At 40.6% G+C, this 57671-nt stretch carries 38 protein-coding genes (2 of these 38 cut by a window edge); 13 read left to right on the forward strand and 25 right to left on the reverse strand.

All coding sequences use genetic code 11. The features are described from left to right. The 5 genes from NVS78_RS10950 to NVS78_RS10970 all read right to left on the reverse strand — a co-directional run. Positions 1–2857, reverse strand: partial view of a SusC/RagA family TonB-linked outer membrane protein gene (locus tag NVS78_RS10950; RefSeq protein ID WP_286359208.1) — the 5' portion only. It extends 536 nt beyond the left edge of the window; 2857 of the gene's 3393 nt are visible here — the first part of the coding sequence; it begins with the start codon at positions 2855–2857; the stop codon falls past the left edge of the window. A gap of 87 nt (positions 2858–2944) precedes the next feature. Next, the gene (locus tag NVS78_RS10955; protein WP_286359209.1) at positions 2945–4150 is read right to left on the reverse strand and encodes a FecR family protein; all 1206 of its coding nucleotides are present in this window, start codon (positions 4148–4150) and stop codon (positions 2945–2947) included. A gap of 435 nt (positions 4151–4585) precedes the next feature. Next, positions 4586–5011: a carboxypeptidase-like regulatory domain-containing protein gene (locus NVS78_RS10960; RefSeq protein WP_286359210.1), complete on the reverse strand. Its 426-nt coding sequence runs from the start codon at positions 5009–5011 to the stop codon at positions 4586–4588. Between the two features lie 110 nt (positions 5012–5121). Continuing rightward, positions 5122–8400, reverse strand: coding sequence for a golvesin C-terminal-like domain-containing protein (locus NVS78_RS10965; protein ID WP_286359211.1), 3279 nt, complete (start codon positions 8398–8400; stop codon positions 5122–5124). Positions 8401–8446: 46 nt separating this feature from the next. Next, positions 8447–9079 carry a hypothetical protein gene (locus NVS78_RS10970; RefSeq protein ID WP_286359212.1) on the reverse strand — a complete coding sequence of 211 codons (633 nt, stop codon included), beginning with the start codon at positions 9077–9079 and terminating at the stop codon, positions 8447–8449. A 518-nt stretch (positions 9080–9597) separates the two neighbouring features. Here NVS78_RS10970 and NVS78_RS10975 point away from each other — a divergent pair. Next, the gene (locus NVS78_RS10975; protein ID WP_286359213.1) at positions 9598–10107 is read left to right on the forward strand and encodes a sigma-70 family RNA polymerase sigma factor; all 510 of its coding nucleotides are present in this window, start codon (positions 9598–9600) and stop codon (positions 10105–10107) included. Positions 10108–10150: 43 nt separating this feature from the next. Here the strand turns inward: NVS78_RS10975 and NVS78_RS10980 are convergent, their stop codons facing one another. Both NVS78_RS10980 and NVS78_RS10985 read right to left on the reverse strand, forming a co-directional pair. After that, positions 10151–11011, reverse strand: coding sequence for a sigma-70 family RNA polymerase sigma factor (locus NVS78_RS10980; RefSeq protein WP_041502623.1), 861 nt, complete (start codon positions 11009–11011; stop codon positions 10151–10153). Between the two features lie 99 nt (positions 11012–11110). Then, a complete protein-coding gene (locus NVS78_RS10985; RefSeq protein WP_286359214.1) occupies positions 11111–12580 on the reverse strand; it encodes a Do family serine endopeptidase in 1470 nt (489 codons plus the stop codon). Positions 12581–12940: 360 nt separating this feature from the next. On the opposite strand from NVS78_RS10985, the gene NVS78_RS10990 reads away from it, so the two are divergent. From NVS78_RS10990 to NVS78_RS11005, 4 genes are all read left to right on the forward strand, one after another. Next, positions 12941–15370 (forward strand): FtsK/SpoIIIE family DNA translocase, encoded by a 2430-nt coding sequence (locus tag NVS78_RS10990; RefSeq protein WP_286359215.1) that lies wholly within the window; start codon positions 12941–12943, stop codon positions 15368–15370. Positions 15371–15390: 20 nt separating this feature from the next. Further along, positions 15391–16287 (forward strand): CPBP family intramembrane glutamic endopeptidase, encoded by an 897-nt coding sequence (locus NVS78_RS10995; RefSeq protein WP_286359216.1) that lies wholly within the window; start codon positions 15391–15393, stop codon positions 16285–16287. Between the two features lie 135 nt (positions 16288–16422). Then, positions 16423–17637, forward strand: a complete 1215-nt coding sequence (locus tag NVS78_RS11000) for a C1 family peptidase (protein ID WP_286359217.1) — start codon at positions 16423–16425, stop codon at positions 17635–17637. A 121-nt stretch (positions 17638–17758) separates the two neighbouring features. After that, positions 17759–18955, forward strand: a complete 1197-nt coding sequence (locus tag NVS78_RS11005) for an FprA family A-type flavoprotein (protein ID WP_286359218.1) — start codon at positions 17759–17761, stop codon at positions 18953–18955. A gap of 98 nt (positions 18956–19053) precedes the next feature. Here the strand turns inward: NVS78_RS11005 and NVS78_RS11010 are convergent, their stop codons facing one another. From NVS78_RS11010 to NVS78_RS11055, 10 genes are all read right to left on the reverse strand, one after another. Continuing rightward, positions 19054–20376, reverse strand: a complete 1323-nt coding sequence (locus NVS78_RS11010; RefSeq protein ID WP_286359219.1) for a TolC family protein — start codon at positions 20374–20376, stop codon at positions 19054–19056. A 23-nt stretch (positions 20377–20399) separates the two neighbouring features. Next, a complete protein-coding gene (locus NVS78_RS11015) occupies positions 20400–23450 on the reverse strand; it encodes an efflux RND transporter permease subunit (protein WP_286359220.1) in 3051 nt (1016 codons plus the stop codon). A gap of 76 nt (positions 23451–23526) precedes the next feature. Next, entirely contained in the window at positions 23527–24615 is a 1089-nt protein-coding gene (locus tag NVS78_RS11020; RefSeq protein ID WP_286359221.1) for an efflux RND transporter periplasmic adaptor subunit, read from the reverse strand. A 184-nt stretch (positions 24616–24799) separates the two neighbouring features. Beyond that, positions 24800–25723, reverse strand: coding sequence for a magnesium transporter CorA family protein (locus NVS78_RS11025; protein ID WP_286359222.1), 924 nt, complete (start codon positions 25721–25723; stop codon positions 24800–24802). Between the two features lie 136 nt (positions 25724–25859). After that, positions 25860–26876: an endonuclease/exonuclease/phosphatase family protein gene (locus tag NVS78_RS11030; RefSeq protein WP_286359223.1), complete on the reverse strand. Its 1017-nt coding sequence runs from the start codon at positions 26874–26876 to the stop codon at positions 25860–25862. A gap of 26 nt (positions 26877–26902) precedes the next feature. Continuing rightward, entirely contained in the window at positions 26903–27271 is a 369-nt protein-coding gene (locus NVS78_RS11035; RefSeq protein WP_286359224.1) for a carboxymuconolactone decarboxylase family protein, read from the reverse strand. Between the two features lie 11 nt (positions 27272–27282). Next, a complete protein-coding gene (gene rseP / locus NVS78_RS11040) occupies positions 27283–28617 on the reverse strand; it encodes an RIP metalloprotease RseP (protein WP_286359225.1) in 1335 nt (444 codons plus the stop codon). Positions 28618–28696: 79 nt separating this feature from the next. Beyond that, on the reverse strand, positions 28697–29848 hold the full coding sequence (locus NVS78_RS11045; RefSeq protein WP_289623371.1) for a 1-deoxy-D-xylulose-5-phosphate reductoisomerase: 1152 nt from the start codon (positions 29846–29848) through the stop codon (positions 28697–28699). A 52-nt stretch (positions 29849–29900) separates the two neighbouring features. Beyond that, positions 29901–30761 carry a M23 family metallopeptidase gene (locus tag NVS78_RS11050; RefSeq protein ID WP_041502610.1) on the reverse strand — a complete coding sequence of 287 codons (861 nt, stop codon included), beginning with the start codon at positions 30759–30761 and terminating at the stop codon, positions 29901–29903. Between the two features lie 58 nt (positions 30762–30819). Beyond that, the gene (locus NVS78_RS11055; RefSeq protein ID WP_286359227.1) at positions 30820–32100 is read right to left on the reverse strand and encodes a mechanosensitive ion channel family protein; all 1281 of its coding nucleotides are present in this window, start codon (positions 32098–32100) and stop codon (positions 30820–30822) included. 233 nt (positions 32101–32333) lie between these two features. Between NVS78_RS11055 and NVS78_RS11060 the strand changes: the two genes are divergently transcribed. Then, positions 32334–35150: a M16 family metallopeptidase gene (locus NVS78_RS11060; RefSeq protein ID WP_286359228.1), complete on the forward strand. Its 2817-nt coding sequence runs from the start codon at positions 32334–32336 to the stop codon at positions 35148–35150. 377 nt (positions 35151–35527) lie between these two features. Here NVS78_RS11060 and NVS78_RS11065 read toward each other — a convergent pair whose 3' ends face one another. From NVS78_RS11065 to NVS78_RS11075, 3 genes are all read right to left on the reverse strand, one after another. After that, complete coding sequence (locus NVS78_RS11065) at positions 35528–37543, reverse strand: protein-disulfide reductase DsbD family protein (RefSeq protein ID WP_286359229.1); 2016 nt, start codon at positions 37541–37543, stop codon at positions 35528–35530. A 153-nt stretch (positions 37544–37696) separates the two neighbouring features. Beyond that, positions 37697–39244, reverse strand: coding sequence for an Rne/Rng family ribonuclease (locus tag NVS78_RS11070; RefSeq protein WP_286359230.1), 1548 nt, complete (start codon positions 39242–39244; stop codon positions 37697–37699). 188 nt (positions 39245–39432) lie between these two features. Next, positions 39433–39735, reverse strand: coding sequence for an HU family DNA-binding protein (locus tag NVS78_RS11075; RefSeq protein ID WP_449415972.1), 303 nt, complete (start codon positions 39733–39735; stop codon positions 39433–39435). A 282-nt stretch (positions 39736–40017) separates the two neighbouring features. Here NVS78_RS11075 and NVS78_RS11080 point away from each other — a divergent pair, with 282 nt between their 5' ends. Then, on the forward strand, positions 40018–40437 hold the full coding sequence (locus tag NVS78_RS11080; protein ID WP_286137511.1) for a single-stranded DNA-binding protein: 420 nt from the start codon (positions 40018–40020) through the stop codon (positions 40435–40437). 129 nt (positions 40438–40566) lie between these two features. Continuing rightward, the gene (gene gldE / locus NVS78_RS11085; protein WP_286359231.1) at positions 40567–41883 is read left to right on the forward strand and encodes a gliding motility-associated protein GldE; all 1317 of its coding nucleotides are present in this window, start codon (positions 40567–40569) and stop codon (positions 41881–41883) included. A 31-nt stretch (positions 41884–41914) separates the two neighbouring features. Here the strand turns inward: gldE and NVS78_RS11090 are convergent, their stop codons facing one another. Continuing rightward, positions 41915–43495 (reverse strand): alkaline phosphatase family protein, encoded by a 1581-nt coding sequence (locus NVS78_RS11090; protein ID WP_286359232.1) that lies wholly within the window; start codon positions 43493–43495, stop codon positions 41915–41917. A gap of 129 nt (positions 43496–43624) precedes the next feature. Between NVS78_RS11090 and NVS78_RS11095 the strand changes: the two genes are divergently transcribed. Beyond that, positions 43625–44248, forward strand: a complete 624-nt coding sequence (locus NVS78_RS11095) for a hypothetical protein (protein WP_286359233.1) — start codon at positions 43625–43627, stop codon at positions 44246–44248. A 13-nt stretch (positions 44249–44261) separates the two neighbouring features. Next, positions 44262–44747, forward strand: a complete 486-nt coding sequence (locus NVS78_RS11100) for an Lrp/AsnC family transcriptional regulator (protein WP_286359234.1) — start codon at positions 44262–44264, stop codon at positions 44745–44747. A 45-nt stretch (positions 44748–44792) separates the two neighbouring features. On the opposite strand, the gene NVS78_RS11105 is transcribed toward NVS78_RS11100, so the two are convergent. Next, complete coding sequence (locus NVS78_RS11105; RefSeq protein WP_286359235.1) at positions 44793–45704, reverse strand: diacylglycerol/lipid kinase family protein; 912 nt, start codon at positions 45702–45704, stop codon at positions 44793–44795. A 67-nt stretch (positions 45705–45771) separates the two neighbouring features. After that, positions 45772–47091, reverse strand: a complete 1320-nt coding sequence (locus NVS78_RS11110; protein ID WP_286359236.1) for a UDP-glucose dehydrogenase family protein — start codon at positions 47089–47091, stop codon at positions 45772–45774. Positions 47092–47524: 433 nt separating this feature from the next. On the opposite strand from NVS78_RS11110, the gene NVS78_RS11115 reads away from it, so the two are divergent. The 3 genes from NVS78_RS11115 (at position 47525) to NVS78_RS11120 (ending at position 55762) form a co-directional block, all read left to right on the forward strand. After that, on the forward strand, positions 47525–52840 hold the full coding sequence (locus NVS78_RS11115) for an alpha-2-macroglobulin family protein (protein WP_286359237.1): 5316 nt from the start codon (positions 47525–47527) through the stop codon (positions 52838–52840). A gap of 125 nt (positions 52841–52965) precedes the next feature. Beyond that, positions 52966–53322, forward strand: a complete 357-nt coding sequence (locus NVS78_RS14240) for a DUF8478 family putative metalloprotein (protein ID WP_491896684.1) — start codon at positions 52966–52968, stop codon at positions 53320–53322. Between the two features lie 139 nt (positions 53323–53461). Beyond that, the gene (locus tag NVS78_RS11120) at positions 53462–55762 is read left to right on the forward strand and encodes a TonB-dependent receptor (protein WP_286359238.1); all 2301 of its coding nucleotides are present in this window, start codon (positions 53462–53464) and stop codon (positions 55760–55762) included. A gap of 41 nt (positions 55763–55803) precedes the next feature. Here NVS78_RS11120 and NVS78_RS11125 read toward each other — a convergent pair whose 3' ends face one another. Together NVS78_RS11125 and NVS78_RS11130 are read right to left on the reverse strand one after the other, a co-directional pair. Further along, the gene (locus NVS78_RS11125; protein WP_286359239.1) at positions 55804–57519 is read right to left on the reverse strand and encodes a sensor histidine kinase; all 1716 of its coding nucleotides are present in this window, start codon (positions 57517–57519) and stop codon (positions 55804–55806) included. A 12-nt stretch (positions 57520–57531) separates the two neighbouring features. Further along, positions 57532–57671, reverse strand: the end of a protein-coding gene (locus NVS78_RS11130) for a sensor protein KdpD (RefSeq protein ID WP_286359240.1). Its footprint extends 982 nt past the window's final position; the window shows 140 of its 1122 coding nt (coding positions 983–1122); its start codon lies off the right edge, out of view; the stop codon is at positions 57532–57534.

Consider the following 57671-nt stretch of genomic DNA (forward strand, 5'->3'; position numbering starts at 1 on the left):
CGTTGCGTTTCACATAAACCTCGTTTCCCGTCTGAGGATCGATACCCAAAGAACGAACAGCCCATATCGTGTTCATGGATTCACCGTCCACGTATTTTGTTACCGGTTTATTATTTCCCTTATCGGCCGCCATCTTATCCCGCAACGCGTTATACGTTTTCATACTCTCCGACAAGCGGATAATCTTGTTCGTTGTGGTCGTCAAAGAACCGAACAACTGCAAGAAACCCTTATTAGTCTGAAACACGCTATAAGTCAAATAGGCCTCGATACCCTGATTCCGGACCAAACCCAAATTATTTTTCACGGTAGAGAAACCGGTCGATGTAGAGACAGAGACATCCGTCAACATATTCTTGGTATCCGCCCAATAATAGTCAAAACGAATATTGGCCTTGTAAATAATGGCATCAAATCCCACGTTATAGTCTTTCTTCTGTTCGCCCTTCAACTGAGGATTAGCCATACGTGCAACCTGGGCTCCCGTCATTCCCAAATAATTATCCGTCGTATAATACTCATAGGTTGCGACTGCTTCATTGTTATAGAAATTCTGGTTTCCGGTTACTCCGATAGACGCCCGTAGCTTAAATTGTTGAACAATATCGTTTTTGAAAAATTTCTCGTTATGCAGGTTCCAACCCAAAGCCAAAGACCAACCCAAAGCCCAGCGATTGTCATTACCGTATAAAGAAGAAGCATCCTCTCTGGCACTGAAGTCCAATAAATAACGATTATCGAAGTTATATCCGCCGGCAAGTACGAAACTTAAATTCCTATTCCAGGAAGAACTACCGTAAGGACGGGAATCTTTTGCATATTGACGCGCGAAAGTGATATCGGCAATCTGATTATTAGGGAATCCCTCTGCCTGAAATACATAAGCCTGGCTTTTATCTTCTCCTATCTCCGTTCTAAAGTTCAAAAAGATATTATGACGATCCGCAAATGTCGCCGAATAAGTCGCATTTATATTAGCAGAAACGGTACTACTTTTACCCTCATCGATCCGGTAAGAACCTTTACGCAATTGATCTTCGGTAGAAGAGTACTTATTAATGTCGGCAAATGAAGAGTGAGTCGCAGGTAAAAATTCATCACCGTCATTTCTCTTCAGGCCTAACGTAATTCCACCTCTTAAAATCAAAGCTTGTATAGGTCTCCACTCGATTTCAAAATTATTGACAAACTCAACATACGATTGCTGGTAAAGCGTTCCGATTTCAGCATCGTACATAGGGTTGGCAACTGAAGCTCCTTGCCCGGTATAAGCCCAACGAGCCACTTCTCCCGTGTCCGGATCCTTGGCTCTCCAGTAAGGATTCATTTGTGCATATTTACTGAATGCCCCGTAAGGAGAATCATTACTCTTGTTGCTCGTTATGGAAGCATTATTTCTGAATAACAAATTATCCTTGCGATAAGAAAGATCGATCTCTCCGATAATATTTCTACGATCGGATCCTTTCATAACTCCCTTCACCTGATTGTATGTCAAACTGAACAATGCCTGCAGATTCTGGTCTCCCAATTGGACCGAAAGATTGTGTTTATGTCCGACGCCCGTACGTAAAGGTTTGGAGAGCCAATAAGTATCCAAACCGGCGGCAATGAGTTGCTTTCTCTCCTCATACAGTTGAGAATACCTGATCTCTTCGTCCATATTTTTATAATCGTACATACCGTCTATCCTCTCGGCTTCTAATTTTTCCGCAGCATTACATAAATTATAACTGGTCAAGTCCGGCATCTCAATGTCGACACTTCCCGTATAGGTTACCAATTGCTGAGTTCCCGTTACGCGTTTAGTCGTTATAACCACTACCCCATTAGCAGCTTTAGAACCGTAAATTGCTTTCGCCGCGGCATCCTTCAATAAAGTAACACTCTCAATCCGGTTCATGTCCATATCCATTACACGTTCTACCGTGGTATTAAATCCGTCCAATATAAATAACGGTTGATTGGGATTGTTCTGGTAGTTACCTTTAAGCTGAATTCCAGTCTCTTCTATCGGAAAACTGGATACACCACGCATTTGCATTTGCGGTAAACTATTCGGATTCGATCCCATATCCAGGTTATCCATAATAAACAAAGCCGGGTCCAGGTTCTTCAAACTTTGAAACAGATTCGAACTACCGGTACGCACGATGTCTTTTGACGTTAGCGTAACGGCAGACCCGGCATAAGTATTTGCCTTACGAGTAAACATACCGGTTACAACCACCTCTTCTACCTCTTTAACATCTTCTTCCAGTACAACGTTAATCACGGTACGGTTACCGATCACTACGCTTTGCGACTTATAGCCGATAAATGAATAAATCAAAGATTTTACAGCACTCGGAACGGTTAAAGTATAAGTCCCGTCAATCGTCGTACTTGTTCCCAAATGCAAAGAATCTCCCGCAACAACAACCGTCGCTCCCGGTAACGGTTGTCCTTCTTTATCTTTCACCGTACCAGTAATTATAATGGAAACCGGTGCTTTTTTAGGTCCCACAACAACCTTACCGTTCAACTCTCTGCATTCCAAATTTGTGTTTTTGATACAAGCTTGAACAGCCTGAAGAGTAGTAACATTAGTTAAATCTACTGTTACTTTTACCGTTTCCTTCTCCACTTCCTCCTTCTTAAATACAACTGAATTATCACTCAATCGATTAATTTCCCGTAGTGCATCCAACACACTAACTTGAGTAAGCTTTAAAGAAAATCGTTTGGAGTTTTGTTGTCCGTAGACCGGTGAACTTGTAATCGCTGCAGTAATACCTAACAGCAAAATACTGCAAAACAATACTCTACAAGTCACCAAAAGTCTACAGAACCTTTTTGGTTTGTAGTTTTTTTTCATACTTTTGTTACGTTTTAATTAAACACACACCTTGCTATCGACAAGGTTTCTTAAGCCGGAAATGCTCGCCAAAGCATTTCCGGTATTCTATTTTTCTATGATATGCACTGTATTTCCTTCGATCTTAAATTCCGGCCCTCCCGTTAAGGTAAGCATTTTCAATATTTCGTTCAATTTGTCATCTTTACTCATTCGTCCGCTAAAAGTATGGGGACCTTTCCGCTCACCGTCAAATACAAACTTCACATCGTACCAGCGACTCAGCATCCGAGTAACCACCTCTATATCATCTTCAGCAAACATGAATACGCCATAACGCCAAGCGGTAATCTCTTCCACCCGTACTTTTTCCACGGAAAAATCTCCACTCTCCTTATCTAATTTCAGTTGCATGGCAGGTTTTAACACAACCGGAGAGGTATTTCCCCTCTTGTTCAACATCACCTCCACCTTTCCCGTCAACAAAGTGGTATAAACATTCGGTTCGTTTTCATAAGCATTAATATTAAAAGAAGTACCCAACACTCTTGTCTGCATGGAAGTCGTTTTTACAATAAAAGGTTTTTTCGGATCAGGTGCAACCTCAAAATAAGCCTCCCCTTTCAAAAACACTTCTCTCTTATCCCCCAAAAACTCAATCGGATAATGAATCTCAGACTCTGCATTAAGCCACACTTTCGTACCATCACTCAACACCAATTGATAATCTCCGCCAACAGTCGTGACAATCTTATGTATAACTTCCTCGACAGGCAAAGAATCAACCGTCATTCTATAAGATAGTTTGCCCTTTTCCCCGATCATAGCGACAGAAGAGAGGTGCAAAGTATCCGGTAAAGAATTACTCAAATTAATCTGCTTCCCGTTCTCCAGCACTAACATTACCTTCCCTTTTGCTGGACTGATTTCAACCTTTTCTTGCCCGGCCAAAACCGGAGAAAATTCCTTTTGTTGTTTTTCCAATCCAAAAATCAACAGCATACACGCAACGACAACACAAGCCGCAACAACGCTTCCCCCTATTACAAAATATCTCTTTTGTCTTTTTCCGGCAAGAAGTTTTCCGGAAATTTCTTCGTGAACCTCATCGAAATTCGTCGTCCGGTTGATTTCATCCTCTAACTTCAATCGCTTCGCGATACTCTCTCCCCGAATAATACTTTTATACAATTGACGATTCTCATCGCTTTCGTCCAACCACTTTCCCAACTCTTCCCTCTCCTCCAAAGAAGCTCTCCGCAATTTAACCCGTATAATAATTTCGGCCAACAGCCGGGCTCTATCTACTACCATAACCTATCTTCTAATTTTATCTTAAGACACCACAAAGCACATTACGGGATGAATGAAACACGAAAAAAAATAATAAAAAAAATAATCTTTTCGCCATATATCTAATAATTAACGGACTATTGGATCAATACCATCCAATTCCGTTACTCTCCCCTTCGTCGTCCCGACAACCGATGGAAACCCCGATCATTGATTCATCGAATTCAGCATCAATCACAGTCCCCCGTTATAAATTGCGCAGGAACCACCTGGACGAATAATCCGATCTTCAATCCCATTACAAAAACACCGTATCAGACTCATCCTACCCGAAAAATGAAGGTTGTCCAAAAATTTTCATTTAAAGACAACCTCCCGAAACCAATATATATCAACAGAATACAATACTACAGTATAACCATTCTTCTTTTTGTACCCAACACATTCACCTAAAAATTAACACACCTGAGGCTGTATCCTCGTCCTTAAAAACCGGTCATAATCAAAAAAGACGCAATCTTTATAAAAAGTCAGCAATCTTTTTTGAAGCGTATCAGTCGACAAAACCATAAAATCATCACGCATAACAACATGAATCACACTAAGCCCTCTAACTCCTACTTCGACTTTCTTCATCCCTATATAAGAAAATACCAACGTATCCCCTGGCATAACGCCAACGATTGTAAAGTTGCCATCAAAATCCGTAATCGTACCTATATTAGTCCGCTTTATTTGCACATTAACTCCTATTAACGGTTCACCCGCCATATCCGTAACAACACCCGTTATTCTGGAAGATTGTCCATAAGACACCATATGAAAAGAACAAATAACAAAAAGAAGCATTATCATCTTCTGAAAAAAAAATTTTGTTTTCATAACATTAATTTTAGTAAAACATTTATTATTACTGTAGTTGTGTATTCAATATCAACACAATCAAAAATACCCTTTCCCCTCAAAGATTACTTATAAATCAGGAAACGCTATTATTTAACATATTTCCATTTGATGGCATCGGCCACAAGACGCCTCTGCTGCTGAGCCCGGTCTAACAATACGACACGGTTTTCTCCTTGTGGAAGCCGATACTCTCCGGCATAAACCCAACCTTGTTCCTTCGTTACATTAATATTAAACTCGTCATTCTTTTCTCCATTTTGGACCGTATAATATTGTAAACAGTCCCCGTCCAACGAGCCGTTATAAATAAAAACAGGAAGAGCTGGCACATGTATCCATAACTCATACACACCCTCTTGCTGAATTTCTGCTGTCCATACAGCATGATTGTTCTCTCCTACTCCCAATTTCAAATAAGCACTACGCACAATATCCCCATAACATCCTTCATCTATTCCGGGAGCCCAACTCGTAGAGACAATATTCATCGGCAACTGGTATTCTTTCCTATTCGACATATTTCCCAAAAATCGATTAGAAGCCGCTGTCTTTACGTTAAACCCGGGATCTTCGTTATCCACTACAATTTCATCGGGAACAGGTAAAAAGTATCTTTTATCGATATCAAAGATTCCTTGTGACGTATCCGAAACAACAGCCGTTTTTATCGTGGGATTGAAAACCCAACGAATGGTCTGAGGAATATTTTGCGATAAATTGGTATTTACATAGATCAACCTCGGCATCTTCTCGGCAAAAAATCGAATCTCTTTTGCTTCTCCCCTGTTAATCATAAAATGATTTATATATCCTCCCCGGACCATAACAGAGAAAACGCCGTCTACTTCCGAAGGATTATACACTCGTACTCGCCCACGATATCCCTTCACCTCTCCGTTCTCTACCTTATCGACCCCTATATCCTTTATTACGAAACCAGCTGCTTGCCGACTTTTATACCATTCGGGCAACCATTGTGAAATATCTACCTGAAACCGATCTGAAAAAGCTTGCTTGAATTGTTTTAAATCAGTCTCTCTAAAAAAATAAGAACCTCTAAAATCATTTAAGAATTGATGCAGATCCCTATAAGGCACATAGGTAGAGATTCTATTTTTCAAATCCCTGGCCTTTATATTGATTATTTCCGTCATAACCCCTATAGGTAGGGTCTCATCATTCAAAGCATCTTCCAAACTACGCGAAGTAAGGTAAGCCATTGCCCGTTGATAATCGTCTATCCCTAAAAAAAGAGGCATTTTCATAATACTCGAAGAAGCGTTATCTTCCTGGAATTTTGACATTGTTTGTATGACACGATCCATCACCGGATAATCGGGAGAACTCATAAATCCCAAATAATCAGAAAACAAAGGTAAAATAGAATAGTCATTAGGAATAGTCGTGGATTTTAAAACGCCTATTGTTTCTTGTCCCAAATATAATTTTAAGCGCCGATTCATATCAAGTTCTCTCAGTACAGCCCGTTCCCGTAGAAAAGACGACTCTAAAAACATACTTAATCGCATAAAATCCACATTAAGTTCTTGCATCATCTCATTTCCGCCAACGAAATTCATCGCAACACCATCTTGAAATTGAATATAATCCGACATCGCTAAAATTTTACTCCCCCGTTCGGGATAAAATAGCAATTCCGGTTGGGCATTTTCACTCCCTCCCTTCCAATTTCTCACGTAAGACGCCAACGTAACGGGAGTTTCAACTACTCTTAAATATTGAAACGGATATCCTTTCAAGTGTTTTTGCAAAAACGGCGTTAGAAAATCCGAAAGATTCTCTATCTCCTTTATCAAAAGATCGCTCCCTTCAAAATAGTACCATTCTAACAGCACGTCATCCACCCTTACGGATTTCTTCCCGTAAGGGCCCATCGTCAACGTGATTCCCATCAATTTATTTTCCGGAGTAAATTTAACGGTATCTCCCAACTCCTCTGCTTTTCCCTGAGAAATCACCGTTCGACGATCCGGATTAAACACGCGCAGGTCATAGGTTGTAAAATTCTTCTCCGTGGCATATAGAGACTTCAGGTTTACCGGAGGAACAGCTACCGGATACCACAAACACTCCGGAAGTAACAAGGTATATCCATTCTCAACAAAGGCACTTCGCTTTCCGAACCTCCATTTTCTATCAAGCCAACGCGTATCGTCATATTCTTTATCCGGAATGTCCAAATAACAAATTCGTTCGTCAATTTTTCCGTCATACTCTATCCGCACCGTTATATTCTCTCCAGGCTGAAGTTCTTTTTGCACCACAATAACCTGATTTTCCCTGTGAAAAACCAAATTTTCTCCCTCGTCCCATAATTGACGTACCGTCAATCCCGGATTCAGGTAAAAAATAAGTTCCGGCATTCGGCTTTCACCGATATTTCTGACTTGCAATTGAGTGGAAACAAAGATACGATTCCCTTCCTGACGGTAAACGATAGAGGATTTCTCCACCCGCAAATCAAGTTTATCCGCATACTTTACATAAGTATCCGCATACCTCTTTCTAACGCTCTTATCATGCAGAAAAGAGTAACAACACCCCAACATACAAATAATTCCGACAGTCAACAGCGTGCAAGACAGAATCCTCAGCCTCTTTAACTCCTTCCCGTCCGTTAACCGGTTAAACCATAGAACAGAAAACATCAGCATCCCCAAACCAATTCCGACGAATGAAACGCGTTGCACTAAATAAAGAAAAAGTTCCGGATGTCCAGTGATATCAGAAAAAAGATTGGGAATTCCAATTGCAAAAAAATCAAAAGCTCCTCCACAAATTTCCGGCAAATACCAATAGGTTACCCCCCAAAACAACAACAATAGCAACAAAGAAAAAATATGTTCTCTTATCAAACGAGAAATGAAAAAAGAAAAACCGATCATAAAAATCAGAGAGGGAAACGATAAGGTCAAAAAATAAAAAAAGTATAACCAAAGACCGAAGGGGGACAAACTGAAAAAAACATTCATCGAAGCCGCTAATAATAGCGAAATAAAATTCAATCCGATAAAGACGCGGGAGATACCCCACATCTTTCCCAAAATAAGTTCGCTGTTAGAAACCGGATACAACGTAAACACGATTCCTGAATCGCATTTACGATCTCTTTTTATTACATCCGTCACGACAAATAGAACCATCAATGACTGTAAGATATTATAAACATAGGTATTGAACCAAGGCAAAGAGGCAGGCATTGCAATTTTAAACCAAGATGAAAATTGAATTTGTTCAATATATTGGAATCCCCATGTTCCCAATAAGGCAAGCACAACAAATATCCGGAATCCCCAATTCCGTCTCAATAACTTAGCCTCGTAACAAGCGATTGTTTTTATCATTTGAAATTTCATTAGTCTTATTTTAGTATGTTAGTTTTTTATACATTCAATTCACATCGAAATTCTTAGACGGATTTAACCCATCCCACGGGATATAAACCCATTGTCCGCACCGACCGGCTTCTGGAATAGAAACAACCCAGGAAACAGTACTTCCCTTTCTTTCCCGCAACCTCACATAGGCTCTCGCGATATAATCTCCGTAGCAATTATCATCAATAATGGGTATCCATTTATTCGTCCTGGCATCCACAAATATACCATATTTCTTTTGTTTCGCACTTGCAATGAAAGTAAGACATCGATGTCCAATAGTCTCACTCATTAAAAAAACTGTATCTTCGTCATCCACGACAATTTCACCTGCTGCAGGTAGAAAATAATCCGGATGGATATCAAAGTTTCCTCGAGAAGTATCCGAATGTTTGTCTCTCGCCATAACCTCCCCGATAACCAAAACAAACATAAAAGATTGGGTAATATCGAAGAAACAAGTACTTAACCAAGGTGCCGAAGCGGGAAGTGATACACGATGTCCCCCCATTACGATATCTCCTTGCAAAAGATTTTGCAAAAAAATGATCAGTAACACTGAAATTACGGCAAATACACTAAATCCCCAGCTTTGCCTCAGCATAACACCCCCAAAACGGGTAACAGAACGCACTTTTCGATTCATCGGTCAACAATTTGATATGCATTATGTAATGAAGACACCACTAAAAGTATGAAAGGATTAGTACAACTATAAAAATTATAAACAATTAACATTTATATCGACTATCCTTGCCAAGCAATACTTCAGAAAATTTCTTCTATAAAGCCTATCAGGAAGAAAAAAACGATTCACGGCCCAATTACAAAAGATTCGACATACAAAAACCTGAAACAAAACATCTTTCTGCAATAAAATATATTTTAACATTAAAAACAGATGATAACACAAATAATCTTATTTTCTTGCAAAATACGCCATTAAAATCATTTTTGGACGAATGTAAAATGGCTTTTCTCGAAAATTATTTCTATACTTGCACATTCGATATAAATTAACCTTCGTTTTATGAAAGGGAAAAACGAGGGAAAAAATCGATAATGTGTATTCTAAATAAACTGATAATGAGAGATATGTAACAAAAAGTTAATCATATCAGAGGGGATATTGTATACTATCAGCAAACGAAGGTTTAATGAGATATGGGAGAAGTTTTAAAACTTGAATGTTTTATCCGAAAATATTATACAAAAATCTGTGCATCAGCACTTCACTATGTCAACTCTCCTGATATTGCACAAGATATCGCACAAGAAGTGATCATTAAATTCTGGGAAAATAGAAAAGAACATCAAAACTTAAACTCAATTGAAAATTTTCTTTTTATCATGATCCGGAATGAATCACTAAATTACCTTCGAAGCTGTCAAAGGGAAGCAAAACGATACGATAAAATCATCAATGAAGAAAGCGAGGACCCGCATATTCTAAATATACTGATCGAAGAAGAAACCAACCAGATTTTACTTCATGCTATCGACCAACTTCCCCGACAAATGGCAAGAATTATGCGCCTGGTATTATCCGGCTATGAAAATAAAGAGATTGCAGAACTTCTTGGGGCTTCCGTCAATACGATTAAAACACTTAAATACACAGCTTTACGAAAGTTACGGGAATACTTTGAAAAACATCAATATAACATTAGATAGTGACTTTCCCGTTAGATAATAAAGCGCCTTGAAGGCGCTTTATTTATCCTAAATAAGTTTTTAACAATTTACTTCGTGACGAATGGCGCAAACGTCTTATCGCTTTTTCCTTGATTTGACGAACCCGTTCACGTGTTAAACCAAATTTCTCTCCGATCTCCTCCAAAGTCATCTCCTGACAATTGATCCCGAAAAAAAGACGAATAATATCCCGTTCCCTTTCAGTCAAGGTAGACAAAGCACGCTCGACCTCCGTAGACAAAGATTCGTTGATTAACGTCTTATCCGCTACAGGCGAATCATCGTTGATCAATACATCCAGCAGACTATTATCCTCTCCTTCCACGAAAGGTGCGTCCACCGAGATATGACGTCCGGATACCCTTAACGTATCCGCCACTTTTTCGGCTGGCAAATCTAACGTATCCGCTAACTCTTCCGGAGAAGGACGCCGTTCGTGTTCTTGCTCGAAACGAGAAAAAGCTTTATTGATTTTATTTAATGAACCGACTTGGTTCAAAGGCAATCGCACGATACGCGACTGTTCAGCTAAGGCTTGCAAAATAGATTGACGAATCCACCATACGGCATAAGAAATAAATTTAAATCCCCTGGTTTCATCAAACTTTTCAGCAGCTTTAATCAACCCCAAATTCCCCTCGTTGATTAAGTCCGGTAAACTTAATCCTTGATTTTGGTATTGCTTTGCTACAGAAACAACAAAACGTAAATTTGCCCTCGTCAACTTCTCCAAAGCCCTTTGATCTCCTTTCCTAATTCGCTGGGCTAACTCAACCTCCTCCTCCACGGTAATCAAATCCTCCTTACCAATCTCCTGCAAATACTTATCGAGAGATGCACTCTCCCTGTTTGTTATAGATTTTGTTATCTTTAGCTGTCTCATAATTGTTTTTATATTCTCCCCGAAATATGTGGCAAAGGTAGAACATTTTATCCATATACCAATATGTTAAAATCGCCACCTTTGGTTTATTAACTTTTTTTAATTCTGTAACGACAATGCAAAATATTCGATCCGTCCCCTCGGAGAAATAGCGGTAATCAAAACTCCTTCATTCTCTGCTATCTTCAATGCCTTTACCAGATCGTCTTTATCATATATCCAATGGTTATTAATCTTTACAATAATATACCCTTTTTGCAATCCGATACCTTTTAAATGCCCGTTTTTCAATTCGGTGATTTTCACTCCTTTATTGATTCCATAACGATACCTCTCCTCTTTGGACAATGGCTCAACCACCGCACCTAAAATCCCGTCATCCTTCGTATCCACCAATGCCGTGTCTCCATACATATTTTGCAAAAGTACATCTATATTTCTACTCTTCCCATTCCGTTCAACACTTACATTTACCGTTGTTCCCGGATGATATTTCCCCAGTTGGCCATGGAATGCAGAAACAGTATTAACCTCGATGCCATTGATCTTTTTAATAATATCCCCTTCTTTTATACCAGCCTTTGCTGCTGCTCCATTAGCAAGTACCTCTATGACATATATTCCGCCTACATCTTTTAGATTTAATTCTTCAGCTAATTCTGCCGTTACCTCGTTCATGCGAATACCTAAAACGGCCCGTTGCACGGTTCCAAAATTCTTCAAATCACCGACTACCTTACGAGCAATATTCGCCGGAACCGCAAAAGCATAACCGGAATAAGCTCCCGTAGGCGATTCTATAGCCGTATTGATTCCTACCAGCTCTCCTTTGGCATTTACCAAAGCACCCCCACTATTACCGGGATTCACAGCCGCATCCGTTTGCAGAAAAGAACTTAAATTCATTTTTCTTCTATCCATACCCAAATCACGCGCCTTCGCACTAATAATCCCGGCCGTCACGGTCGAAGTCAAATTATACGGATTTCCGACAGCCAACACCCATTCACCCAATTCGACATCATCTGAATTTCCATATTCCAGATAGGGTAACCCATGTTCTTCTATCTTCAATAAAGCAATATCCGTATTTGCATCTTTCCCGATAACTTTTGCCTTATACTCTTTCTTATTGTTCAAAACGACCGTAATATCATCACTCCCGTCGATCACATGATTATTAGTTACGATATATCCGTCCTCTGAAACAATAACCCCCGAACCGAATCCCACACGTTGCGGAACTTCCCGCACCTGAGGTGCTCTACCGTAAAAAAATTCCAACAAAGGATTCCCCACTATCTCCCTTCCCATCTGTATCGTTTTGACATGGACTACGGCAGGAACTGTCTTTTTGGCAGCATCTCTTAAATCCACGTTTCCGGCAGGTACATTATTAATCGCACTACTGTTTACCATGGTTACCGGACGAACCGCAGCCGGAGAAACGACCTCCAAGGGTTGAGCGGATTTTATCGGTTCCTTTTGTAAAATACCTGTAACGAAGAATGCAATACATCCTCCTGCCATACCTAACCCGAGGTTTAGTAATGATCTTGTAATTGCCATATCTTTATCTTTTGATTTAACTCAACTTTTCATTTTACTTCTCACAATATTAACAATATCCCTGCCAATCGCTTATTAAGAATTTCTTAATTAATATAACTTAACCTATGATTTTGTAGTTTCACAAAACCATGTACAATACCCCCTATACCGGGACGTAATGTCAGTATATTACAAAAAAATCTTCATTTAAAATTTTATCGGAAATTGATCCTTACTTTGTAACTCTCCCATATAAATTGTAACTTTGTCTGCTATAAATTCAAGCACATGATAACAAGAATCAATCAGAAAAAGAGTACAAAATCAAGCAGTTGGCACATACCATATATACTACAGGACCCAAGAACACGTGTAATTATGGGATTAATCCTGATTTTTTTATCTGTATATCTTCTGCTTTCGTTTGTCGGGTTCTTTTTCACAGGAGGAATTGACCAGAGTTTAGTCGACAAGAATTCGATGGAATTAATCGTTAATCCCGAAATAGAAGCAGGCAATCCTGCTGGCAAAGTAGGTGCCATACTCTCTGATATTTTCATCAACCAATGGTTTGGAATATCCTCTTTTATATTCTGTTATCTATTTTTTATCGGAGGTCTGCAGGTAATGGGACGTTCCATTTACAGGTTCTCAAGAAAACTATTGATCGGGTTTATTCTTATCATCTGGTGTTCTCTGTTCTTCGGATATCTTTTTAATTTTATCCCAACAGGTTATGTTTTTCCCGGAGGGACACACGGCTATTTTATCAGCAATTGGTTAAACTCACTGGTCGGAAAAGTGGGAACTTTATTTTTACTGTTAATCTCTTTTTCCGTTATTCTCTTTTTCGGATTCGAAAACGCCTTTAATAAATGTGTCGCCATGGTAAAAAATTATTTTATCCGCAGACGAGAGCGTAAGGAAAAACAAGCGCATCTACAAGCTGAAAGAGAAGAAAAAATTCGAGAAGAAGCCGAAACAGAGGCAATAAGGATAGAGGAGGAAGAAAGGGAGAAAGAATCTGTTCGCGGGGAAACATCTCCTCAGGAAGAAGAGGAAAACAGTATATTCGAACATCAATTCGATACTCATGATACTCCTACTTTACAGGATTTAGACCAACCCGATTTTGAGATAAACATAAAAAAAGAGGATGAACCTTTTGAGAAAAGGATCGAAGCAGAATCCGACGAACAAACTATAACAGGAGATTCCGGTAAAGACATTGAGCTCACTATAATCGCAGATAAGTTGGAAGAACAGTTAAACAGGAACTTACGACCCGACGAAGACTACGACCCCACATTAGATCTCTCTAATTATCGCTATCCCACGTTAGAGCTATTGGCAGAACATTCGTCAGGAAATCCCAAGGTAACGGCAGAAGAGTTAGAAGCAAATAAAAACACCATCGTCGAAACATTACGATATTATAAGATTGAAATTACCAAAATAAAAGCGACAATCGGTCCGACTGTTACTCTATATGAAATAGTCCCAGCCCCGGGAGTTAAGATAGCTCGGATTAAGAACCTGGAAGACGACATCGCATTAAGCTTGGCAGCCTTGGGTATCCGTATCATCGCCCCTATTCCGGGAGCCGGCACCATTGGCATTGAAGTACCGAACCAAAATCCGGAAATCGTCTCCATGCGAGGAATTATCGCCTCCAAAGCATTCCAGGAATCCAAATACGCCCTTCCGATTGCACTGGGCAGAACGATCTCCAATGAACCTTATACCTTTGATCTGGCCAAAATGCCCCATCTATTAGTAGCCGGAGCAACGGGACAAGGAAAATCCGTAGGTCTAAACGCTATCATTACCTCTCTATTATACAAAAAGCATCCGTCCCAGTTGAAATTCGTGATGGTCGACCCTAAGAAAGTAGAATTAAGTATCTATTCCATTATAGAAAAACATTTTTTAGCCAAATTACCGGAAGAAGAAGATGCGATTATTACGGAGACAAGTAAAGTGGTCGCTACCTTGAACTCACTCTGTATCGAAATGGATAGCCGTTATGATTTATTGAAAATGGCGCAGGTGCGAAACATCAAAGAATACAACGAGAAATTCATCAAACGTCAGTTAAACCCGAACAACGGCCATAGGTATCTACCGTATATCGTAGTGGTTGTAGATGAGTTTGCGGATCTCATCATGACTGCCGGCAAAGAGGTTGAACAACCCATTGCCCGAATCGCACAACTTGCCCGTGCCGTTGGAATTCATATGATTATCGCCACTCAACGACCGTCCACCAACATCATCACCGGTGTCATCAAAGCCAATTTCCCGGCTCGGATCGCTTTCAAAGTCGCCTCCATGATCGACTCCCGTACCATATTAGACTCCCCGGGAGCCAATCAACTGATAGGAAGAGGCGATATGCTCATCTCTGCCGACGGAGATATGGTCCGCGTACAATGTGCATTTGTGGATACTCCCGAAGTCGATGCCGTTACCCATTTCATTGCGGACCAACAAGCCTACCCGTCTGCCTATATGTTACCTGAATACCAATCGGATACAGAAAACGGATTTAGTTCAGAAACCGATCTCGGTATCAAAGATCCGCTATTCGAAGAGGCGGCACGAATGGTCGTAAATACTCAACAAGGTTCGACTTCCTCCATTCAAAGACGTTTCTCGATAGGCTATAACCGGGCCGGAAGAATTATAGACCAGTTGGAAGCGGCAGGTATCGTGGGACCATACGAAGGAAGCAAGGCCAGACAAGTACTGATTGCCGACGAGTACAGTCTGGAGCAATTACTCCGTTCTGTAGGAGAACGATTTTAGTAACCATTCAAACATCAGTTATGTTTTTAGAAAAAGCAACTAAAGGAGAAAACCAATGGTACAGATACGTCCTTACCCTGGCCATTACGTTTATAGCCATACAAATAGCCTCCATTCCCGTACTGCTTTACAGCGCTTATATGAATACGGGTTCTATCCTGCAAATCAGCAGTTCCCTTGTCCCTAACACAAATCCGGGCTTAGCCTTAGTATTATTTCCTTTCGCCGTGGGAGTAATCACCTTATTGACCTGCATAAGATTCATCCATCAAAAAAAGTCCGTAGATATTCTCACGGGCCGAAACCGTTTCGATATCCATCGTTTTCTGTTTGGAGCCGGGATATGGGGGATCATAACACTTCTCTCCCTGCTTTCGCAATACCTCCTGAGTGACAAGTCTGAACTGCTTTTTCAGTTCGAACCGCTTCCTTTTATCCTCATGTGCTTAATTGTCATCACCTTAATTCCTTTTCAAGTTGCTTTTGAAGAGTTTATATTCAGAGGATATCTCATGCAAGGTTTTGCCTTACTCTTCAAGTACAGGTGGATCGCTATTCTGATGACCGGCCTTATTTTCGGTTTATTACATTCGAGCAATCCGGAAGTCGAACGCTTCGGCTACTTCAACGCTATGTCGCAATATATCCTCATGGGACTTATTTTAGGCTATATTGCCGTAAAAGACGACGGTATCGAATTGGCACTTGGCCTTCATTTTGCCAACAACGCTCTCGCATCCATACTCGTAACGCATGATTCGGCAGCTCTACAAACGCATGCTCTATTTAAAGATTTAAATCCGACTTCCTCTTATTGGGATCCGATCATTATTTTAATAGGCGGTATGCTCTTCATCTGGATTTGCGACAACAAGTATCGTTTTTTTCCGAAAATCAATATATGGAAAAAAATTTAAATGTTATTTTTTTCTTAAAAAACACCGAATTTAATTTTGATCTTCCGTTTTGAACAAGCAATTTTTTATCTTTGGCGACAGTCTGAACGGAAATAGAATTAATAACATATCATTATTCACACAAATCACATTAAAATGAAGAAGATCAGTTCGTTACTGTTTATTTGTATCTTTGGGCTCTCTCTATTTGCCAACGCCCAAGTAAAAGAAAAAGAAGAAGAGCAAAAACCGGAAGGTTATATTTTCACGGAAATTGTCAGATTACCGACACTCTCGGTAAAAGATCAAAGTCGTGCAGGAACTTGCTGGTCCTGGTCAGCAACTGCATTTTTCGAATCGGAAATGATGCGTATGGGCAAAGATTCGGTTAATCTTTCCGCCATGTATTCGGTAAGACATGCCTATAGCGATAAAGCAGACAAATACGTACGCCTTCATGGTTTTTTGAATTTCGGTGTAGGCGGTTCATTCGGAGATGTTGTGCATACGATTAAAAATTACGGCATTGTTCCTTTAGAAGTATACGAAGGTTTGGAATACGGAGAATCCAATCATGCATTCGGTGAAATCGACGCCGTATTAAAGGCTTACGTGGAAGCGGTTATCACAAACCAAAATAAGAAACTAAGTACGGCTTGGAAAAAAGGATATGAAGGCATTTTAGACGCTTATTTAGGAGCCGAACCTGAAAAATTCCAATACAAAGGAAAAGAATACACCCCCAGGACGTTCGCGGACGAAGTTGTAGGTCTAAATATGGACGACTATGTCAGTTTAACCTCTTTCACGCATCACCCTTTTTACACCTCGTTTGCAATTGAGGTTCCGGATAACTGGTTATGGGGAGAATCATACAACTTACCTCTCGATGAGTTCATGGAAGTAATGGACAAAGCCATCGATAAAGGTTATACTTTTGCCTGGGGCGCCGATGTTAGCGAAAAAGGATTCGCTACTGTAAATCCGGGTGTTGCCGTGGTTCCGACAACTGATACCAAAGAGATGAGCGGGGCTGAAATCGCCAAATGGGAAGCTATGCCGAAAAAACAACAAAATCCGGACGCTTTCAAAAATGGTCCGGCTCCCGAGAAACAGATTACCCAGGAAATGAGACAACGCGAGTTCGATAACTACCAAACAACCGACGATCACGGCATGCAAATTATCGGGAAAGCTAAAGATCAAAACGGAACTCCCTATTTCATCGTGAAAAACTCATGGAATAAGTATAACAAATTCGGAGGCTATTTCTATGTTTCTTATCCTTTCATGCAATTAAAAACGATGAATATCCTCATTCACAAAAATGCAATTCCCAAAGAGATCAAAAAGAAATTAGGTCTTAAATAAATTTTCTCTATTTCCCGATAGAGAAACTAAATTAAAAAAAGGCTGTCCTTCCTCCGAGAAGACAGTCTTTTTTTTATAATTTCGCGAAGAATTGAAACGTTTAATTAAAAACTTAATCGATATGAATCAAGCAGTAGAAATAAAAAAGGACATTTATTGGGTAGGTGTTAACGACAGAAGAACTCATATATTTGAAAATTATTGGCCTCTTCCCAAAGGTGTAGCCTACAACTCTTATCTCATTATCGATGAAAAAGTAGCCCTGATCGATACCATTGAAAGAAGCAAAATGGAGGATTACGTGGAGAACATCGAACAACTGTTGAACGGACGTAAAGTCGATTATCTGATTGTAAACCACATGGAACCCGATCACACGGGAGCGATCAAAGCTTTACTATGTCATTATCCCGACGTAACAGTGATCGGCAACGCGAAAACTTTTCCCATGTTGAAAAATTTTTACGGTGTATACGATAACCTGCTGGAAGTAAAAGAGGGAGATTCGTTGGATCTGGGAAAACATAAACTGAATTTTTATATGGCTCCCATGCTCCACTGGCCGGAAACTATGGTTACCTTCGAATCCACGGAAGGCATTCTGTTCAGCGGTGATATTTTCGGTGCTTTCGGCACATTGGACGGAGGAGTTTTCGACGATGAAGTGGATCTGGATTATTTGGAAGAAGAGATCAGCCGTTACTACTCGAATATCGTGGGAAAATACGGACAACCGGCACAACAGGCACTAAAGAAATTAGGAGGACTTCCCATACGGATGATTTGTGCCACACATGGCCCCATTCGACGTTCCCATATCGCCGATATCGTCGCGAAATACGATAAATGGAGTAAATACGAAACAGACAAAGGAGTAGTCATCGCTTTTAGCTCTATGTATGGAAATACGGAAAAGATGGCCGATATGATCGCCCGCTTTTTGACTGAAAAAGGTATTAAAAAAATACGAATTCACGATACGTCCAAAACCCATCCTTCTTATATGATTAATGATATTTTCCGTTACAAAGGTGTGATCTTGGGTAGCTGTGCCTACAACGGAGGCATCTTTCCCACCATGGAGACCTTTTTAAACGAATTGGAACATATGGGTGTTAAAAATCATGTCGTGGCCTTTTTCGGAGGTAAAGCTTGGGCGGGAGGAGCCATGCCTCGTTTCAATCAATTTGCCGAAAAAATCAAATGGGAAGTGGTAGCACCTTCCGTTGAAGCTTGTGGTGCACCCAAAGAAGAAGATTTCGAACAATGTCGTCAAATCGCCTATGCGATGGCAGATAAATTGAATGAGATTTGCTAAAGATTGATTAAATACATTCAAAAGACGGTTTGCGAATAAGTTTCGCAAACCGTCTTTTGTTTTACAGTAACTCTCCTATCTTCTCACAATCCACAATTTCAAATACCTCCACTAATCAATAATAGGGACAGTTCCGAAACTTTAGCTTGATAAAGAGCTAACAACATTCTATCCACCGCATCCAAATAACTTCGCTGAAATTCACGAAATTCAATACCGGAGAGGGATCCTAATTTATACTTCTCCAACGCGGCATCCAAATTTTTCTCGGCAACATCCGCACTCTCCCGTTCAAAACCAACCATCAACAAATTATTTTCATAGGTGTTATACAGTAACGCTAAATCACCCAATGTCTCTTTTTCTACCTCTTTATAGGATAACTCACTATTCTCTTGTTCCAAACGGGCATTTCTGATTTTTGTCCGATTTTGCATGCGACTGAATATCGGAATATTCACGGAAAATCCCCAATAAAACCCGTTTGTCCGGTTCAGTTTCGTATTAGAAGCCGGAGCATCCGTCTTGTTATAATTATATCCGGAACTAAAATCCAATGTCGGGAATAGAACGGCTCTTGCATTTTTCAAATCCAACGCGGATATTTTCTGTTCCTTTTTAGCGATTAACAAAGCCGTATTACGCACCAACGTGTTTTTCTCTAAAGTCGCCATTTCCAATGGCAGGTCCAATAATATCGTATCCCGTACATAGGCCACTTTCTGTAAATCGACATTCATCAATTTATTTAAATTGATATAAGCACTTTTCACCATCTCTTTCTGTTGCACGAAAGCAGAACTATCCGAATTCAAATCGATTTTTGCTTGTTGAGACTCTAAACCAGCCATATTACCGATCTGATGGCGAACACGCGCTTCATCGTAACGTTCTTTTGACAAATTCAACGAATGCTTAGCCGCTTTTAATCGATGTTGCTGTACCAACACATCGTAATAAGCGGCACTTACCTCCACGATCAAATTCTCCACCGCCATTTTTACAGATAATTCCCCTCTGGATTCTAACTCTTTATAACGTTCATGAGTGGTAAACATTTCCAATCCATCGAACAAACGCCAGTTCAAGGCCACTCCGGCCGAATAATTATCGGTTTTCACGTCAGATAATTTACTGATCTCTCCCGCACTATTTTCCGTCTTCACATCGTTGCGCGTCTGATTCTGTCTGGCATCAATAGCCAGGCTGGGCAAAAAATAAGAATAATCCACACTATTCTTAGCCATGGAGGCCTCGTTGCGAATTATCTTTATAGCATAATTTGACTCCAACGCTTGATTGATACATTCCGGGAGAGTTATTCTCTGTTGGGCAAATCCGTTAAATTCAAAACCCAGAAAAAAAATAAGCATACCGATTGTTTTCCATAACGCGGATTGATATAACACCTCTCTTCTCATAGTTTTCTCTTTTTAAGTCCTTTTTACTCCTTTATCTCCTCTATAATTCTTACTCTTTGAGAAGAAAAATAGGTATAGATAGCCGGAATAACAAACAACGTCAATAATGTGGAACAAACCATCCCGCCGACGACAGCGATTCCCATAGCAACACGACTCTCCGATCCGGCTCCCGTTGCGATAGCCATAGGCAAAATACCCAAAACAGTAGACAGACTCGTCATCAGGATCGGACGCAACCGGGAAACCGATGCCTCTCGAATAGCCTCTGACATAGACAATCCAGCAGCTTTCCGTTGATTGGCAAACTCCACGATCAAAATACCGTTCTTCGAAACCAATCCGACTAACATAATGATTCCGATCTGGCTAAAAATATTCATGGTCTGCCCGAAATACCACAAGGAAACCATAGCTCCGATTAAAGCCAAAGGAACGGTCAACATAATAATCAAGGGATCCCTGAAACTTTCAAACTGAGCGGATAAGACCAGATATATAAACAATAAGGCCAACAAAAAGGCGAACATTAAACTGGAAGAACTTTCCACAAAATCTTTTGAATTACCGGAAAGGGTCGTTTTAAAATCATCATTCAATACCTCGTCAGCAATCCGATCCATTTCCTTCAATCCTTGCGAAATAGTTACGCCTTTGGACAAACCCGCGGAAACCGTTGCGGAAACAAAACGATCGTAACGATATAGCTGAGGGGGCATAGAACTCTCCCGCATAGAGATCAAATTATCCATAGAAACCAAATTTCCTTCCTGATTCCGGACATAAATTCCTTTCAGATCGGAAGGTTTATTTCGGTCCTCCCGCTCCAGCTGGCTTAATATCTGGTATTGCTTTCCGTTCATAATATAGTACCCTACCCGTTGCTCACTCATCGTCAACTGCAATGTCTGAGCGATATTTTGCACGGTCACGCCCATGGCCGCAGCCTTATCCCTGTCGATGTTAATAGTCAATTCCGGTTTAGTAAACTTCAAGTTTAAATCTGACGCGGAAAACAGGGGACTTTTATTTACCTCCTCCATGAATTTCGGCAAGATCGATTTCAGATCATCCAAATTCTTAGCCTGAATGACATACTCAATCGGAAGTCCTCCACGGCGTCCTCCAAAAGTTTGTTGCTGAGAAACCAATGTACGGGCTCCTGTAAATTGACGCACGCTTACAGCCAATTCATCAGCGATTTCTTGTTGCGTCCGGGTTCGATCATCCGGACTCACTAACCATAAATTCAAACTGGAACGATTGGTCTGTCCCCCCCCCACGAACTCTATCAACTTATCCTGTTCGGGTACCGTCTCTTCGATAAAAGCTGAAAGTTCTTGAGAATAACGATTCGTATATTCAAAAGTAGCCCCTTCCGGCGCCGTCGATGAAATACGAATATTGGAACGGTCCTCCAAAGGAGCCATCTCCGATGGGATGGCCAACCATAAAAGATAAATAGCAATTCCGGAGATACCGATAATAATCAATGCCCAATAACGTACCTGAAGAAAACGCTCTAACCAACGGCGATACACACGATTCATCCCTTCAAAGAAGGGCTCCGTTTTCCGATAGAACCAATTTTTAGTCGCATCCTTCGTCAATAATTTCGTCGAAATCATCGGAGTAAAGGTCAAGGCGACAAAAGAAGAGACGATTACCGCCCCCGCGATAACCACGCTAAATTCCCGAAACAATCTTCCGGTAGTTCCCTCCAAAAAGACAATAGGAAAAAATACGGCAACCAACACGACCGTTGTCGCTATAACAGCAAAGAAAATCTCGTTGGATCCTTTAAAACCGGCCTCTAAAGGGGTCATGCCCTGCTCTATTTTCGTAAAGATATTCTCCATCACAACAATCGCATCATCCACAACCAATCCAATAGCCAAAACCACGGCTAATAACGTCAATATATTAATGGAAAAACCGGCCATATACATGATGAAAAAAGCTGCAATCAGCGAAATGGGAATTGCCAATACCGGGATCAAGGTCGTTCTCCAGTTACGCAGGAACAGAAAAATAATCAACACGACCAAAACAAAAGCTTCAAGAATCGTATCCTCTACCTCATTAATGGAATCACGAATAAAAACAGTATTATCATAAGCTATTCCGGCTTCAATATCCTCGGGTAAATCTCTCTGCAAATCATCCATAACCTGGTATGCCCTATCTGCAATATCGATGTAATTCGCTCCCGGTTGAGGAATCAACGCACAGATAACCATCGGAACCCTATTGCGCTTCAATATACTACGCACATTCTCGGCATCCACTTCAGCCACACCGATATCCCGGAAACGAACCAATTTATCCCCTTCCCTGGAAATCACCAAATTATTAAAATCTTCGATAGACATCAACCGTCCTAATGTTCGGATGGTTAATTCCGTATTATCCCCTTCCACCCGACCGGAAGGCAACTCAATATTTTCATTTTCAATAGCCGCTTTCACATCCATCGGAGTCAGTTTGCGGGCTGCCAACAAAGAAGGATTCATTCGCAAACGAACCGAATAACGTTTCTCACCCCATATTTCCACACTACTTACCCCCGGAATGGTCTGCAAACGCTCTTTATAATAACGCTCGGCGTATCCGCTCAAATCAATCAAAGAGCGTTTATCGCTACGTAAAGAAACTCCGAAAATAGGCTGTGCGTCAGCATCTGCCTTATAAACCGTCGGGGGATCTATATCTTGCGGTAAACGTCTTAAGGTTCCGGATACCTTATCCCTGACATCATTAGCAGCCGTTTCCAAATCTACCTCCAACTCAAATTCTATCGTAATCCGGCTCTGACCGTCACGACTCGTACTACTCAAAGAACGAATTCCCTGAATACCGTTAATAGCCGCTTCCAAAGGCTCTGTAATCTGCGTTTCGATAACATCGGCATTAGCACCCACAAAAGAGGTCGATACCGAAATAACCGGGGGATCGACACTGGGATAGTCACGTACACCTAAATAAGAAAGTCCGATTCCACCCACAATTACTAAAATCAGATTCATTACCGTGGCAAATACCGGACGTTTTATACAGGTCGAAGAAAGACTCATTCCATTTTAATTTTTAGATTTTTAACCCTAATAATATCAAAATTCCATCACCAGATATAAATTGCTATCCCCCATCTTATTCCCCACTTGTCTCTCTCGCAAGAGAAACACTTACTCGCATACCATCCTGTAATTGCATCAGTCCGCCCGTAAGTACCGTATCTCCGGGTTGAATACCGGAAATAACCTCTACATAACGGGAATCCCGACTCTCCGTTTCCACCGGTACACTCTGGGCCTTTCCTTCTTTCACCACCCACAGGCGTTTTCCATTCATCTCCGGAACAACGGCCTCACTGGGAATCATCATAAAGGTCCGATTGCTTTCCGTCATCAATTCCCCTTTTACAAACATTCCAGCCACCAAATTCGCCGTATTCCGATAGCGAGCTCTCAGGGTAATCATATGAGTCTGGATATCAGCCTGAGGATCGACAGCATATATCTCCGCTACAATATCTTTTTCTACCCCTTCGGTCCTAAACTTAATCTTTTTCCCGATTAAAGGAACATTTATATACTTTTCAGGAATTGAAAATTCGATTTTCAATACAGAATTATCCACCAGACTGGAAACCCTTGTACTCGGCTGCACATAACTCCCTTCACTCACGTAACGAAATCCCATCTTTCCGTCAAAAGGAGCACGGATCTCCGTTCTGGCAATTTTTACTTTCAACAACTCGATATCGGCCAAAAGCATATTGTATTCGGTTTCCATCTGTTGAAACGATTCATAACTGACAGATTCCCGTTCCAGTAATATACGTTGACGTTCCAGCTTGTCTTCCAATAACTTCTTTTCAAATTCGGCACGCCCCAACTGAGCCTTCAAATCCGAATCATCCACTTTTAAAAGAAGTTTTCCCTTCTTTACATGCTCCCCGTCATTAAAATAAATTTTGTCTACTTTTCCGGCCGTTTCAGAAACCAATTCAACCTCCTCGTTAGGTAATAAAATCCCGTTAGCCATGATTCCATTATTAGACATTGACAATCCGGCGACACATCCGCTTACAGGCAAAATACCCTGTGACACTCCCCGTCGGCCCTGTCCACTTTTTTGCCGTTTACTGAAAGAATCATTTAAACGAGGAACTAAAATAAGGACTACAATTACAACCGGTATTCCTATCTGCAAAACTCTTTTTACCCTTTTATTCATATTTAGTTTTCCATTATGTCTGCATGTATATAGTTTCTCCGCTTTCACACATCCTACACCATTCCTTGATTCATTTTATGGACATTAAAAATGGCCAAAAGTTTATTTACAATCCGTTAAGAGTATGTTAAAATATAAAAGGGATTTAACAAGAAACCCCCTTTTATATTTTAACTCTCCCGTATCAAAACCAATTCCTCCATTTAAATACAATAAATCCGATCGCCGAAAACAGGAGAGACACGACAAGCACGATCAAAAAACCATACGGGTTATTCTCCAGAGAATTAGGTACATTCATACCGTATAAACTGGCTATTAACGTCGGAAGCATTAAAATAATAGAAATAGAAGTCAATCGTTTCATTACGATATTCAAATTATTAGAGATAACGGAAGCATACGCATCCATCGTACCGCTCAGAATATCACTATATATACGGGCTGAATCCTGTGCCTGCCGCTGCTCGATTTCAACATCCTCAACCAAATCTTCATCAAAATACTTACGCTGGCTTCTTAAATTTTTTACTTTGATCAACAGGTTATCGTTTCCTCTTAAAGAAGTTATAAAAAAGACCAATGATTTCTCAATTTTTAACAAGCGTTGTAACTCTTCGTTACGAATTGATTTTTCCAACTCGATCTCAGCCGCATGCATTTGATTGTTTATTTGTTTCAGGTATTTCAAATACCAAACGGAAGAAGATAAAAACAAACGAAATACCAAATCCCAAGGCTGTTTTACCTCAACACCCTTACGGTCGGCATAATGAATAAAATCAGGTATCATCTCCGTTTTATAATGACACACCGTAATAATGACATCATCTTTTATAATAAAACCCAAAGGAACTGTAATAAAAGGAATGCTTTCGTCCACTTTATACGGAATACGTAAAATCATGAGTATCCACTCATCTTCTATCTCCAAACGAGAACGCTCATCGATATCTTCTATATCTCCGAAAAATGACTGGGGAACCCCCATTTTATCGGTAAGAAAACGAATGTCTTCTTCCGTCGGTGAAACAACATTAATCCAACACTTAGGTTCCCACTCTTCCTTTTCTTCGAACCCAACATTACCCATTAGGAATGTTCTCATAGTTAATCCTCCTTCAATTTATGAACAGAGGTTAACGGAACCCCCATCCTGATTAATACTGTTGATGATAATCGTCCATATCTTATTTATGAATTTTTACACTGCAAAAATAAACGAAAGAATTGAATATAAAAATTTATTTTTTCAAATCGATATAAATCGGTAAATGATCGCTATATCCACCCACGTAATAGGGACCCCTATAGGTAGGTTTCGGCTTTATCCCGTAATATTTTTTATCTTCTTCAAACAAAAAACGGAATGTTCCCACAGTCAAATGACGAGAAGATTGCAAAGGGAACTTGCCATTGAGTAAAACTCCGGACAGAATCAAATGATCGATGGTCTGCCATACTCCCTTGTACCGATAACTCCCGTAATTCTCCCTCAACAAATAATATCCGGTATTATACAATCCTTTATCCTTTATTTTACGGCTATCGGAATTTTTCGTTTCCATAGCTTTCTGGGCAAAAGTATTGGCCTTACCGTTAAGATCTCCCATTATTACGATCGCGGCTCTCGGATTTTCGGCCTGAATGGAATCTACTCGTTGACGAATGACCTTAGCGGCACGAACACGTTTCCATTCGCTCTGACTCTCCCCCCCTCTCATCGAAGGGAAATGAGCTACAAAAAAATGAAGCGTATCTATTTGTCCAACCACTCCTTTACAGTACAAAACATCTCTCGTGTGACCTTCTCCCTCCAAAAATACCGGGAAAAAACAGGCTTTCAACAATTGACAATACGGCTTACGATATAAAAAAGCCACATCTATCCCCCTCGGATCAGGAGAATCCGCATGTACAATACCATACTCGCCATCAGCCAGAACCGTTTTACCAATCAAATCTTCCAGCACTTCCCGATTTTCTACCTCCGCCAACCCGATAAAAACAGGCAATTCCCCCTCTCCTGTCGCACTCAAAACCTCCGAAATATGCCGTACCTTTGAATTGTAACGCTCCTTTCCCCAATGTTGTTTTCCTTGGGGAGTAAAATCATCATCTGATGTATTGGGGTCATCCTTAACGTCAAACAAATTTTCAACATTATAAAATACAATCCGATAACGTTCTTTTTTTACCTGTCCGTAACCCGTTTTAAAAACGAACAGCAATATCAAGGTTCCTGCCAATACTTTACGCATCTTTTATCGTTTTAATCGAAAAATATCTACCTTTCCTCGGGGTCCTCGGAAGCGTATTCTTCCAATTCTTCCCAATATTCAAGCGCACGTCTCATATGAGGAATAACAATAGTACCTCCGACAAGATCCGCCACGGCAAAAATCTCGAACAGTTGTTCCGTGGTCACCTTTAATTCATGACAACGCTCCAGATGATATTTAATACAATCATCACAACGTAATACCATAGAAGTGGCCAAACCCAACATCTCTTTCACCGTGGCAGAAAGAGCCCCATCCCTATAAGTATTCGTATCCAGATTATAAATCCGTTTAATCACTTTGTTGTCGGCGGCTAAAATCTTTTCGTTCATTTTTGCCCTGTATTCCCTGAACTGCTCAACCGTTTTACCCATAAAAACATGTCTTAATGAAATAACTTAAGTATATCATTCGTATTGGCCAATACAAGCAGTAACAATAAAAAAATCATTCCTGCTATTTGTGCGTTCTCCAAAAATTTCTCGTTCGGTTTCCTCCGAGTAATAACCTCATATAACAAGAACACCACGTGGCCACCGTCCAATGCCGGAATCGGCAATAAGTTCATCACCCCTAAAATAATAGATAATAAAGCCGTTAAGCTCCAAAAAGCTTGCCAATCCCAATATCCCGGGAATATATTACCGATAGATAAGAAGCCTCCTACGGATTTCAACGCCTCCGGATTTTTAAACAATTTAAACTGCTTCAAATAGGAACTGATTTGATCGATCCCCATATGGATGCCCGCCGGAATAGCTTCAAAAAAAGAGTAATATTTCACGGCATAATCAAAAACCGGATCTATTTTAACTCCAACTCCTATTATCCCGTCGGCTCCCACAGGTATAGCCACGGTTAATGTATCCGCACCCCTTAAAATTTCTGCCTGTAAGGTGTCATTTTTATGTGAACGAATGATTTTCGTATATTCGTCGTAATAAGCAAACGTTTCTCCATTTAATTTCAAAAAACGGTCACTCTCTGTAATACCCGCGTTTTTTGCAGGAGATTCTTTAGCAAAACCAACAATCTCCCCCGAATAAGGATAACGGGGTTCTATCAGCATTTTATGCGCGAATCCCTTGGAGGAGTATGTCAGTAAATTTTTCACTAACGATGAAGGCAAATCAATATTCACTAATTGTCCGTTTCGAAGCACCTGCATCGTTTGGGGACTCTCCAATAAGATGGTCGGAATAATATCGGAAAAACGTTCTAATTTCTGATTATCCAAGGAGATAACGATATCGCCGGTTTGCACTCCCACATTCGTGAACAAGCTATCACAAACAACCCCGTATTTCACATTCTCTGCCGGCAAATATTTCTCTCCCCAAGCGAATAAAATCATGATATAAATAAAGAAGGCCAAAATAAAATTAACCAAAACTCCACCCAGCATAATCAACAAACGCTGCCATGCCGGTTTAGCCCTAAATTCATAAGGCTTAGGGGGTTCTTTCATCTGGGCAATATCCATGGATTCATCTATCATCCCGGAAATTTTCACATATCCGCCTAAAGGCAACCACCCCATTCCGTATTCAGTATCTCCCTTCTTAAATTTAAACAGCGAAAACCACGGATTAAAAAAGATATAAAATTTTTCGACTCTGGTCTTAAAGATCTTCGCCATCGTAAAATGTCCGAATTCATGTAACAAGACTAAAATGGAAAGACTCAATATAAACTGTACTACCTTTACAACTATCTCCATATCTCAATTTTAAATTTTAGCTTCAATAATTTCATCTGTCTAATTTCCTACATTTTCCCGACAAATCCTCCGTATAACTCTATTTTTCAATAATATCCATAGCTATTTTACGTCCTTCCCTATCCGTTTCTATATAATCCTGCAAATCGGGTTTCTGTATAAAACAAACCCTGGAGATAGTCTCTTCTATGATTTCGGGCATACGAGTAAACGAGACTTTCTCTTTCAAAAAGGCATCGACCGCAATCTCATTCGCCGCATTCAATATACAAGGGATGTTTCCCCCTTTTTCCATGGCCTCGAAAGCCAATCCCAAATTACGAAAGGTGATCGGATCCGGTTTCTCAAATGTCAAATTGGAATACCGGCTAAAATCGACACGTTCAAATGAAGAAACGACCCTGTCAGGATAGGTTAGGGCATATTGAATAGGCAAACGCATATCAGGCACTCCCAATTGGGCTTTGATACATCCGTCCGTAAATTGAACCATCGAATGTACGATCGATTGCGGATGAACCAACACTTCTATTTGGGAAGATTTCAGACCAAATAACCACTTGGCCTCGATAGCTTCAAATCCTTTATTCATCATGGAAGCGGAGTCGATCGTCACTTTAGCCCCCATCTTCCAATTCGGATGCCTCAAAGCTTGCTCCGGAGTGACCTGCTTCAAAAATTCATAATCCTTACCCCGAAACGGACCCCCGGAAGCCGTTAACAAAATTTTCTCAACAGGATTATTCATTTCGCCCGTTAAACATTGAAATATAGCAGAATGCTCCGAATCTACGGGTAATAGGGCTACCTTATATTCCGTTACCAGGTCATGGATCAAATCGCCGGCAACAACTAACGTCTCTTTATTGGCCAATGCTATCGTTTTGCCTGCTTTTATCGCCCGGATCGTAGGCAATAAACCGCTGTAACCCACCATAGCCGTAACAATGACATCGATAGTGGAACTCTCCACGACCTGCGCTATCGCCTCGCTCCCCGCGTATACTTTTATATCTTCATCCGCCAATAACTCCTTTAATTGTCCGTATTTCTCCTCGTTAGCAATAACTACCATATTCGGTTTAAAACGAACGGCTTGTTGAGCTAACAACTCGACCTGATTATTGGCAGTCAGCACCTCAACACGAAAACGTTCGGGATTTGCCCCTATCACCTGCAACGTCTGAGTCCCAATTGAACCTGTCGAACCTAATACTGCAATATTTTTCATCATTATCTATCATACGTCGGAAACAAACTCTATCCCGAACGTTCTCTTTTAACTATTTAAACTTAATATAATTCTCCGGATTAATCGGCTTTCCAGCCTTCCACAACTCCAAATGCAAATGCAAACCCGTTGTCTCTTCTCCCGTGTTCCCGACAATCGAAATAACTTCTCCGGCCCGAACAAAATCACCCTGTCTCTTCAATAGAACGGAATTATGTTTATAAATGGAGATCAAATTACTACTGTGTTGAATAGCCAGGACAAAACCCGTTTCCACCGTCCAATCCGCAAAAACGACCACTCCGTCCAACACACTCGCGACATTGGTATTCTGTTTCGTTACCAGATCGATACCGAAATGACGCTTCGCCTCATCAAAGTGATTGGTCACAATTCCTTGCAACGGCGGGAAGAAATGATAAAAATCATCTGGAGAAGAAGAGATTTGTCCCAACGAAAGATTAAAACGTTCTTTCTCCTCTATCATCTCTCTAAAACCATTCTCTTCGGGGGTAGTTCCCATGACAATGGTATCATGATTAATCTTCTCTACAGACGTTGTAACCCTGGCTGTGGTATCTCCGTCCTCCCCCGTCATAACCATGCGGATGGATTGAAAAAATTGATCTTTTTTATTTAACTCGACCATCAACGAGTCAACTCGTAAAGCATTCAATGTAATCTGACGCCTCATGGCCCGATCCGGATATCCCGGAATAAATTCCCGCAAATTAGTAAAAGCAATCAATATGATCGTCAACGTAATCAAAACCACCGCTAACGTACTCAATGCCATGAACACATGCAATGGGGACAAACGGAAATGCATAACCTCTTCGTAAGTAGATTCGTTGAAGATGGTTAGCTTATATCTATTTTTTAGCTTATTCCAGAAATTCTTTTTACGCTTCATTCGACTATTTTTAGCCTCCAAAAATAGTACAAAAATCTAATTATACCAGCTTGTCAACCTAACTTTTCATTTCACCCGGTTCATTTACCAAAATTCGATTCGGATACTGGAATACTTGCAAATTAAAATAGGGAATCACAGCCAACAAATGGTCGAAAATATCGGATTGTATCTTCTCGTAAGCAACCCATTCCTGATTCTTGGAAAAACAATAAATCTCCAAAGGAATTCCCGTCGGAGTCGGCTGAAGCTGACGTACCATATAGGTCATGTTTAAATTAATATCCGGATTAGCTTTCAAACGCAATACGGCATAATGTCGAAACACTCCTAAATTCGTTAAACGCCTTTCGTCAAGTATATCCTCCTTTCCCTCATTTGCTTTATCTATTTCAGGTAAAATGCTCTCTATATATCCTTTCAAAAACTCGGATTTTCTCAAGACAGCAATCTCATCATCCGATAAAAAATGGACAGAATGCATATCAATATTAACCCATCTCATAATCCGCCGACCGTCAGACTCCTGCATTCCCCGCCAATTGGTAAAAGAAGCCGAAACCATTTGGTAAGTCGGTATGGTTGTTATCGTCATATCCCAGTTTTGCACTTTCACGGTATAGAGATTGATTTCCAACACCGTTCCGTCGGCATTATTACTGGGCATCACGATCCAATCCCCGATCCTTATCATCTGATTTGCCAATAATTGCACCCCGGCTACAAACCCTAAAATGGAGTCTTTGAAAATTAACATAAGTACCGCGGCAAAAGCACCCAATCCGACCAAGAGATTACGGGGAGATTCTCCGATGAAAATACTGATAATTGTAATAAAAATGGCAGAGAAAACAAAGATCTTGGCCACCTGTATAAATACCTTAATCGGACGGTCTCTGGCTATCGGATAAGATTCATAAATTTTATTGGCCGCATCCATTGCGGTTATCATGATAAATCCCGTCACAATCAATATCCAGACAACAATCAAATGATGGAAAGTATCGATTTTTTCCCAATCCCCGTATACAAACCGGATGGCGAAATCGATAAAAATAGGCGGAATCAAATTAAACAATTTTTCAAAAAAACGTTCTTGCAATAATATATCGTCCCATTTCGTTTTCGTACGACGAACCATTTGGGCGACCAGTTTAACGATCCATTTCCGGGCAATAAAAGTTAAAAGCCACGCAATAATCACGATAACGATTAACTGAATAACGATTTCAAGCGTAGGAGCTGTCTCCGGATCCGTAATTCCCAAATCAAGCCAGGAAAACCAACGATGCCAATCCATTTTTAATTCCATATTTTTTTCCGATCTATTTTTCTTCATATACGGAAATTCCAAAGAAATGTCACATAATCCCCTTATTTTTTGGCAAAACCAGAGTTGAACATTAAAAATAATTAACAAGAAATCTTACCATATAAAGAAAAACAGGTTCATTTTTCCCTATTTTTACAATTACCCCCTAAATTAACGTTAAACCGTTAACTTTTCATATCAATTGAAGCAGTGTTTACTATATTTGCAAACACAAACATTAAAACATTAAAAAAACTCGTATGGTAAAAAGACTTTTAATCGTGTGTGCCATCATATCACTAATCAGTGCAAACTTATTCGCACAATATGATATGAAAGCACCGCTTCCCTTAGACCCACAGGTCAGAACAGGGAAATTAGCCAATGGCTTAACTTATTACGTGCGTCATAACGCAGAACCCAAAGAGAGAGCAAGCTTTTATATCATCCAAAACGTGGGGGCGATCTTGGAAAATGATGATCAGGATGGTTTGGCCCACTTTCTGGAACACATGGCATTCAACGGAACCAAACACTTCCCCGGCAGAAAAGGGATCGTAAATATGTTGGAAAAACACGGTGTTGAGTTTGGACGTAACATCAATGCCTATACGGCTCAAGATGAAACGGTTTACAACATCAGTGATGTTCCGACCACCAATGAAGGCTTAATGGATACTTGTCTGTTGGTATTACACGACTGGTCCCACTACCTTATTTTGGAAGGAGATGAAATCGATGGCGAAAGAGGTGTGATTACCGAAGAGTGGAGAACCAGGAGAACCCCCAGTTTCCGCATCAGAGCTCAGATTATGCCCGTTCTGTTGGAAGGTTCCAAATACGCAGAAAGAGATGTGATCGGAAATTTAGATATCATCAAAAATTTCAAATACCAAACGTTACGGGATTATTATCATAAATGGTACAGACCCGACTTACAAGCCATCGCTGTCGTCGGAGATTTCGACGTGGATCAAATGGAGAAAAAAATCATCGAACTTTTCTCTCAAATTCCGCCGGTAAAAAATGCAGCTGTTAGAGAGGTATACACGGTCCCCACACACGAGGATATTCGTTATGTATGCGCTACCGATAAAGAAGTTACCCAATCTTCCGTAGCCGTTTACATTAAATTTCCGACCTCTCCCAAAGAAGAAAAAAATCACCAATACATGAGAAATGAATTGTTGAAATCTTTCTACAATGCTATGTTGAGCCAACGGATCCGTGAATTACTGCAAAAAGGGAATCCTCCTTTCATCAACGGTAGTAGCGGTTTTAGCGGAATGGTCAGAGGAACGGGTATCTATATCATGTCTGCAACAGCCAAACCCAATGAAGAAGCCTTAGCTTTGGAAGCCATCTATCGTGAAAATGAAAGAGTAAAAAGATTCGGCTTTACAGAAAGCGAGTTGGAAAGAGTAAAAACCAACACGTTGGTAAGCTTGGAATCCGCCCTTAAACAAAAGGACAAAATTTCTTCTGAATCCTATATAGAAGAAATCAAACAAAACTTCTTGGAAGGTGAACCTATGGTAGATTTCGACTACTACTACAATTTCATGAAAACGATTATTCCTACCATTACCGCAGAGGAGATTTCCGCCCTTGCCCAGGAATACATCAAGCCTCAAAACATGGTTATCGTAGTACAAGGACCGTCTGAAGGAGTTACTCATATCACAAAAGAAGAAGCTTTAGCCGTTATGGATAAAGTAGACCAATCCGATATCGAACCGTATAAAGACCAAACGGCAGAATCCTCTTTGATTAACGAAGAGTTACCGGGATCCAAAATCGTTTCCGTTAAAAAACTTCCGCAATTCGATGCAGAAGAGTGGACTTTAGCTAACGGAGCGAAAGTAGTTTATCGCAAAGCCGATTATGAAAAAGATCAGGTTGTAGTCACTTCTTATAGTAAGGGAGGAACCTCTTTATATGACTTGGATAAATTAGCTTCCGCACAAGTTACGGCCGATTTAGTAGGAGCGTACGGTCTGGGAGATTATGACAATATTACCTTAGGCAAGCTGCTCACGGGAAAACGAGCCGGCTCAAAAGTAAGCATTGGAAGCCTTTCCGAATCAGTCGGAGGTAGCTCTATTCCAAAAGACTTCGAAACGCTGATGCAATTGATTTATCTGCGCTTTGAAAAACCCCGTTTCGACAAAGAGGTACACAATACCCTTATGCAAAGACAATACGCGGCTATCGCCAATATGCAAAAGAACCCGCAAAAAATAATGCAGGATTCAATAGATTTGATTACGAGCAATTACAATCCGAGAACTTTACTTGTCAACAAAGAGTTCTTCGACAGAGTAAGTATCGAACAAATTGAAGAGATCTACCGCGACCGTATCAAAGATGCCAGCGATTTCATTTTCTTCATCGTGGGTAACATCGATGCGGAGATCGCAAAAACGATGGCTGAAAAATACATCGGTTCCATTAAATCTTATAACAGAAAAGAGACTTGGAGAGATAACAAGGTAAGAGGTCCGAAAGGCAAAACGGAAAAAGTAATCGAAATAGCCTTGACAACACCGAAAACGACGGTGATTACCCACCACTCCAAAGAGATGAAATATAGCGTTGCAAACAACATCTATAACAATATCCTGAAAGGTATTTTAGATCTTCGCTATACTGAAAATATCCGTGAAAAAGAAGGAGGAACCTATGGCGTGGGCGTAAACGCCGGTTCTTCCAGAGAGCCTTATCAAAGCTACAGCATGACTATGAGCTTCGATTGCGATCCGGATAAAGCAGAACATTTAAAATCACTTCTTTACGTGGAAATCGACAAATTAATGAAAGAAGGACCCACTCAGGAAGAATTGGATAAAGTGGTTACGACAATGAAGAAAAACCGCGAACAAGGTAAAGAACATAATTCTTATTGGTTAAACGCATTGACAACCTACTTCATCTCCGGTATCGATATCAACGATCCGAAGAATTTCGATAAAATCGTCGGTAGTGTAAAACCGAAAGATATCCAGAACTTCGCCAAAAAATTGTTTAAAGGCGCTGACGTGGTAGACCTCATGTTCGTACCCAAGGCTCAAGAATAAAAGATTCTTACAGATAAAAAATAGCGTTAAGTAAAATCTTAACGCTATTTTTTATCTCCTTGAAAACGATATTGATCGACTAAGTCCAATAAAACGGCCCCATAGCGTTCGATGAGCTTTTTCCCTATGCCCGGAATGGACAAAAGTCGTCTTGCCGGTACCGGCTTTTCCGGTAAGAAATACGTTCACGCCCGTGTTTTCCAGAAAGCCATACGCCAATTCCAGTTCAGGATTAGTTTCCATCGATCCTACGGTGATATATCATTATGGGAACAAAGATAGCGAATATTCAATAACCTCGGATTTTATTCCCTTTACTTCCGACACGACAATTCATAAAAAAACCCTCCAAAGAGCATCTTTGGAGGGGATATCGTCTACTTTTCCGTTTGCCGGGCTTTATACTCATCCAAGCCTTTTTTCAGGAAAGCGACAAAAGCATCCCGATCCAAATTATGTCCCCGCGGGGGAGCAAGGATATGAGGTTTTAAATCCGTATCGTTTCCTCCCCGGCTGTCCAACAATATGTAGTTCGGCTGAGCATTAGAATCGAATTTCTTTATCTGGAAATCCGCATTCTTTTTCCCCAACGTCTTTTTCTTTTTTCCGTCGTATTCGGAAATATACCATTCCTCTTCGGGTAACTTCGCCTTATCATCCACATACAAGGCAACCACCACATAATCGTTCTTCAACATCTCTAAAACCCTCGGATCCGACCATACACTTTGTTCCATCTCCCGACAATTCACACAACCGTGTCCCGTAAAATCAATAAACAAAGGTTTATTCTGATTTCGAGCGGCTTTTAATGCCTGATCGTAATCAAAATACCCATCCAATCCATGAGGTAAACGCAAAAAGTCCGAATATTTTATACTTTCTGTTGAAACATCAGCAGTATTCCCGACCTTGCACCCACTCTTCATTATCTCTTTCGCATTCTCCCTGACAATCCGGTTGATATCGAAATCTATACTCTCCTGAGGAGGCAAATAACCGGCTAAAGCCTTTAAAGGAGCACCGAACATACCCGGAATTAGATAGACTACAAAAGAAAACGTCAAGATAATAAAAGCGAGACGAGGCACCCCGACATAAGGTAAATCGCTATCGTGAGCGAATTTAATTTTACCCATAAGATAGAGTCCCTGCAAGGTAAATATGGTTATCCAAATCGCGATATAAACTTCCCGATCCAATAATCCCCAATGGTAAACCTGGTCGGCTACCATCAAAAATTTGAATCCCAAAGCAACCTCTATAAATCCTAACACCACTTTTACCGAATTCAGCCAACCGCCGGATTTGGGTAAATTACTCAATTTCGACGGGAAAAAAGCGAAAAAACCGAAAGGTAAGGCAACCGCTATCGAGAAACCCAACATCCCGATAATAGGACGGAGGATCGAGCCTCTCGCGGCTTCCACTAAAACGGTACCGACAATGGGAGCCGTACAGGAGAAGGATACCAATACCAGGGTAAAGGCCATAAAGAAAGCGCCGATATATCCGCCCTTATCCGCCTGTTTATCGGATTTATTTACCAACCAAGAGGGCAATACGATCTCGAAAGCCCCAAAGAAAGAAGCGGCGAAAATCATAAAAATAATAAAGAAAAAGATATTGGGAATCCAATTCGTACTCAACCAATTAATAAAGTCAGGTCCCAAAAAGATTGAAATAATCAACCCCAATGCCGTATAAATCGCAACAATCGACAGGGCAAAAAACAACGCTTTTGCCTTCGCTTTCGCTTTATTGGAATCCCCATGCATAAAGAAAGAGACCGTCATCGGAATCATCGGAAAGACACAAGGCATAACCACAGCAGCTAAACCACCGACGAAAGCCAGCCAAAAAAACAACCACAAAGAATCATCCTTTGTCGGATCAGTCGTTAATGGAGTACTGGCAGTACTTGTAGCCTTCTTTTCCTCCAACTGAATAGAAAACTCCTTCTCCCCCGGTACGCAAGCTCCATCCCGACAAGTCTGATACTCGATCGTTCCCTTTACCTCCTTTATGGCAGGATCTGTTATTCTAATTTTTTGAACCAACCGATAACTATCCGTGAAATACCATTCGTCTACCTTAAAAATATCGCTATATTTCTTTTTCGGTTCTCTTTCAACCGCATCCCCCGCCAATTCAATGCCTTTTCCAACCCCATCAACAGTCAGGGACACCGGCATGGGACCTCCAGCCGGAGTATACATGGAATAGATAGACCAACCCGGCTGCAAAGTGGCCTCTAAAATTAAATTATACTCATTTTCTCCGGTTTTCTCTTTAGAGAAAGACCAGGAAGTAGGGTCTTCGGTCATTTGGGCAAAAGCCGCTATATTTCCTACACATAGAGCAAAAAATAGTGCCAATAGTCCTTTTTTCATAAACATCCATTTATATAAAACATCCATTTTCATATGTTTCGATCACAAATAAAATAAGTGAACCTTGCAAACTTAGCAAAAATTCACTTATCATACAACATGCGGGTCAAATATTGATAAATATTTATATTTTATAATCCAAATTTGAATAGATCATGACTCTTCGATTTCCCGATTAAAACGGTTATAAAATTTATATTCATAAATATAAAACGAAGGCACGCCTATCACTTGGATTGATACAAAATATTTGAATCGCCACCTTCTTAGAATAGACCAGAAACCTTTCTTCAAATAAGCTTCCACGAAAGGATGCACTTTGATCTTCAATATCTTGTATTTTTTTTCAACAATCAAATATTCCAGCTGATCTTCAATTTTATCGATCAATAATACCGCGGCTTCAGCCTTTCCCGTACCATGACACACGGGGCAAGTCTCCGTCGTTGTCACCGTCATTTCGGGACGTACACGCTGACGCGTGATCTGCATTAAACCGAACTTACTTAAAGGCAAAATCGTATGTTTGGCACGGTCTATCTCCATGGCCGATTTCATCTTATCGTACAATTTCTGTCGATTTTCAGCCAATTGCATATCAATAAAATCAATGACAATGATCCCTCCCATATCCCTCAATTGCAATTGACGAGCCACCTCGTCAGCCGCGGCTAAATTCACTTCCAAGGCATTCGTCTCCTGATCATCGCCAAGTTTAGTACGATTTCCACTATTCACATCAATCACGTGAAAAGCTTCCGTATGCTCGATAATCAAATAGGCTCCATTTTTAAAAGAGACGGTACGTCCCAAAGAGGACTTTATCTGTTTATCAACGCCAAAATGATCCAAAATAGGTACATCCGTTGAAACATACTTCACGATATCCTCTTTTTCCGGGGCTATTGTACTGATATAACCTTTTATCTCTTTACTCAACGTAATATCATTAATATAAATATTTTCAAAAGAAGAGTTCAAAATATCGCGAAGCATGGCACTCGTCCGGTCTATTTCCCCCAAAATCAACTTGGGAGGTTCTATGTCCCGTATATGTTTGAAAGCAGTCTCAAACCGCTCCACGAGTTCGCATAACTCACTATCGAACAATTCCGCATTCTTTCCTTCTGCTACCGTTCGAACAATCACCCCGTAATTCTTAGGGCGTATACTCTCTATCAGTCGTTTTAAACGTTTCCGTTCTTCGACAGATTTTATTTTTTGCGAAACAGACACCTTCTCGGAAAAAGGCATCAAAACCAAATGACGTCCGGCAATACTTAACTCGGAAGTCAAGCGCGGACCTTTAGTCGAAATAGGTTCCTTGGCGACCTGAACAGCAACATACTGTCCCACGCTAAGCACATCCGATATCTTACCGTTCTTGTTGATTTCTGGCTCCAACCTCAATTTGGAAACCGGCATCCCCCTTCTGGCAATACATTGTTTGATATAATTATCCAGTGAATGGAATTGGGGGCTTAAATCAAGGTAATGAAGAAAAGCGTCTTTTTCATACCCGACATTAACAAAAGCAGCATTAAGCCCCGGCATAATCTTTTTTACCTTCCCGTAATAGATGTCTCCTACGGCAAACTTCATGCTAGTCTTCTCTGTCGTCAACTCTACCAATCGCTTATCTTTTAATAGAGCGATCACTATTTCTTCTGCTCTTACATCTATGACTAACTCCGTACTCACTACCTAAAACAATTAATCGTATTATACTAAATAAACCTAAAGGCTATAGCCTTTAGGTTTATATCTCTTAACTCACAAACGACTACTTCTTCTTATGTCTATTCTTTCTCAGTCTTTTTTTACGTTTGTGAGTAGCCATCTTATGTCTTTTCCTCTTTTTTCCGCTTGGCATAACTTACACTCCTTTCTTATTTAACTTTTTCCTTTACTTGAACAACGAAACTTTTTGAAGGTTTAAATGAAGGAATGAAGTGTTCAGGAATTTTAATCGTTACGTTTTTTGAAATGTTACGAGCTGTTTTTTCTGCTCTTTTTTTCACAACAAAACTTCCAAAACCTCTCAAATACACGTTCTTGCCTTCAACAACAGAACCTTTAATCGCTTCCATAAATGCTTCTACCGTTGCTTGAACAGCTACTTTTTCGATTCCGGTCGTTCTCGAAATTTCATTCACAATATCCGCCTTTGTCATTTTCTTTAAATATTTAATATTCAATAATATATTTCTTTAATCTCTGTTTTCAGTCTGCAAATATATATCTTTTCCACAAACAATGAAACAAACTTAGACTTTTTTGTCAATATTTTTTCACTCCACAGACTGGAATAGTGAATTTTGTAACCCGCCTGTCTCCTGCCCCACGTAACGGCAATCTTATCCATCGAACCGTTTTTCATTTTTAACGATAAAATATTATCTTCGTTTCCCAAACTCAAAAACTTTTTTTAATCAACTATTTTTTGTAATTTGTGTCAAATTTAATCTTAAATAATTATGGTAAATAAAGTTATTCTTATAGGAAACGTCGGTGCCGACCCGGAGGTCAGGTACTTGGAAGGAGGGGTTGCGGTCACTCGATTTAGCTTGGCTACAACGGAAACCTACAACAATAAAAACGGAGAACGTGTCAGCCAAACGGAATGGCACAATATCGTTCTTTGGAGGAATTTAGCGCAAATTGCCGAAAAGTACGTGAAAAAAGGGATGACTCTTTATATTGAAGGACGCCTTAGAACACGTACCTGGGACGATCAAAACGGGAATAAACGTTACACGACGGAAATCTACGGAGATACCATGCAAATGCTATCCCGCAAACAGGACAACTATGAAAAAACGCCGGAACCTCCTATGCCAGAAGCTCCAAGCAGTTTAAGCAATTCGGACGATAGCGACGATCTTCCCTTCTAATCCATTCAGGTTTACGCTTACCTTGGGACAAATTCGTCCGTACAACCGAATTTTTAACGGGATAAGCGTTAAACCTCCGTTTTTTTTTATAATTTTGGACGATTTTATGTTTAACCAATTAAAGTAACCTTGGATACAGATTATTTTCCCCCGGCGGAGCAGATTTTTACCGGTTCATTTGGAACGCTTGATCTTATTTTCATTATTATTTTACTATTCCTGCTGATATGTTCAGCTCTTATTTCTGGCTCGGAAGTTGCTTTTTTCTCACTATCGCCCACTCAACTAAAACATTTGGAAGAAAAAGGATACGATAAGGCATGCCATCTTCAAAAAAAGCCCAATCTCTTGTTAGCCACCATCCTTATCTCCAACAATTTTGTCAATGTCGGAATCGTCATACTCTCGACTTATCTGGTTAACTCTTTATTCGATTTATCCGCGAATCCGGTGCTGGGCTTCATTATCCAAGTGATTGCAGTTACTTTTATCATCCTGTTGGTAGGAGAAATTATACCCAAATTATACGCGAATCGTTCACAAGAAAAGGTGGTTATTTTAATGACCGGCCCGCTCCTGTTTTTGTCTCATCTATTTCGACCGCTCTCGTATTTATTAATCAAGTCAACTTCAATCATCAGTAACCGAATCGAAAAAAAAGACGCCATATCCATCGATCAACTCTCGAAAGCGTTGGAATTAACGAAAGACTCGGAAATTAACGAAGAGAAAGACATTCTGGAAGGTATAGTCCGTTTCGGAAACATAGCCGTAATCGATATTATCCGAGCCAGAATCAACGTAGTTGCCGTAGATATAGAATCTTCTTACCAACAAGTAAAAGAGATCATTACGGAACACGGTTACTCGCGAATGCCTGTCTATGAAGAAAATCTGGACAATATCAACGGGATACTTTATGTCAAAGACCTGTTGCAACACCTGGATGAAAAAAACGATTTCAAATGGCAAAGTTTGCTTCGCCCCGCCTATTTCGTTCCGGAAACCAAAAAAATCAACGATTTGCTGGAAGAGTTTCAAAGTAAAAAAGTCCATTTGGCCATCGTGGTCGACGAGTACGGGGGAACTTCCGGAATCGTGACGATGGAAGACATCATAGAAGAGATCGTGGGAGACATTAATGACGAATACGACGAACAGGAGATTTTTTACACGCGGAGTAAAAACGGCGCTTACGTATTCGAAGCATCTACCTTACTCAACGATTTCTTTAAAATAACCGATATTGAAGAAGAGAGTTTTGAAGATATAGAAGGAGATGCCGATACGTTAGCCGGACTTATTCTGGAGATTAAAGGCGAACTACCACAAAAAGGAGATGTCATCACCTATAAAAATCATCAGTTTACGATAGAAGAAGTAGATAACCGGAGAATTAAGAAGATACAATACCAAAAAATACAATCGTCCTCCAAAGAGAAATAACCACCACCGCCCTCTCTAAAAACGGGACTGTTTATTCTATCTTTTTCCCCCGTACGGTATAAGGAACAGGTATTCCCATCATATCACATAACGTAGGCAATAAATCCACCATATCGAAATTTCCTTTCAAACCGGTTTTTACCCCGGCTCCATACAAATACAGAGGAACAAACGGACGCTTACTATGCCGGAAATAAATATCTTCCATCTCTTTCAATTCTGAAATCCAGGTCGGATACAGGCAGAACAACACGTCTCCGCTTCGCTTATGAGAGAAAGCGTTTTGTATCAATTGATCCACGCCCGAAGTAAAAGCCGTATGTGTTAATGAATAAGCAGTAATAACCTTTGCAATTCCCTCGAAATCGATCAAAAAATCCGCTATGCGGTCTTCCATCTCTTTTAAGTTCAATTTTTTCCTTTCGATTAAATCCCGATTCAAATATATCTGTCCCTGATCATAATCCACGATCCAATCTCCCGGTCCGTAGATCAACCCCAAATAAGATTTTAATAAAGCTACGGCCTTATATATACTAAAATAATTCGAATTCAGTTTTACCTTTCTCAGGTCTTCGGGCATCAATTCCCGCATTTCGGAGAAAGTAACGAATAAGGTATAATTTCCTTTCCCCACCTTAAGATCAAGGAGAGTCAACAAATCCTCCATATTCCTATCCAAACGCAAGAAAGCATCTTTCTCTTCTTCCGAATCCACGGTGAAATCCCTGTGCATGTAATCCAAACATGAAAAATTGACGGCAAGCAAATCCGGATCGTTATCTTTTCCCAATCTCTCTTCGGCAATCAATCGTTTCGCCAAAGCGCAGACTAAAGTATTAGCATGCGGGGTCGCCTTCAAAACTCGATAGGTCTTGTATTCCCGTTTTGCCCGAACAAGGTCGTAATAAAACAAATTTGCCAATCCGAATTTACTTTTGATTTTGGCAGCACTCCCCTTTTCATCCGACAAAGGCATCCACCCCCTGTTTACCAAAGAATCACTCTCGATACGGTCGTTGTAACGAATTAACCACTCCGGCAACTGCTCTTTATAATAAGTCGATGAAACCCATTTTCCCGTTTTTTCACTAAACCAAAAAGCCTGATCGGCACTACTTCCTCCGCTCAATACCGCCTCGCCCCCGTTCATCGCCACACTATAAACCTTCGAGAAGCCATTATTCATCTTTAAAGCACTCCCTAAGTTAATGGTCTGGATAAAGTCAGGACTTAAACTTTTTATACTATCCCCTTGTTGAGATCCGACCTCATAATAATCCCCCGTCATTACGGCACTTTGTCTTCCCTTACGGAGTCGATCATACCAAATTTTGGATACGATCCCATGTTCTGCCGGAAGCATTCCGGTATATAGAGTGACGTGGTCTACCCCCGTTTGAGTATAAACGTAATTATAATTCATATTCAATTCAACCCCCTGCTGCATGAGTCTTTTAAAGCCTCCTGCAGAAAGATCCTGCTTATACCACTCAAGCCACTCCGGATAAAAGTGGCTTATTACGACACCAACAACCAGTTTTGTTTTATTCTCCGCGGCAAAAGAAACAAAACTACTGAACATCAACACGAATAAAATAATCTTCTTCATAGGGTATACTTACAAACTCTTACTAATTCTACAAAAGTAGTCAGAATATGATAATTTACAACCTATAATTATTTCAATTCTTAATTGTTTCGTATATTTACAGCATAAAATATAAAACAGATTTCATTTATGACTGAAAAGAAATGTTTGCTTACAGAGAAATTAAGAACTTACGTCTTTCGATACGGCACTGATTTATCTGATGAGAATTTGCGAAAAGTAAATATTACGCGGGAAGAAATCAACGAAAACTTCTCCGACATGGAAGATATCGTAAATTCTATTTTTGAGCGGGAAAGAATTTGTTTTGAAGAGATTTTCGACAAATACAATTTCGAAGGATGGAATGCCATCGACATCTTATTGCTGGTCGGTAATGAAATCAACGATCGCTTCTTCAACGTATCGCCTTCTGTCACTTTCAAACTGGCAAAAGCTTACCCGGAGATATACGAAAGACACCGGCTCAGACGTTCCGATTTCATCTTTGAAAAAATAAAAATCAATATTGAAAAAGGAATGCAACAAGGTATGTACAAAAATGATGTTTCCAGTGAAATGGTCGCACGCATGTATATCGCCAAGTTAAACGACATACATAATCCGGAAATCTATCCGCCGGAAGGATATGACTTTGCAACTATTTTCAATAACATGATCGACAACGTAATAAAGACCATTACCAATGAAGAAGGATGGCAATATTACAAACAACGAAAGCAACTATATAATGTATTGAATTTCAATAGGTAATACACAAAAAAATATGAATACAAAATATCAAATTGACGAAATCGACCGGAAAATATTATCGCATCTCGTGAAAAATGCAAGAGTCCCTTTTCTGGAAATAGCGCGGGAGTGCGGAATATCAGGAGCTGCCATTCATCAAAGAGTGAAAAAAATGGAAGATTCCGGTATTATTGAAGGGTCCAGATTTATCGTAAAACCGGACGCCCTCGGATTCGGCGTATGCGCCTTCATCGGAGTAATCTTAGACCACGCTCATACTTATAAAACAGTAGTTAAAGAGATTGAAAATATTCCCGAAGTCATCGAATGTCATTTCATCACCGGAGGTTTTACCTTTTTAATAAAATTGAGATGCAATGACCATCAACATCTTATGGATATATTAATCAACACCTTACAAAATATTCCGGGAATAGCAAAAACGGAAACTTTTATCTCTTTGGACCAACTCATCGAGAAACAGATCAACCTGAACGTGGACCCCGCACCAACAAAATAATTTGATTAGATGCTGTCTACCGGATTATTCCGGCGACAGTATGAATCAAACATTCCTTTTAATCTTCTTCTTTCTGGATAGTTTAGGAACAACTACGTTCAGTACTCCCGGATGGATCTTCACCTTTACCGGTACATTTAAAACATAGGGATCCCCATCGATATGGGCTTTAGATATATCTCCCTCGATCTCCGCCTCCGCACATTGTATTTCACTAAAATAAGACAGTTTGGAAATCCGAGAGTTCATAAAACAATATATAAAACGAGGTATCTGGTAATATTTAGGCCGTTTTAAAATACATATGTCAAACAACCCGTCCCGTAAAGAAGCTTTGGGAGCAATCCGCGCATTATTTCCATATTGTGAACTGTTCGCAATACTTAAAATAAAACAATCCTCCTCCCATACCTTATCCCCGATTTTAAAACGATAACGTTTACTCGGGTAACGAAACCACATGCGGACGATCGAATAAATATAGGAAAATATTCCCCGCATCTTCATTTTATTAAAAAAATGAGCCACCTCTGCATCAAACCCCAACCCACTTACGTTCAAAGAATAATAACCATTGATTTCAACCACATCAATTCGGGTGATCTCGCTTTGAAGCAATTGCTTTAAAGCCTTCGACATCATCAAGGAGAATCCGAGATGACGAGCAAAACCATTACCACTCCCCAAAGAAATAACCCCAAAAGCAATATCCGTACCACATAAGGCCGTTCCTACCTCATTTACCGTACCATCACCTCCGACAGCTACAATATGCGTATAATTTTCATGTTTTGCACTCTCGACCAACTCCTTGGCGTGTCCGGCATATTCTGTAAAACGTATCACATACTCGACCTGACGATAAGCCGCAATACGCTTCAGTCGATAAGGAACTTCCCAACCCAGACCAAAACCCGATATAGGATTTATAATAAATAAAATCCGCAATTTATCCATAAATAATTACTTTGAAGCACAGATGCCTCATTCATACTCCCGAACAAATCCATCCTATGACGACGAATCACTTTTGCCGTCCTATCCCGTAATAAATATAACCGAACTCTTTCATCTGTTCCGGACTATATATATTACGACCATCAAATATAATCTTATGCTTTAAAGCCTTTTCAATAAAAGTAAACTTAGGAATCTTAAACTCAGGCCACTCCGTGACAACAATTAAAGCATCCGCATCCGATAAAGCATCGTACATATTACTTGCATATTCGATCTTCGCCCCTATGCGTCTCCGACACTCTTCCATTGCCACCGGATCATAAGCTCGTATAACAGCTCCGGCTTCTACTAAACGTTCGATCAGTACCAGCGAAGGAGCTTCCCGCATATCATCAGTAGCAGGTTTAAAAGACAATCCCCACATGGCAAAACGTTTACCTTTCAAATCCTGACCGAAATGAGCTATTACTTTTTTAAATAATACCTCTTTTTGCCTCTCGTTCACTCTCTCCACAGCCTTCAATAACTCTAAACTATGCCCGTTTTCATCTCCCGTCTTAATCAATGCCTTCACATCTTTAGGGAAACAAGATCCTCCATAACCGCAACCCGCATTCAAAAACTTTTTACCGATACGGCTGTCACTACCTATCCCTTTCTTTACAGCCTCGACATCCGCCCCCACGATCTCACACAAATTCGCAATATCATTCATAAATGAAATCCGGGTCGCCAACATGGAGTTGGCAGCATATTTAGTCATCTCCGCCGAAGGAATATCCATAAAATAGATCGGCGTATTATTTAAGATAAACACGTGGTACAAACGCTCCATCACCCGTTTGGCCCTTTCGCTCTCAACGCCGATCACCACCCGGTCAGGAGAAATGAAATCATTAACAGCATCACCCTCTTTCAAAAACTCGGGATTGGAAGCCACATCGAAAAGTACGGATACATTCCGTTTTTGCAAAGCCTCTTTTATCGTGGCCTTTACCTTCATGTTCGTCCCGACAGGAACCGTTGATTTCGTTACAACCACAATATAATCATCGATAATTTCACCTATCTCCCGCGCTACCCCCAATACATATTTCAAATCAGCACTTCCATCCTCATCCGGCGGAGTACCGACAGCGATAAATACCGCATCGGCATCTTTCAATGCCTCTCTCAATGAGGTCGTAAAAAAAAGACGCCCGTCACTCTGGTTGCGAACCACCAATTCTGCCAGTCCTGGCTCAAAAATAGGAATACCTCCATTGTTCAACAACTCAATCTTAGCCCGGTCTACATCGACACACGTCACCGTAATTCCGGTTTCCGCTAAACATGTACCGGACACTAATCCTACATAACCTGTTCCGACAACAGCTATTCTCATCTTTATCCTTTTTACGTGAATGATTCTCATTTCATGACCGACGCCCTTACCATACACCTGCCGCCGATCATTTTTCAATTTTGCAAAAATACAAATTTAATACGAACAATCGGGTCCCGATCTCATTAATTTTAACGAAAACCTAAAAGAGAACCCGCCCAAAGGGGTAACTTACCATTTCACACAACCCGGATCTTATACGACCTGAATAACCCTCGTTTTTTCGAATAAAATTTAAATACAAACCAAAATGAATTGGTTTTATTTACATAAATTTGCCTAATCTAAATTAATCACAAAAACTAAGGCCATGAATAGGTGTTTTCTCTTTATCTCATTCTTGATCATGCTCTTTGCATTTTCTTCATGTAAAGAAAGACAGCATCAAAACAAATTAGAATACAGCAAATACGTCAGCGAATTTACACAGGGAATGATACGGTCAACGGATCCTATTTGTATTCTTTTTAACGCGAACCTGGATTCTCTTCCTGTTTCGGCTGATGATATTTTTAAAATATCTCCCCGAGTAAAAGGAACACTTCAATTCCATCAAAATACCTTGAAATTTATTCCAAGCGAAAGATTTGAAAACGAGCAAATTTACCAAATCTCTTTACAATTAGACCAATTGTTCGATGTTCCCGCTACATTGAAGAAATTTAATTTCACAGTTAAAATACTTCCCCAGGTATACTCTTTTCAGGAAGGGAATTTAGGCATCTATCCGGAGAATAACGATCAATTCTTCTACAAAGGAGCTATCGCAAACGCGGATCTAACAACCCCCGAACAAATCGAGCAGTTGATTACGGCGAAATTAGGCGATCGGGTTCTCTCTCTTGTATGGGATCATTCTCCTTATATACATCACTTTACAATTCCCGATCTGAAACGGGAAAAACACGCCCAGACTTTAAAACTCTCCTTCGACAAGAAGATAAAAAACGGAAACGATTTACTCGTTGAAATCCCCGGTGAAAACAACTTCTCCGTCCTGGATATCAAAGTTACCGACGACTATTCCCAAAGTATAGATGTTATTTTCTCTGATAATGTAAGTCCGACCCAAGATTTACGAGGGTTAATCACTATTGACGGCATAAACCGGCTGAACTATAACGTGCAAGGCAATATCGTTCGCCTGTATACCAACGAAACGAGCAAAATGAGGGGTATCGTACAAGTAAACGTTTACCGGGGTATTATGAATGCCACTGGGGACAAATTAACCAAAGAAGTAGCTCAATCCGTAAGCTTCCCTTCAGCGAAGCCAGAAATACGGTTTATTGGAGAAGGTACGATAACTCCGGCTGAAGGAAATATCTTAATCCCTTTTTCCGCGGTTGGCCTGAAGGCGATCCAATTACGTGTTGTTAAAGTTCTACCGCAAAATATGAATTTTTATTTACAACAAAATTCTTACGAATACGCCGGGGACTACGAATTACGAAGAGTAGGCCGTCCTATTCTAAATAAAAAAATTGTATTGGCAAAAGAAGGACAAACGATTCATTCGGATAAATGGCAAGACTACACGATCAACCTCGCGGACCACATTCAACTGGAAAAAGGTGTCGTTTATAAAGTCGAACTTCGGTTCAAACGATCTTATACCACTCTCGCCTGTAACGAAAAACAAAATCCAGATCGGGATGATTCGGACGATCAGTTCTGGCTAAGTTACGATAACTACGACGAGTATTATTACGGATATCCCGAAGACTACTCCTGGGAAGAGAGGGATAATCCCTGTTCAAACTCTTATTATTACGTATCCAGTCGTTTCCCTCAAAAGAATATAGTGGTAACCTCCTTAGGTATCACGGCTAAAGCAGGCACTGACGGAAAATACATAGTGGCTGTAAATGATTTGTCAGACGCCACTCCGGTAAGCAATTGCGAATTATTCTTCTACAATTATCAAAACCAAAAAATAGATTCGACCCGGACCGATGATCGAGGCATCGCAATAGCCCGGATACGGGGAAAAGCATTTACCGTCGTCGCTCGGAAAGGTAATGATCAGGCCTATTTAAAAGTCAATGATGCCGGTTCTTTATCTTACAGTAATTTCGACGTAACGGGAACCGTCGTTCAAAAAGGGCTCAAAGGATTCTTGTACGGGGAGAGGGGAGTATGGCGTCCCGGTAATGAAATCCATTTATCTTTTATCCTGGAAGACAAAGAAAACGTAATTCCGGCAGGCCATCCCATCATTGCCGAATTATACGATCCCAACGGACATGTCGTACAAACCCGGAAAAAGGGACGAAACGACAACGGCTTGTATTGCTTTACTTTCAAAACGGATGATAACGCGGTAACGGGATATTGGCGAACGATCGTCAAAATCGGTGGGACCTCTTTTTCCAAAACCATACGGATTGAAAGTATAAAGCCTAACCGCTTAAATATAAATGCTATTTTGCCTGGAAATATACTGGGAAAAGGTATTTATGAAAATAAGATTCCGGTTACGACCCGCTGGTTACACGGGGCTAAAACCAGTTCGCTGAAAACCATTACCGAATTAAAATTAACTCAGGGGAAAACCGTATTCGAGAAATTCAAAAATTACAATTTCGACGACCGTTCCAGATTCTATAAAACAACTACCACAACCCTGTTTGACGGGACAACCGATCCAGACGGCAATTTTACTTTGTCCGCGCAAAATATCACGACAGCAAATACCCCGGGGATGTTGAATGCCCTCTTGACCATTCGGGTTTTTGAAAATAGCGGAGATTTCAGTATCGTCACCTCCTCTTTTAAATATTCCCCCTACACGCAATACGTCGGAATAGCCTTACCGGAAACAGATGATAATTGGTATCCGGCAGGTAAACCGATACCTGTAAAAGGCGTTGTCGTAAACACCCTGGGACAACCCGTTGCATCCAAAGAAATAGAGATTGAAGTTTACGCTTTGGATTGGCGCTGGTGGTGGGACTCCAACGACGACAATCTTGGTTCATACGTTAACCGGTCTTACAGAAAACCCATATTACATAAAATGGTAAAAAGTACGAACGGAAAATTTAACGTCGATATTACCTGTAACGAGTGGGGACGCTATTATCTCATTGCCAAAGATAAAGCTTCCGGTCATTCTTGCGGTTCGACCTTTTATATCAGTTCTTGGCGCAACGACTTAAACATGCCCGGAATGGCCAATCTATTGACTTTGACCAGCGATAAAAAAGCATACCGTGTGGGGGAAAAAATAAAAATCAAATTCCCCTCCTCATCGGGAAGCATTGCCCTTATCAGCATCGAAAATGGCAAAACGGTGAAAGATATTTTCCGTATTCCGACAACAAACGACTTTACGACATTCGAGATAGAGGCAAAACAGGATATGTGTCCCAACATATACGTGAACGTATCCTTAATACAACCGCACAAAAGCCGGGACAACGATAAGCCGATAAGACTATACGGAGTGATGAATATAGACGTGGAAGATCCGAGCCTCCATTTACATCCTCAGATCAGCATGGCCAAGGAGTTGCGTCCATCCGAAGATTTTACGATTACGGTAAGCGAAGCCGACGGCCACCCGATGACTTATACCTTAGCCGTAGTGGACGAAGGGCTTCTCTCGCTGACCTCTTTCAAAACTCCGGACCCCTTCCCCGCATTTTACGCACGGGAAGCCTTAGGCGTGAAAACGTGGGATTTTTACGACGACGTATGCGGAGCTTTCGGCGGAAGATTGGAAAAAGCCTTTGCCATCGGCGGAGACGAAGCACTAAAACCGGAAGAGAACCACAAGAGCAATCGGTTCACTCCGGTAGTACTATTCCAGGGACCGTTTACCTTAAAAAAGGGTGAAAAAAAGAGTCATACCCTACGTATGCCGGAATATATCGGAGAAGTGCGTACCATGGTTATAGCCGAACATAAGGGGCAATACGGTTCGGCCTCCCAAAATACAAGTGTCAATCAGCCCCTGATGCTTAACGTTACGATGCCGCGTATCTTCACCCCGGGTGATGTGATCGAAATTCCGGTTACCCTATTCGCCATGAAAGACCGGATTAAGGAGGTAAACGTAAGTATCCGAACAGACGATAAGATAGAAAATCTCGCCTCCGCTCAACAAAAGGTACATTTCGACAAAACAGGAGAACAAATTATATTCTTTAAAGTTAAGATCAAAGAGACGACCGGGAAATCGACACTCTCGTTCTCGGCACAAAGTGGTCAAGAAAAAGCATACTTCAGTTGCGATATCGATATCCGGATGCCCAACCCCCGAATTACGCGGGTGGAAGCGAAAGAGCTAAAAGCCGGAGAGACATTAACGTTCGATAACCCAATCGAGGGCATTAATCCGACCTCTATGTTGGAAATTACCTCTATCCCTCCTCTAAACTTAGAAAAACGATTAAATGACCTCATTCAGTATCCGCACGGATGCGGAGAACAAATTACCTCTGCGGCATTTCCACAGCTTATGCTCAATACGTTGATGGACCTCACGGAAGCCCAACGGGTAACCGCAGAACTCAACGTGAAAGAGGTAATCTCCCGGTTACGCAATTACCAACGAAATAACGGAGGTTTTAGCTACTGGGCCGGTAGCGAATTTATTTCGGATTGGGTAAGCAGTTATATTACCGACTTCCTCATCCAAGCCGAAAAACAAGGATACCAGGTTCCAGCATCCATGAAGAATAATGCCGTCAATTACTTGAATCAACAGGCAAACACCTGGAAACCTTCCGATTATTATGCCGAACTGGAGCAAGCTTACCGTCTATACGTTTTAGCTTCTGCCGACAAGGCAAATCTGGCAGCCATGAACCGGATGAAAGACATAATCTATAAAAATCCCGTTGCTCGTTGGCAACTGGCCGGAGCCTACGCGATAAGTAAATACGATAAAGTCGCCCGGTCGTTGATTGCCAATCTGCCAACGGAAGCGGAATCTTACAGGCAATTAGGCAGATGTTACGGTTCCGGATTACGTGACAATGCCATTCTTCTCCGGAGTATGGTGGATATGGACCTGCAAGAAGAAGCCTATACCCTCTTGCGAAAAATAGCCTTGCGCTTTGCTTCTAACGACTGGATGAGTACCCAGGAAAATGCCTTTGGACTATGTGCCGCGGCTCAATACGTTAAACGGTATTTCAAAGAAGGAAACGGTATAAAGGTTGAGATCGGAAAAGAAAAAATCCAAACCGAAAAAACAGTTATTCTTAAACCCTTAACCGTTAAACAACAACGCTCTAACGTGACCGTTAAAAACAATACCGACGGAACATTACACGTTAGGACCATCAATAGTTCCGTCCCGTTAGGAGTCATAACACAGAATGAAATGTCCGGATTGAAAATGCAAATTACTTATTATAGTAACAATAAACGGATCGATCGGCCTACATACCGACAAGGTGAAGATATAACAGCGGAAATATCCGTACAGAATACCGGTAAGATCGGTCAATACGATGAACTGGCTTTAACCTGCATGTTTCCTTCCGGATTCGAATTTATCAATGAACGTCTGATTTCCGGGATAAATCCTTTTAAAGGAACTGAGAACGTAGATATCCGAGACGACCGGATCTATCTGTATTTTTCATTAAAGCAAGGAGAAACCAAAAAATTCACTCTCCGTTTCAACGCCTCGTACCCCGGAACATACCTACTGCCGGCAATTACTTGTTCTGCCATGTATGACGATTCAATTACGGCAACTCTTGCCGGAGATCGAATCATAATAGAGAAATAATAGACAACGGAAGATGTTATCCCGTAACTAAGATTGGAATAACGTCTTCCGTTTTAACAATATTTTAAGAAGAAAAATTAATCTTTTATTTAGAAACATTCTACATTTGCATCGGTACAAAACCAATGCAAAAAAAGAGAACACATATCACCCTAAGGATATTCCTGTTAGCTCTATTTCTGAGTTACTATGGAAATATCACTTTTTTCCCTCACTACCATATCGTGGACGGGATAAGGATTGTTCACTCGCATTTTCATAAAATAACAACAAATCATCAGTCACAACACTCTCATTCCGACAACGAGATAAAATTAATCGCACATCTCAATTGTTTTTTCACCCTTTTGTTATTAGCACCTTCCGTATCTGCCGCCCCATTGACACGGAAACTCGTTTTATATATTACACGGAAAGCGGAAGAAACCGCTCCGCGTTTCTTCTTTCATAAAAAATTAAGGGCTCCCCCGGTCCGCATCTGACATTTTTGTCAATCTATTCTAAGTTATTTTTATTACTCGGGATAACTGTCTTTTCTTGTTAATAACTAACAGGAAGAATAGTCCATTCGGGATAACAGGCATATCCAAAAATCAAAAACTATTTAATTATCAATAACATATGAAACACATATATATACTAACCCTCTTTTTAACATTCGTTTTACCCGGTTTCGCTGACGAAGAAAACAGCAAACCCAAAAGCGATGCCAACATCATGGGACACGTTATCAACAAAGAGACAAAAGAACATATACCCTTTTTATCCGTTTTTCTTAAAGACACACATATAGGTACTTATACGGATGAAACAGGTCATTATTTCCTTAAAAACTTACCGGCAGGAAAACATACTTTACGCGTACAGGGCATCGGTTATAAAAGCGTTGAAAAAGACGTATTTTTGGAAAAAGGAAAAACCCTGGAAATTAATTTTGAGATTAGCGAAGACAATATCATGCTGGAGGGATCTGTTGTCACGGCTAACCGAAACGAAACCAGCCGTAAAGAAGCTCCGGTGGTCATCAACGTATTAACACCTAAAATATTTGAAAACACCAATTCGTTTTGTCTGGCACAAGGACTAAATTTTCAACCGGGTTTACGAGTGGAAAACAATTGCCAGAACTGTGGATTCCAACAAGTCCGTATCAACGGCTTAGACGGTCCCTATACCCAAATATTAATCGACAGTCGTCCTTCATTCAGTTCTCTATCGGGAGTATACGGACTGGAACAAATTCCCGTCAATATGATCGAACGTGTCGAAATCATGAGAGGAGGAGGTTCCGCTCTATTCGGTTCAAATGCCATCGCGGGAACAATCAACATCATCACCAAAGAACCGCTATATAATTTCTTCCAAATCAGTCACAACCTATCGGCTATTGACGGTGAAAGTTTCGATAACGTAACTAACTTTAACGGGGCTATTACTAACGAACAAAAGACAACAGGCGCGTACCTTTTCGGCATGGTAAGAGACCGCCAAGGTTACGATCACGACAAAGACGGTTTCACGGAATTAGGTAAACTAAATAATACCTCATTGGGTTTTAGAACATATTACAAACCGACCAACTACAGTAAAATCACACTGGAATACCATCATATTAAAGAATTCCGCAGGGGAGGAAATTTACTTGACAAACCTCCTCACGAAACGGATATTACGGAGCAGGCAGAACACAACATACACGGGGGAGGTGTAAACTACACGTTTAATTCTTCAGATTACAAACACCATCTAAATGCATATGCCTCTCTGCAAAATATAGGACGAAAATCATATTACGGTGCAGACAGGGATACGGCGGCATACGGAAAGACGACGGATATTACATTAGTAAGTGGGGTTCAATACTCTTATGATTTTAACCATTTTTTATTCCTCCCCTCGGAGTTGACTACCGGTTTCGAATATTCCTACGACAAACTGACCGATATCATGCTGGGGTACAATAGAAACCTTAACCAAGAGATATATGTTTACAGTATATATTTACAGAACGAATGGAAAACAGGACACTTTAGTTTTTTAATCGGGGGACGCATGGATAAAAATAGTGCCGTAGATAACCCTATATTTAGTCCGAGATTGAATATCCGATATAGTCCGATCGATGCCATCAACCTGCGAGCCAGCTATTCCGAAGGCTTTCGGGCTCCCCAAACCTATGATGAAGACCTGCATGTAGCCGCCGTAAACAACGAGGTTGCCATCATTCAAGTAGCTAAAGACCTGAAAACGGAACGCTCCAAAAGCTATAGTGCTTCCATCGACTATTATGCTACCTACGGAAGCACACAACTGAATTTGTTAGTCGAAGGATTTTATACCAATTTAAGACATATTTTCGTATTGGAACCTCTCGGACCGGACAAAGACGGAAACATCATCTATGAACGGAGAAACGGTAACGAAGCGATCGTAAAAGGAATAAACGTGGAAGGGAAAATCGTTCCTCATTATAAAGCGCAAATTCAATTCGGAGCTACATTGCAAAGCAGTAAATACGATCGGCCTCGGGCCTGGACGGATGACCCGGAAGCAGAGGAAACGCGTAAATTACTACGCTCTCCCGATACATACGGGTATCTTACAACCAATTTCATCCCTTTTAAAAACTTCTCATTCTCTCTTTCGGGAACTTACACCGGACCGATGTATATAGGGCATGAAAAAGGATATATCGAAAAGAGCATATTGAAAAAAACCTCTTCTTTTTACGATGCCACACTCAAATTGAATTATGATATCAAATTCAATAATTACACGTTACAGGTAAGCGGAGGCGTACAAAACCTGTTTGACAGTTATCAGAACGACTTCGACAAGGGAGCCAATCGGGATTCCAAATACATTTACGGACCGGGACTCCCTCGTACCTATTTTGCCGGCATTAAATTCGGAATATTCTAATTGATCAATTATCCCTCGAAAAAAATTTTCGAGGGATAAAGTTACCGAACAGGAAAGGAAATCGTAAACCGACTCCCCTTGCCTACTTCGCTGTCCACCCGGATCTTTCCGTCGTGAGCTTCAACAAAATCTTTGGAAATAGCCAGTCCTAAGCCGCTTCCCTGAACTTTGGTTCCAGGCACTCTAAAATAACGATCAAATATACTTTGATGGTAACGCGGGTCTATACCTTTTCCGAAATCCTGTACAAAAATTTCGACTCGTTTGTCTTCTTCATAGGCTCCTATAATAATCCTTGAATTCTCTTTGGAATAATGAATGGCATTGGACAACAAATTCGTAATCACCCAAGCGATCTTTTCGCTATCCACAAACAATTTAGAGATCTTCTCAGGGTATTCGACCTCGATATTACATCCGAACCGTTCTGCCAATACCCGGGTTGCCGAAACGGCATAATGAATCAATTCTATCGGCTTCGTTACTTTGGGGCTCAATGTCAATTTCCCCGTCTCAACCTGTGTTAACTTCAATAACTCACCGGTAATATTCAGCAAACGATCGCTATTCTCCTTAATACTTTCCGTTAAAGAGAACTGTTCTTCGTTCAATTGTCCGACCCGTTGGTCTTCCAACAATTTCAAACTCATCATAATAGCGGCAATTGGGGTCTTCAGCTCATGAGAAATCGTCGAAATAAAGGTAGTCTTGGCTGAATCCAACTCCTTGAATTCCGTAATATTTTTCAATATTATCAGATCGCCCACGTATTTTTGCTCCTTCTCCCCCGTTTTGGTGAGACGAACCGGAACATAATAAGCCTGAAAAAAACTTTCCTTATCATCCGCGTATATCTTCAAAGGTTCATGCTTTTCATTCGTATGTACTAACTCCCGAATAAGACGGCGCAATAAATCATTTCTCAAAGAAAGCTCCGCCGCCGATTGCCGGATAATCTCTTCCCGCTTCAGATTTAAAACAGACAACGCATCGTCATTAACAAATATGATTTTTCTCTCCTCGTTTAAACCGATCATCGGCTCGCGAATGCTATTCACGATCGCTTCTATATATTTCTTACTGGATAACAGATCCTCCAAAGAACTCTGCTGATATTCCGCCAATTTTTCAGCCATCGTATTGAATGAAGCCGCAACATCTCCGAACTCTTTCGTTTTATGAAAATATAAACGCTGATCATAATTTCGTTTGGCAATCTCTATAATACCGTTCGTCAACTCTTTTATGGGACGAGTTATCTGAGCCGGAAAAACGAGCAACAATAAAAAAGCAACGGTTATACTTCCCACTCCTATGATCGAAAGCCATAGCATGGCCTCATGAGCCGTCCGCGTGGCGACTTCGCTCTTACGTTGGATGGAAGCCATATTCAGATTCATTATCTGGATCAAATCCATGCGGACCTGTTGAAGAGATTCCTCACTCCGGCTCTCCTGCAACAATCTAAAATGCCTGATCAGGCGTTCCGTGACTTCCGATTCATCTATTTCCGTTATATTTTTCCGTTGCCTCTCCAAGTTTTCGATAAATACTTGAATGGCCGACTGATCCGTCTCAATCTGTTCGACAGCCTGTAACATCCGTTTCGCATAATCCAACGAATTGTAATTATCAGCCAAAATATTTTGGGTATCCGCCGATAACTTATAAATATAACCCACTGACAGTGTTCCCATCAGAACGATAATCAAAAACAAGATTCCTATTCCCGAGGTCAATTTCGTCTTTATCTTCATAATCTTATATTTTCATGCCAAAACGATCAAATCCACATTCAATGCCGCTAAATTATTCAATAATTTCTTATACCGTAAGACGGTTCTCACAAATGAAAATAGTCGAATATCCGGCTTGCCCACGCACAAGGTACTGATCTGACGTTCCCGGC

This window comes from Gabonibacter chumensis (assembly GCF_024741215.1).
Classification (GTDB): domain Bacteria; phylum Bacteroidota; class Bacteroidia; order Bacteroidales; family Marinifilaceae; genus Gabonibacter; species Gabonibacter massiliensis.

Excerpts from the sequence above, each read along its gene's own strand:
- NVS78_RS11115 (WP_286359237.1), top strand. The coding sequence starts at position 47,525 with ATGATACGGTCAACGGATCCTATTTGTATTCTTTTTAACGCGAACCTG.
- NVS78_RS10955 (WP_286359209.1), bottom strand. The coding sequence starts at position 4,150 with ATGGTAGTAGATAGAGCCCGGCTGTTGGCCGAAATTATTATACGGGTT.
- NVS78_RS11065 (WP_286359229.1), bottom strand. The coding sequence starts at position 37,543 with ATGAAAAAAGGACTATTGGCACTATTTTTTGCTCTATGTGTAGGAAAT.
- NVS78_RS10980 (WP_041502623.1), bottom strand. The coding sequence starts at position 11,011 with ATGAGACAGCTAAAGATAACAAAATCTATAACAAACAGGGAGAGTGCA.
- NVS78_RS11045 (WP_289623371.1), bottom strand. The coding sequence starts at position 29,848 with ATGAAAAATATTGCAGTATTAGGTTCGACAGGTTCAATTGGGACTCAG.
- NVS78_RS11005 (WP_286359218.1), top strand. The coding sequence starts at position 17,759 with ATGAATCAAGCAGTAGAAATAAAAAAGGACATTTATTGGGTAGGTGTT.
- NVS78_RS10995 (WP_286359216.1), top strand. The coding sequence starts at position 15,391 with ATGTTTTTAGAAAAAGCAACTAAAGGAGAAAACCAATGGTACAGATAC.
- NVS78_RS10990 (WP_286359215.1), top strand. The coding sequence starts at position 12,941 with ATGGGATTAATCCTGATTTTTTTATCTGTATATCTTCTGCTTTCGTTT.
- NVS78_RS11095 (WP_286359233.1), top strand. The coding sequence starts at position 43,625 with ATGACTGAAAAGAAATGTTTGCTTACAGAGAAATTAAGAACTTACGTC.
- NVS78_RS11100 (WP_286359234.1), top strand. The coding sequence starts at position 44,262 with ATGAATACAAAATATCAAATTGACGAAATCGACCGGAAAATATTATCG.
- NVS78_RS11110 (WP_286359236.1), bottom strand. The coding sequence starts at position 47,091 with ATGAGAATAGCTGTTGTCGGAACAGGTTATGTAGGATTAGTGTCCGGT.
- NVS78_RS11060 (WP_286359228.1), top strand. The coding sequence starts at position 32,334 with ATGGTAAAAAGACTTTTAATCGTGTGTGCCATCATATCACTAATCAGT.
- NVS78_RS11035 (WP_286359224.1), bottom strand. The coding sequence starts at position 27,271 with ATGGGTAAAACGGTTGAGCAGTTCAGGGAATACAGGGCAAAAATGAAC.
- NVS78_RS11090 (WP_286359232.1), bottom strand. The coding sequence starts at position 43,495 with ATGAAGAAGATTATTTTATTCGTGTTGATGTTCAGTAGTTTTGTTTCT.
- NVS78_RS11055 (WP_286359227.1), bottom strand. The coding sequence starts at position 32,100 with ATGAAGAAAAATAGATCGGAAAAAAATATGGAATTAAAAATGGATTGG.
- NVS78_RS11105 (WP_286359235.1), bottom strand. The coding sequence starts at position 45,704 with ATGGATAAATTGCGGATTTTATTTATTATAAATCCTATATCGGGTTTT.
- NVS78_RS11020 (WP_286359221.1), bottom strand. The coding sequence starts at position 24,615 with ATGAATAAAAGGGTAAAAAGAGTTTTGCAGATAGGAATACCGGTTGTA.
- NVS78_RS10965 (WP_286359211.1), bottom strand. The coding sequence starts at position 8,400 with ATGATAAAAACAATCGCTTGTTACGAGGCTAAGTTATTGAGACGGAAT.
- NVS78_RS11010 (WP_286359219.1), bottom strand. The coding sequence starts at position 20,376 with ATGAGAAGAGAGGTGTTATATCAATCCGCGTTATGGAAAACAATCGGT.
- NVS78_RS14240 (WP_491896684.1), top strand. The coding sequence starts at position 52,966 with ATGCAAAAAAAGAGAACACATATCACCCTAAGGATATTCCTGTTAGCT.
- NVS78_RS10985 (WP_286359214.1), bottom strand. The coding sequence starts at position 12,580 with ATGGCAATTACAAGATCATTACTAAACCTCGGGTTAGGTATGGCAGGA.
- NVS78_RS11015 (WP_286359220.1), bottom strand. The coding sequence starts at position 23,450 with ATGAGTCTTTCTTCGACCTGTATAAAACGTCCGGTATTTGCCACGGTA.
- NVS78_RS10960 (WP_286359210.1), bottom strand. The coding sequence starts at position 5,011 with ATGAAAACAAAATTTTTTTTTCAGAAGATGATAATGCTTCTTTTTGTT.
- NVS78_RS10975 (WP_286359213.1), top strand. The coding sequence starts at position 9,598 with ATGGGAGAAGTTTTAAAACTTGAATGTTTTATCCGAAAATATTATACA.
- NVS78_RS11030 (WP_286359223.1), bottom strand. The coding sequence starts at position 26,876 with ATGCGTAAAGTATTGGCAGGAACCTTGATATTGCTGTTCGTTTTTAAA.
- NVS78_RS11000 (WP_286359217.1), top strand. The coding sequence starts at position 16,423 with ATGAAGAAGATCAGTTCGTTACTGTTTATTTGTATCTTTGGGCTCTCT.
- NVS78_RS10970 (WP_286359212.1), bottom strand. The coding sequence starts at position 9,079 with ATGAATCGAAAAGTGCGTTCTGTTACCCGTTTTGGGGGTGTTATGCTG.
- NVS78_RS11025 (WP_286359222.1), bottom strand. The coding sequence starts at position 25,723 with ATGAGAACATTCCTAATGGGTAATGTTGGGTTCGAAGAAAAGGAAGAG.
- NVS78_RS11125 (WP_286359239.1), bottom strand. The coding sequence starts at position 57,519 with ATGAAGATAAAGACGAAATTGACCTCGGGAATAGGAATCTTGTTTTTG.
- NVS78_RS11120 (WP_286359238.1), top strand. The coding sequence starts at position 53,462 with ATGAAACACATATATATACTAACCCTCTTTTTAACATTCGTTTTACCC.
- rseP (WP_286359225.1), bottom strand. The coding sequence starts at position 28,617 with ATGGAGATAGTTGTAAAGGTAGTACAGTTTATATTGAGTCTTTCCATT.
- NVS78_RS11050 (WP_041502610.1), bottom strand. The coding sequence starts at position 30,761 with ATGAAGCGTAAAAAGAATTTCTGGAATAAGCTAAAAAATAGATATAAG.